Below are 57671 nucleotides of genomic sequence, written 5' to 3' on the forward strand. Positions count from 1 at the left end.
CCTCCTTATCTGAAAGGTCTTCCGCTGTCGGACCAACCAACATATTCCCGTGGATAGTCGGACACATCAGCTTTCCTTTCGTAACTTTCGTTGGAATCGGCAGTATAATATGTTCTACTTTACAGGATGTATTTTTATCAAGAACATAAAACTGTCCTTTTCGCGGATTCACTGTATAATCATTTTTTCCAACCATTGCTGCAATTTCATCACAATGCAGTCCAGCTGCATTGACAACCCATTTACAGGAAATTTCGCCGGCTGTTGTTTCCACCACTGTTATTTTTCCCTGTTCCACATGCATCCCGGTTACTTCTGTTCCCAAAAGAAAATCAGCACCGTTCTGCTGTGCATTTTCAGCATAACCAACCACCAACAGGAATGGATCAATGATACTCTCCCGCGGAATATATAGCCCTGCTTTTGTCTCAGGGTTCAAATTTGGCTCCATTTTAAGCAATTCCTTGCCTGAAAGATATTCCACATCATATACACGATTTTTAAATGCCTTTTCTTTTAATGCCGGTAATTTTTCATACTGTTCCTGAGTGATTGCCGGAAGAATTCCACCAATTCTCGAAAATGGGACATCCAGATCTTTCGTAAGCTTGTCATACATAGGGTTTGCTGCAACCACTAACTGAGATTCCAATGTATCCGGAGAGGCATCATATCCCGTATGAATGATTGCACTGTTCGCTTTGGAAGCATCTCCCCCAACATCTTCCTTCTTTTCGACCACCAATACGCGGACCTGATATTTTGTCAGTTCTCGCGCGATGGAACAACCAACCGCTCCGGCCCCAATAACCAACACATCTGTGCTTCTCATTGTTTTTCCTCCTAAAACTAAAAACTTTTATGGTTTCTCTTTTTGAAGCCATCCAAGAGAACGTTCCACTGCTCTGTGCCAATTGTAGAGCAGTGTCTGCCGCTCATCCTCTGACATTTTGGGCTCGTATCGACACTGTAATTTCCAGTTACTCTCAATTTCACTTAAAGACGAAAACCATCCTTCTCCAAAAGCAGCAAGATAAGCTGCTCCCAAGCTACTGGTTTCCGAAATCACCGGGACATCTACAGGGATATTCAAAATATCCGCCTGAAACTGCATTAAAAAGGAATTGACCGTCATCCCTCCATCTGCACGCATCACTTGAATCGGAAATCCAGAATCTCTGATCATAACATCTAGATTGTCAGATACCTGATAAGCAATACTTTCCAGAGTCGCCCGAACGATCTGCTCTTTTTTGGTCATAGAATTGATGCCAAAAATCGTTCCGCGCGCACAGTTATCCCAATGGGGGGCTGCCAACCCCACAAACGCCGGTACAAAGTAAATACCACCATTATTCTGTATGCTCTCTGCCATTTGCTGCGTTTGTTCAAAAGATTCGATCATTCCCATCTTTTCGTGCAGCCAATTAATTGCCGCTCCAGCTGTATAAATACCGCCGTCTAAGGCAAATGTATCTTTTCCTCCCAGATTCCACGCTACCGTCGTCAAAAGTCCTCCCGGAGACTTGATAGGCGTCTGCCCTGTATTCATAAGAAGAAAACAGCCTGTTCCATAAGTTGTTTTTATCATTCCTGTATGAAAGCAGCACTGCCCAAACAGCGCCGCCTGCTGATCGACTATTAAACCTGAAACGGGAACTTGGAGTCCCAAAAAGCACTGCGGTTCGGTCATACCGAATCGTTTTGCACTGCTGCCAATTTGAGGGAGCATCTTACGAGGAAGGGAAAGCATCTCTAAAATCTCGTCATCCCATAATCCTGTATGAATGTTATAAAGCATGGTGCGCGAGGCAGTAGAAGGATCCGTCATATGGATTTTTCCTCCCGTCATCTTCCAGAGAAACCAACTGCCAAGTGTTCCTGCACAAAGTTCCCCCTTTTCCGCCCGCTGATGTCCATTGGGAATTTGATTCAATTCCCAAACAAATTTCTCTGCACTAAAATAAGAATCCGGAAAAAAGCCCGTGCGTTTTTGGATTTCTTCCCCATACTTTTCAGCTAACTCTTCGGACGCCGATACTGTTCTTCGATCCTGCCAATTAATTGCCTGTGAAAGCGGATTTCCAGTTGATTTTTCCCAAATCAAGCAGCTTTCTCCCTGGTGGTCAAGTCCGATTCCTAAAATTCTTGCATTTAAGGGAAGCTGCGATAACGCTTTCTTTACTGCACATAGCAAATCTTCCCAAAGAACATTTGCGTCCTGCTCCATCCAGCCTAGTTTTGGGCTGTTCATTATATGTTTTTGATAACCTTTTGCTGCAACATCCCATTTTTCATCCATTATCAACACTGTCGTTCCAGTTGTTCCAGCATCTATTCCCATAAAATATCCTTTATGTTCCATATAGCTTCCCCTCCGTGTGTGGAATATTGACAATATTGTGTGATATTTTATGGATTTATAATAGCATAGGAAATAAAAAATAGCAAGAAAAGAAACGTACTTTCTTGCTATTTTTTTCATAAAATTTTATTAAAATAACAAAAAAGCCTGTACTCTCAAAAACGATCCGTACAGGCTTTTTTGTTTGTAATTTTTTTCATGAAAAGATCACCGGGCAAAGCAAATCCGCAGTCCCTTATCTCGATAACGCTGAGCTTCTTTTTCTGGTAAACTGTCATCCACTACAATGGTATGAATATCCGAAACAGGGCAGACACGGTTCATTGCAATCACCCCGAACTTGCTGGAATCCGCAACGATAATGACTTGATCGGAATGTCTGATCATCAAACGCCGGGTATTGGCTTCTGCCAAATGATAATCGGTAATCCCACTTTCAATGGTAATCCCTCCAGCCCCAATAATTGCTTTATCTGCATAAAAATTTTCGAGACTATTATCACATAAATATCCGGAGACCGATAAATCCCCATTTCTAAGCTCTCCGCCCAGCAAAATCACTCGGTTTTCTGGATTTACTTCGATTAGTGCCTGAGCGGTCAAAGTAGAATTTGTAATAACGGTAATCCTCTTTTTGCTGCCAAGCTGACGTGCCGTTTCTAAGACGGTCGTCCCTACATCCATAAACAAAGTATCCCCATCCGATACCAATTCCGCTGCAGCTGCAGCGATTTTTTTCTTTTCGTCTTCCTTCTCTATTTCACGCCGTTTATATGCTGGTTCTTGTGTATTGAATCCTTTTTTGACGGCCCCACCATATACACGTTTCAAATAATTTTTTTCTTCAAGATATTCTAAATCACGCCGAATTGTTTCGATCGAGACACCGAATTCCTCCATTAAATCGCTGACCTTTACCACATTCGTCTGTTGAATCTTTTGAATGATCTTGCTTCTTCTCTCCTGTAGCATAAAGATTCCTCCAAAAAACAAAATTTTCTTATTTGGATTATACCACATTGTTTTGTGTAATTCCACATAAATTCATCATTTAACCCAAAAAATGCCGATCCGCAAAATTGCAGACCGGCAAATAAAAAAGTATATAGGAAGCAGGCTCTTATTCAAAAACGATTCCATCGATTGCGGTTGTGCCAAACTCAGTCAATGCACCGCCGCCGCCGTCAGCACGATTACATCCTGCCGGGAAAAATTCATCTCCAACTCTCATAATGCCGTTTGGCATTACCAAAAGTTCTCCATATGACCCCGTTTCAATAATTTTATGTCCTTTTTCTCTTAAAAGCTTTTCAGTATCCGGAGAAAATCCGTCTTCCAGCTCCAGCCCCTGATCGAGCGTTAAGCAGCACATATGCGGCGCACGAGTGGCAGGTTCCATCATCATTCCATAGTCAAGGGTATTGACGATCAGCTGAAGTGTGCTTGTGATGATTCGCGGACCGCCCGCACTTCCAACAGCCAACACCGGGACCCCATCTTTCAGTACGATCGTAGGAGACATACTGGAAAGCGGCGTCTTTCCCGGACGTACTGCATTTGCCATTCCATAGGCAAGTCCCTGTGTCGTACGCACGCCAACTTTAGGGCTGAAATCAGCCATTGTATTATTCATAATAAATCCATAGCCGGGAACTACTACACCACAGCCCCACCAGTTACGAATCGTCTGTGTCTGCACAACAACATTTCCCTCTTTATCCATGACAGAGAAATGCGAGGTACAGCCTGGATAGCTTTTCGCTTCAATTCCTTCGGTTGGTGCAAACTCCTGCGCTTTATCCGGATCAATCTTTTTCGCAAGTTCTTTCGCATATTCCTTAGAAAGAATCTTTTCAACCTGTACCTGTACAAAATCAGGATCTCCCATTGCAACCGAGCGATCTGCAAACATGATCTTCATTGTTTCTGCCAAAAGATGTGTGCTTTCGGCGGAATGCCATCCCATTTTCGCGAGGTCAAAATTCTCAAGAATATTCAGCATTTGGATGATATGAGTTCCGCCGGAAGACGGAGGCGGCATCGATACAACTTTATATCCCCGATAGGTTCCCTGTACCGGAGTACGCGGTTTTGGTGAACAATTTTTTAGATCTTCTTTTACCAGAACGCCTTTATTTTTTTGGACAGCATTCACGATAGCATCGGCTACAGGCCCATTATAGAACCAGTCAACACCGTTTTTAGCAACTGCTTCCATTGTATCGGCGAGCTCCGGATTCTTAATAATTTCACCAAAAGTACGTGGTTTTCCGTCGTGCAGATAAAGCTCTTTAAATCCTTCATAAGCTGCTGTATTATGTTCTGCTTCCGGAGTATCGCTGATCCGTGCATACATAAATCCACATTTGAATCCTTCACGGCATAACCGGATTGCAGGAGCCGACACCTGCTCCCAGGTCATTGTTCCGAATTTTTTCAGCAGATTATCCATTGCCTTGTAAAGTGCCGGAACCGCAGTAGAGCGGCCTGAAAACTCGGTAAGGTTCAGATCAACATCTCCATTTTTATCCAAGAACATATCCTGATATGCATTTAGCGGTGCCACTCCACGTGCATCACAGGCATAAAACTGGTTGCTTTCTTTGTGATAAACAACATGAAAACATCCGCCGCCAATGCCGCAATGGTATGGTTCAACAACTCCCAGCACCAAAGAAATTGCAACCGCCGCATCAATGGCATTTCCGCCATTTTTCATCATTTCCAAACCAGCACTTGTCGCATATGGGCTATTGGAACTCACAGCTCCTCCTCGACCGGACGGATATGGACGAAACATCGCAATTTCTGAAAGAGTTTTTCCCAAATAGGGCTTTGTAGGCATAAGACAAACCTCCTTATGATAGGGATCATTTCCCTGAAACAAAATTTTTATTTTCAGTTACGCCTGAATCGCATTTTCTTTTTTAGATGTTAAAAGTGTGGTGATAATACCTACTCCATAGCTGACAACAATGACAGCATAGATCGTCTCGATTTGATTGGACAATCCGCTGATTACCCAAATCAGTCCAACAATAATACCGGAAATCATGCTTGCCAGTGATGCTTGTTTTGTCGTACGTTTCCAAAGCAAACCAGCAAGAATAGAAAAGCTTACCGGGCCGGTAGAACATTGAATCAGGATCTGGAAAGTTGTTGTCAAAGCTGCGCTGGGCAGTAAGAAAGCAGGAATCAGTGTGCAAACGGAAAAGATTAAAGTGCCATAGCGAGAAACTTTCAACATTTTGTCTTCAGAAGCTTCTTTATTGATCTGTGTTTTATAAATATTTGTAATGATTGTTCCTGTTGCCATCATCATAGTAGCCATTGTGGCTGCAATAATCATAGTAGCAACTGCAAAAATAACGCCTGCCATGACTGGGCTGGTATATTCTTTAATGGTCCACGCAAAAGCAGTTGCACCATTTCCCAAATTACTGGTAGTAGCAGCGCCTATCATGCCAATAATTGCGGTGAAAATACAAATTGGAGCCGCGAATACATAGCCAATAATGCAGCCTCCACGCGCTGCCTTTGCATCTCTTGCCGCCATAATCGGCTGCAGAACAGACTGCATAACGACAGAGGACAAAATACCGGAAAGCAACCATCCAACCCATTTTTGTGTTGGCATACTGCTGAGTTCTCCGTATCCTTGGGGCAGAGAGGAAACCAAGCCCGAATATCCCCCAAAGTGCTGCAGAATAATTACCACAAATCCAACCAAAAGTACATAAATTCCAATACAAACCACTTTTCCGACGGATGCTGCACCTTTCATTCCTGAGAATGCAGTATAAACAGTAGCAATTGCTAAACCAAGAACGATGGCCCAATTCGCATCCAAACTTGGTACTGCAATCTGGATAACCGAAGCAACTGTTTTAAGCTGAACCGGAATATACAAAAATCCGAGAATAACCCAAACATAAGAATAAAGCTTAGAGCTGCTGGTGGAAAAACGACTTGCTAAGTAAGTTGGTACCGAATCCCCCGGCATTCTGTCTCGCAAAATTTTTGCAAGTCCTGCTGCAACTAACAGATAAATTCCACCTGCCAGTGAATACCATGAACCCGCAATTCCCATCGTATAGCCATTCTGAGCTGCACCGACAATACTCATGCCTCCGATCTGCCATGCTCCCAAAACACAACCGACTCCGACTGCACTGAGTGTTTTGTCTCCGCCTGACCATTCTTTGGAATTGGACATTGATTTTCCTGCAAACATGCCAATTCCTACAATCAAGACAAAGACAATAATCCATGTAATTGTAGTAACCATATAAATCCTCCTTCATTTTTTTCTTTTATCTATCAAAACAACCGCCGTACCAAAGTGGCTGTTTTTGATCTCACACAAAATTTGCAATCTTGAGTTGACGTCTGACAAATCCGCGTTTATAATGAAATCAAGATTCCAAGATTCCTTATAAAATCACTGATTTGTACAATTTTTTTATAAGGTGTATCTGTTTTATGTCTATCGTGCTACCATAATATCATATGAAGTCCACAAAAACTTGTAAAAATCAGAACAACACCTTGTAAAAAGCAGAATATATTCGCGTCAATTTTAAACCAGGAGAAATAAGGAGGAGCACTATGGACAAAAATAGAACGGATTTCAGTACAATGGTATCCGTTCAACCGTTTTGGGATGCAGAAAAAAGCCATAAAAGCCTTTTGGCCGAAGGAAACAACGGCACACCCATTGCGGTTGTGCATGAGCTAAAGAACACCGGTAAAACAGATGGATTAAGTTGTGTTCCTGGAATTGGTCTGGTTGGAATTTTATTTTCTACAGATCCAAACAATCCATGTGCTATTTGTTGCGGTACATTGAATCAAAGCAAAAAAGTTCCACTTTACGGAATGCTGCAAGTTTTTGCCTGCCAATTTTTTCCAGGAGAATTTACCAGGATTTTTGGAATTCCCAGCAACGAACTTGCAGATACAGAAATTCCATTGGATGATCTTTTGCAACCGGGATCCATTTTAGATCAAATGGCATACTCCGAAACTTTTGAGCAGCGCATCAAATATCTACGAAATTTTATTCTTCAATGGGAAAGCCGTACAAAGCAGCGGGAAACTTCTTCTTTAATCCAAAAGATGATGCACGATGCTCTGATGCAGCACGGCAATATCCGAATTTCTGAACTGCAAGAACAAACCGGCTACAGTGCCCGATATCTTCAAAAAGTGATTACAGAACACGTAGGGCTTGCCCCTAAAACAGTTTTGGCGAATATTCGTTTTCAAAATGCACTGCGAACAATGATTGAACACCCAGCAATGTCCATTGTGGATGTTGCGCAGGACTGCGGTTACTATGACCAATCCCATTTTGCAAAAGCATTTAAAGAATATATGCATATGCCGCCTTCTACTTTTCAGGAGAAAATCCAAAAGGAATTTTCCCCAGGAAAGCTAGATTTCATCACCCTTTAAAAGAATATAAAAAAGAGAGGGAATACAAAGTCGTTTTTTGGCTTTGTGTTCCCTCTCTTTTATGAATAACAATGAATCTATTTAATTTACAGAAAACAAAAGATCCCCATAGCATGGATAGGGCCAGTAGGTCTTACCAACTAATGGTTCTATCTGATCGGCAACTGCTCGAGTTTTTTCCATCTGCACCAAAAGTACATCTGCACAATATCGGCAAAGCTCTTCTACATCCGTAATTTTCTGCTCTCCAGAGACCGCCTTCTTCAAAGCTTCCAATTCATGGAAAAGTTCTACTGACAAACTCGAAAGTTTCTTAATTAAAGTTTCCTCTACTTCGTAAGAAATTCCTGCTCCAATCTGCTTTTTCAGAGAAATTTCTTCGGAAAGCATCTTCATATAGCTGCACATCGCAGGAAAAATCTGCTTTTGGATCATATCTTCCATTGTCAGAGCTTCGATATGCTGCTGTTTATTATAATTTTCCATCTGAATCTCGCAGCGGGAACAAACTTCCATACGAGACAAAACTCCATATTTTTCAAACAATTTAATGTTCTCTTCTTTTCTGTAAAGAGGCATACAATCAGCTGTAGTCGCTAGATTCAGCAATCCACGTTTTTCGGCTTCTTTTACCCATCCATCGGTATATCCGTCGCCGTTAAAAATGATCCGTTTATGGTCCCGATACACATGACGAATCAAATGTTCCAATTCATAGTTAAAATCCTTCGCTTTTTCCAGCCGGTCCGCATATTTGCAAAGCACATCAGCAACGATGGTATTCAAAATCATATTTGGACAGCCAATAGAAACGGTAGAACCAAGCATACGAAACTCAAACTTATTTCCGGTAAATGCAAAAGGAGAAGTACGATTACGATCGGTCGCGTCTTTCGGCAAATTGGGCAATACATCCACGCCAATTGTCAAAACAGATTTCCCCTGACTCCCTTTATATTCCTCTTTCTTTTCAATGGAATCCAAAACTTCGGTAAGCTGATTCCCCAAAAAAATCGAAATAATTGCCGGTGGTGCTTCATTTCCGCCAAGCCGATGATCGTTCCCTGCACTTGCAACAGAAAGGCGCAAAAGATCCTGATGTGTATCCACCGCTTCAATAATTGCGGTTAAAAACAACAAAAAGCGTGCATTTGTCCGTGGAGAATCTCCAGGCTCTAAAAGATTGATTCCACGGTCAGTACTCAATGACCAGTTATCGTGTTTACCGGAACCATTCACTCCATTAAATGGCTTTTCATGCAGCAAACAGGAAAGTCCATGCTTTGCCGCAACTTTTTTCATGATTTCCATTGTCAACTGGTTCTGGTCGGTTGCTACATTCACAGTTGTAAAGATCGGGGCCAACTCATGCTGCCCCGGGGCAACCTCGTTATGCTTCGTTTTTGCAAGAATCCCCAATTTCCACAATTCCTCATCCAAATCTTTCATAAAGACAGAAACCCGTGGCTTAATAACGCCAAAATAATGATCTTCCATCTCCTGCCCTTTCGGCGGCATAGCACCAAAAAGTGTACGTCCGGTATAGATGAGGTCTTCACGCTCTTCAAACAGTTTTCGATCAATCAGAAAATATTCCTGCTCCGCACCTACGGTTACATTCACACGCTGTGTCTTTTGATCTCCAAACAACCGTAAAATTCGCAGAGCCTGTTCATTAAGAACATTCATGGAACGCAGAAGCGGTGTCTTTTTATCCAGCGCTTCTCCTCCATAAGAGCAAAAAGCAGTGGGGATACAAAGGCTTCCATCCTTGATAAATGCATCGCTGGTAGGATCCCAAGCAGTATATCCACGCGCTTCAAAGGTAGAGCGAAGGCCGCCGTTCGGGAAGGAACTAGCATCCGGCTCCCCTTTGATCAACTCCTTACCAGAAAACTCCATGATCACTTTTCCACCCGCCATGGGAGAAATAAAGCTATCGTGCTTTTCTGCGGTAATACCATTCATCGGCTGAAACCAATGCGTAAAATGGGTGCAGCCATTTTCTACCGCCCAGTCCTTCATGGTGTTTGCTACTACATTTGCCACCTGGGGATCTAATGGCTTCCCATTTTCACGGGTCATTTTTAAAGCCTGATAGGTATCCTTGGGCAGTCTCGCTTTCATAACCGAATCATTAAAGACCAATGTACCGAATAGCTCCGGAACCGTACTCATCATAAAAACTCCTTTCAAACAAACCACTCTTGTTAGATGCCTCTTTCGACGATTCACTTTACTTTTCTTAAGTGAATATGAAAATAGCGCAAAAAATAAACTTCTTAATGAACTATTTCTAAAATTAAATTCAGTATAATACGCTGATTATATAAAAGTCAACGCAGTAAATATGAAATAAGCTCCAAATTTTTTGGCTCTTTTTTTAACTTTGTTTTTCTGTTTGATTCTCTCATAAAAACAAAGCGAAATAGATTAGAAAATATGTTTTATCTTGTAGAAATTCTAAAAATGTATTATACTATTTAGCACATGCAAAAGATATCGTTCATCACATTGCAACTAAAAAAGGGGGCGACAGAACGCTTTGTTTCGAGAGATGCCTTTTCTCAAAATGCTGATAAATAATCTGCTTTTGATTGGCTTATGGCAGGGGATCACTGTATTCGCATGCCAGCATCTTCCTGATTCCCTTTTTGACGCTCGGCGTGCCCTTTATCAACCGCGAAAATGGGAACAAAACGGTCGTTGGTACCGGTCCCACTTAAAAATTCAAGACTGGAAAGATTGTCTTCCTCAATTTATTTCCAATGGTGGATTTTCTAAGCGTTCTTTAGGCAATGCCCTAACTCTGGAATATATAGACCGTTTTATTTTAGAAACTTGTCGCGGAGAATGGATGCATACCCTCGGTGGATTTTGCTTAATCCCAATTATTTGGCTGAATACACCGCTAGTTTCCATTACCATTTCTGTTCCCCTTTTTCTTGGAACATGGCCTTTTATCATCATCCAACGCTATAATCGTTTTCGGCTACAAGTTCTTCAAAAGAGACTGGTTCGGGAACAAAGCCATGAACAGCATGTTTCCGTTCCCACTTGAATCTTTAATAAAGAGATCCTATCTATGAAAAAACGAATCCAAATCAGAATTCTTTTAATTGGAATTGTATTCTGTCTGGCTGGTATTTCCGCCCGGGCAGCTGAAATGACCCCTTTTTCTATTTGTGAAAAAGGTTCAGCTTGTCCGGGCGGAACTTTTTCAATTTTGCTGCAAGTGACTCCATCAAAAGAATCCCCCGCAGCTTTTCGAGCAAGCTTTTCTTTTAACGAAGACGTTTTTTCCTATGAGGGTGTAACTCTTTCAAAAGGCGTTACCCAAAACGAATTTTTCGTTGGAAACGGCTCCCCCTTACAGTGTATTTATGCCTGCAATGTCGAAGATGGTGTTGCCTCTGTCCTATCTGGTACAATCGCTACCTACCATTTTCGTGTAAAAGATACGGTAAATAAAGGGGAATCCTACCCATTTTCCCTATCAATCAGTGAAGTCTGCGATTTTTCTGCTCGGCCACTTAATTTAGATACCCAACAAGATTTATCGATCCCCATTGTAAACAGCTCCAACAGTACAGACGGTGATGATTCCGGTCCACTTTTACAAGATCTTTCGGTCACTAAACCGGAGGGTGTTTCTCTTTCTCCCGACTTTTCTTCAGATCACCTGGAATACGAAACAACCGTCCCCGCAGACGAAAATGAGATTTGGTTTTCTGCACAGAGTGTAGAAGAAGGAAGCAAAATTACAGTTAATCGCCATACTTTAGGTGCTGTCGGAAGTACAACAATCATCCGGATCACCGTAAAATCTGCAGATGGAAAACATTCGTCCGAATACCATGTGCAGGTCTCCCGATCGGAACGCTCCTCTGAAACAAAAACGGAAAACGGAACGGAAACCGGACGCAGAACCAGAACCGGTGGTACTGTCGGCGGTTCTGTAAAAAAAGGCTCCGCCAAAAAATCGACGGGAGCAAGTGTAAAGCGTTCCACTTCATCAGAAGATCCCGAAGATGAATCTTACACCATTGATTCTGGTTCAAACCGCAAAAATTCTTTTTCTTTTTCCCAAAATCAATTCCCAGCCTTTTTATCCGGCGCTGCTATGGTGGGTGTTGGTGCACTGATTGCTTTGCTCTGTATCCTATTACTTCGTAAAAAGAAAAATTAAAACGATTCAAAACCTAAAAATTTATTTTATTACCGAAAAAGTGCCTGATGGATTAATTCCATCAAGCACTTTTTCAACGTTTTATAAAACCCTCAAGCTATTTTTCAGACCGCTGTATCAGAAGTAGCTTTCTCCGAATTCTCTTTTTTCCCAAAGAGTGTCTTTAGACAGGAGGCCGCTACCATAATACCAAGGGCAACCAGCAAGACCGCCACAATCAGCTGAAGGCCATCGGTCATGAAAACAAAATTATTGGAACCGAGTTTGACAACAATCGAGATAATCGACTGTACCAGAGCGGTAAAAGTAACCGCCAGCATCACAAACATCGGTACATAAAGCATCCAACCTTGGCGTCCCGTGCATTTGAGGAACACCGCGAGGCTGATAAGCACCAAAGCTGCGAGCAGCTGGTTTGCAGAACCAAACAGCGGCCAGATATTGTTATAGCCGCCAAGACTCAGAACACAGCCACAAGCAAGCGTAATAATCGTAGAAATATATTTATTGCTCAGGAATTTTGCTACGGAAGAACTCCCTTGCCCAAACAGCTCCTGGAACGCAATCCTGCCGATACGGGCAACTGCATCAAGGCTGGTAAGTGCCAGAGTCGAAACCGCCATATTCATAACACACATTGCAGCGTCCTGCGGCATACCGATCTGTACGAGGAAGCTTGCAACGCCTCTGGAGAAGATTGCAAACGGCGTTCCCTGGGCAGCTGCATGCGTTACCGGATCTGCAGCGGCACCTGCGATGCAGAGTGCAACAACCGCCAGCAAAGATTCCAGCAGCATAGCACCATAGCCAATCGGAAGCATATCTTTTTCATTCTTGATCTGACGGCTGCTGGTGCTGGAAGAAACCAAGCTATGGAATCCGGAAACTGCACCACAGGCGATCGTTACAAACAGCATTGGGAAGAGCATTTTCCCATTCACATTAAAGCTGGTCACCACCGGCAGATTGATGGAAGGATGCATTACCAAAAGTCCAATTACTGCGCCGGCGATCATAGTCAAAAGCAAAAACGTGCTAAGATAATCGCGAGGCTGAATCATTACCCACATAGGCAATGCGGCAGCAATAAACAAATAAGCAAAGATAACAGCAAGCCATGTCCCCTTATCTGCATAAATAGGGAAATTAAGGCCGATTAACATCAAAACAGCTGTAAACACAATGCCGCAAGCCGCTAGGACGCCGCTCTTTGGCTTTGCATATTTCATGAAAAATCCAAAAATTACCGCACCAAAGATAAAAAGCATAGTCATGGAAGCTGTGCCGCCGTTGGCATAAACCTGAGCACCAGTATCGGGTGCAAAACCGCTAAACGTGCCAGCAACCATATCCGCAAAGGCTGCGATAACCAACAGGCTGAAAAGCCATTCAAAAATCAGGAACAATGTTTTTCCGGTTTTCCCGATATAATTTTCGATGATAGAACCGATCGTCTTGCCTTTTGTCTTTACCGAAGCATACATGGAAGTAAAGTCCTGTACTGCTCCAAAAAATACACCGCCGATCAAAATCCAGAGCAGTGCCGGCAGCCAGCCAAACATACAGGCAATAATTGGGCCTGTAATCGGGCCTGCACCCGCAATCGAACTAAACTGGTGACTAAATACAACCAAGCTGTTGGTAGGAATGTAATCCTCGCCGTCTTCTTTTTCATAAGCCGGTGTTTTCGCATTGGGATCAACCCCCCAAGTTTTGACCAACCATCGGCCGTACAGCAAATACCCACCGCCCAGCACGACGATCGAAATTGCTACGATGATAAGTGCGTTCATCTGTGATCTCTCCTTTTCCTCAAAAAGTCCCTCAAGTTTCTTCTATGCTATATAAAAAAACCCCCGCCTCTGATTTTTTAATCAGAGGCGAAGGTTTTGAATTTTCTCCGCGGTACCACTCTGTTTGTCGTTTTTTAAACAACCGCTTTTCCCGCTAAGGGGTTCCCTTTTAACGGTGGGTATTCCGGCTTCGGTTACTTTCCAATTCACCGAAACAGCTCGCAGGTGAGGGCCATTCTCTTTCTCTGCTACCGCTTTTCACCAAATAACGGTTCTCTGTGTGCTCAAAAGAGCAGGTCATATCCTGTTCCATGCTTTTGTTTGATTTGATTTGTCTCAAAGCATAGCACTGTCATCGTGATTATGCAAGAATCTTTTTGCATAATTCATTCATTTTGTACGAATGCACAGTGTCCATCCCATTTCATTCCTTGATTTTTAGTCAACTTGCATCTTTTACTTTAAAGCAGTAAATTTTTCAAAAAAAGCATTGACTTTTTTTGAAAAAACTCATAAGATAAAGCAAATATAATTTTTTCAAATGCAATGATAGGGACAAAGTTTCTAATGTGGATTCCTCACAGAGAGGCGCTATTTCGGTGAAAGGCGTCAGGAGCATATTTCTGAATCATCCCCCTTGAGCAGACGGCTGAACACAATTCTTGTCAGTAAGTGACGTCCGGATTTCCCCGTTATCGGAAAACGCATTTTAAAGTTATTTAACTCCGATGCGTATGAGGTCACAAAACCTTTTGTGATAAAGCAGAGTGGTACCGTGGTATCTGAAAAACAGAGCCGCCTCTGTTTCCTGAATTTTTCGGGAACAGAGACGGCTCTTTATTTTTTTACAGTAAAAAATGCCGGCTTTTAGAGCTGAAAGAAAAGAAAGGGGTTCAACTTATGAAACTGACTGGTGCGCAAATCATTATGGAATGTTTGCTGGAGCAGGGCGTTGATACGGTATTTGGCTATCCCGGCGGCGCCGTTCTGAATATTTATGATGCACTTTATGAATATCAGGACCGAATCCACCATATTCGTACTGCACACGAACAGGGTGCTGCCCATGCTGCAGACGGTTATGCGCGCTCTACCGGGAAACCTGGCGTCTGTATTGCAACTTCCGGCCCGGGCGCTACCAATCTCGTCACTGGAATTGCCACTGCCTATATGGATTCCGTTCCGATGGTAGCAATCACTGGGAACGTCAATGTCGAACTTTTGGGGCTGGATTCCTTTCAGGAAGTGGATATTACCGGGATCACGATGCCGGTGACAAAGCATAATTTTCTGGTAAAGCACATCGAAGATCTTGCCGATGTTATTCGGCAGGCCTTTCAGATTGCAACAACCGGGCGGCCCGGTCCCGTTCTGGTGGATATTCCCAAGGATGTGACAGCTCAGCTTTATGACTATGAAAAATGTGCTCCGCTGCCCGTCCCAAAAGGAAATTTTCCGACCGATGAACGGTTTAATGAAGCACTCGACATACTAAAAACAAGTCGGCGTCCCTTTTTGTATCTTGGCGGCGGGGTCATCTCAGCAGAAGCTTCTAAAGAAGCACGTGCTTTTGCTGATCTTCTCGATGCGCCGGTCGCTTCCTCTCTAATGTGTCAAGGTGGAATGGATGCAAAAAGTCCCCGCTATTTAGGTCTTCTCGGAATGCACGGAACAAAAGCCAGTGCCCAGACATTAAAAAACTGTGACCTTTTTGTCGCCGTGGGAACTAGATTTTCCGATCGGGTTTTATGCAACTCCAAACTTTTTGCACAGCATTGCCCGATTCTGCAAATTGAAATTGATACCGCTGAATTCAACAAAAATATCGACTGTGATCTCAAGATGAAGGGAGATGCTAAAAAGATTCTGCGTAAACTTTTAAGACTTCTCCCCCAACAAAACCATCAGAAATGGATGGAGCAGACAGCCCTTTGGAAAGAGCAGTATCCACTCTCTCAGTCTTCTCCCACTCCGGAACTCCCTACCCCGAAAGAGCTGATCGAAGCTCTGGATCGATTAACTTCCTCCAATGCAATTATTGCGACAGAAGTTGGGCAGCACCAGATGTGGGCGGCTCAATTTTATCAATTTCACCGTCCCCGCCAGTTTATCAGTTCCGGAGGTTTAGGTACCATGGGATTTGGTCTCGGCGCCGCCATGGGTGCACAGGTTGCAAATCCAAAGCAGAAAGTGATCAATATCGCTGGAGACGGAAGCTTTCATATGAACTGCAATGAGCTTTCTACACTGGCAAATTACCAGATTCCCGTGGTGGAAATGGTCTTTAACAATTCTGTTCTCGGCATGGTGCGGCAATGGCAGAAGCTTTTTTATCACAATCATTTTTCTCAGACAAACCTCGATCACAATACTGATTTCTGTAAACTAGCGGAAGCATTCGGCGTTAAAGCCTATCGAATTCACACAAAAGACGAAGTGGAACCCATTCTCAAAAAAGCACTTGCAGAAAAGGGGCCTGTTCTGATCGACTGCTGGATCGATAAAGACGTTAACGTGCTGCCGATGGTCCCTGCCGGAGCCTCTGCAGAAGAACCGATGCTGGAAATGTAAGGAGGAAAGATCATGTACGACAAAAATCAAAGCGGCGACAAAGAATATGTGCTCTCTATCCTTGCAAGAAACAATCCGGGGGTTCTGCTCCGAATTGCGGGCCTTTTCAGCCGACGCTGCTACAATATTCTCTCGATTGTCGCCTGCCAAACAGAAGACACCAATTATTCGCGGATTTTGATTGTTGTCTCCGGAGATGACCGGATCGTCCGTCAGGTAGATAAACAGGTCAGCAAGCTGATCGACATCCAAGAAGTTACCATTTTGGACCGCAACAATACGATTATCCGTGAGCATCTGCTCCTCAAGGTAAAACGTACTCCCAAAAACAGTGAACGTCTGGTAGAAATTGCGAACGTATTTCATGCAAATATTTTGAATGTAGAACCAAATTCTATGATTTTGGAACTTACCGGAGACGCTTCTACAATCAATTCTTTTATCGAACTCTACACGCCCTACCAAATTTTAAAAATTCTCCGTACGGGCTCTATGGCAATGTCTAAATAAAAAGCGCTAAAATCAATTTCATCATTTGACCAAAAAGGAGGAGCAAATCCATGCTCACGCAACCTATGCTTACGCTTGATAATGTTTATCACGCCGCCTTCGTTCTGCGGGAAATTGCCCGAAAAACTGATTTGATTCCCGCTCCCCAGATCGGCGAAAACTGCAGTGTTTATCTCAAAACAGAAAATCTTCAGGTAACAGGTTCTTTTAAAGTTCGCGGGGCGTATTATAAAATTTCGCAGCTGACTCCCGCTGAAAAAGAAAAGGGAGTGATTGCCTGCTCTGCCGGCAACCATGCTCAAGGCGTTGCACTGGCTGCTGCCAAAAATCATATTTCCTCTCTGATCTGTATCCCCGCCACCGCTCCAATCAGCAAAGTGGAGGCAACCAAACGCTATGGTGCTGAAGTCTGTCTGGTTCAGGGCATTTACGACGATGCGCATGACAAGGCTGTAGAGCTCCAAAAAGAAACTGGGCGGACACTGATTCACCCCTTTGACGACCCGGACGTAATTGCTGGTCAGGGAACAATCGGGCTTGAAATTCTGGATCAAATGCCGGATGCCGATGTCGTTTTGGTTCCAGTCGGCGGTGGCGGACTTGCTTCTGGGGTGGCATTTACCATTAAATCTCTTCGTCCAAGCTGCAAAGTTTACGGAGTACAGGCAGCCGGTGCTGCCAGCATGGAACATGCACTTCAGACAAGAAAGCCGGAAGGGGTGGAAGAAGTACACACCTTTGCGGATGGTATTGCGGTCAAATGTCCAGGAGATCTGACCTATAAGCTGTGCAACAAATATCTAGACGGCGTCATTACGGTTTCCGAAGATGAGATCGCGGCAGCAATCCTGACCCTGATCGAACAGCAAAAACTGATTACAGAAGGTGCAGGCGCTGTCTCTGTTGCAGCCGTCCTTGCAAATAAGCTGGATCTTAAAGGCAAAAAAGTGGTTTGTCTGCTCTCCGGCGGAAACATTGACGTGACCATTCTTAGCAAAGTCATCAGCCGTGGTCTTCTCAAATCCGGCCGCTCTGCAGAACTGACTTTTAAATTGCTGGATCGTCCCGGTGAATTGAGCACAATCTCTTCTACGATTGCAAAGCTCGGGGGCAACGTTGTCGGCGTCTATCACGACCGAAGTGATTTGGAAACCGATGTCTCCGGCTGTTTTCTGCGAATCCGAATGGAAACCCGCAATGCCGAACATATCGAACAAATTCGCCGTGCATTGGAAGCCGAAGGATATCCTTCTATCTAACGATTCGCACCTCGATCCATATATATAATATAGAAAAGGGAACCACAAATGAAATAGGTGGTTCCCTTTTCTATATTATTATAATGTAAAACAATTGGATTTTCAGATAAAGAACATGTAAGAATTCAGCTCACCGGCAACCTTTTCCGCTAAGTCGGAAAGTGTAAAAGATTCCAAAGATGTTTTGACCTCTTCATCCATCTTTTGATAAACAGTATCTAAAGTATGATTGAGTGCCTGGTGATCTTCACTAAGGACTGGTTCAGCCTTTTCAAAAAGCGCCTGGTCACAGGCTTTTAGCACTGCATAAGCGGTAATTTTTTCCGGCAGCATCGCCAGCCGATAACCGCCCTGTGCACCTTTCGTCGAGAGAACCAATCCCGCTCTTTTTAATAAAGAAAACACTTGCTCCAAATAAATTTTCGAGATATTAAGTTCCTCAGAAATCCGCGCCACCGTCTTCACCGTATCGTGGCCGCTCTGTGCCAAATAAACCATTGCTGCCAAAGCATATTTCCCTTTCGCGGAAACGCGCATAATCAGCCGCCCCCCTTTTCGCTTCTTCAATGATACTCAATTTCAAAATGCTTGTCAATCAGGAGGCCTTTTCTTAAATAAGAAAAATCCTCCGACTGGCTGGATCGGAGGATTTGCGCTTTTTAAAAAAAGCGCAGTTGTAAGAAAAGAGAGGCTTATCTATTCTAAGCACTTGCAAGCATGTTGAACATTCAAGGTACAAAATAGTGTTCCATATTTCTCTATGCGACATCATTATCATTCCTTGAAGGTATTTATAGAATATCAGAAAAATGCAAGAATGTCAATAAAAAATTCACCAAAGAGTTTTTTAATCTTTCGTTAATTTTTTATTTTTCTCACATTAAACGGTCATCATAGTGGGCACGGGGCCCTCCAACATACTTCGCTCTCGTACGAGCGCAGATCAAAATTGCCTCTCCAATATGATCAATTGAAAGGCGGGTTGGCACCGCTACCCGCTTCAAATGCATCCCGATCAAAGTCCCCCCGATATCCATTCCGCAGTCAGCCCGAATTTCTTCCACTGCCACCGGGTGTTCGAATGTTTGATAGGCCGTTGTTGCAAAACTTCCACCGGCATGTGGTTGTGGAACAACATTTACCTGCTCATAATGAAACTTTTCCGCCGCCTCTTGCGGGAGGATCAATGAGCGGTTCAAATGTTCACAGCATTGTGCTGCCAAATAAATGCCTCTTTTTTGTGTTTCTTCATAGATTCCGGAGAAGATTTCTTGTGCTGCTTTTAGGCTGCTGTCGGTTCCAATCTTTTTCCCGACAACCTCACTCGAGGAACAGCCAACCACCATTAACTGCCCTGCTTTCACATGTGCAGCTTCAAGCAGTTCAGCCGCTGCCGCTTTTGCCTGCTGATGCAGCTCTTCAAACGATTTCATGCAAAACTCATCCTTTCCATTTTAAATTTTTAGGTGTTTTTTCTAATTTTGCTCTCATCTAAAAAAGCCCTTCCAAAGACAAATCCCCCTGTGATTTGGGATTTTGTCTCAAAAGGAGCTCTTCTGCCGGATTTTAGTTGATTTTTTCCAAAATTCAGTATACTATTTTTGTATCAGAAGTCAAGGAATCGCTTTTCCTTTAATATAGCGAAACGATTCAGCTATTCGTCACGCACTTTTCACAAAATTCTGATAGAGTAAAAAATCGAAACATGAGAGGAGATTGAGGATCAAAATGAACCGTCTGTTAGTAGTAGATGACGAAGATAAAATTCGCCTGTTGATTCGAAAATATGCAGAATTTGAAGGTTATTCTGTAGAAGAAGCCTCCGACGGCATGATTGCCGTGAATCTCTGCAGAAAACATCCTCACAGTTATGATTTAATTATTATGGATATTATGATGCCGGAACTTGATGGATTTTCGGCCGTGCGCGAGATTCGAAAATGCTGTTCCACTCCGGTTTTAATGCTTTCTGCCCGTGGAGAAGAATATGATAAGATTCATGGATTTGAGCTTGGCATTGACGATTACGTTGTAAAGCCATTCTCCCCAAAGGAATTGATGATGCGGGTAAGTGCAATCATCAAGCGCACACACCCCGAATTAAACACTGCTCAAAAAAAGATTCTTTCCTTTGAAGGTCTCAGCATCGACTTTACTGGTCGAATTGTCACCATTGACGGCAAAAAAGCAGATCTTTCTCCAAAAGAATATGATCTGCTCTTCTATCTTGCAGACAACCGTAATATTGCACTGACCCGTGAAAAATTAATTACAAATGTATGGGGATACGATTTTTACGGAGACGACCGCACCCTGGATACCCATATTAAATTACTCCGCAAAAGTCTTGGCCCCTATGCAAAATTTATTGTGACACTAAGAGGGGTGGGCTATCGCTTTGAAGCTTAAATCGCCGAAAAAATTGGTTCGCTCCATGTGTGAAAGATGGCAAAAGATCAGTATTAAATGGCGAATTCTCAGTATTTTCGTTTTGTTCATCGTCTTTGTTCTAATTTTACTGTGGCTATTCCAAACTGTCTTTTTAAATCAATTTTATGAGAATACCAAGCAAAAAGAAATCTTAGGCTCTTCATCGACGATAGAAAAAGCAGTTTCAAATGATATGCAGCCAGAGGACTTAAAAGCACTCTGCAAACAGGAAGCTCAGCGCAATCAGCTTTGTATCCTGATTTTGGACAGCAACGGGAACGTTTATGGAGCAGATGCCTCTCCAAACCGTCTTTCCACCGAAATGGGAGAATCTTCCATTCGCCTATTTCTCAATTTTCTTTATCAAAACACACAGGCAGAGGGTGGAACCCACTTTGAACTGGTGAATCCCCAAAACGCAAGCTCTTCTGTTTGGGACACGCTTTTCCGCAGTCGTGCCTTTATCTATAATTCGATTCGGTCGGACTCCAACGGAAGTCCTTATATGATTTTTCTTTACAGTGTCATTACGCCGTTGAGTGCAACCGTCAGCACCATTCGTTCTCAGCTGCTTCTGATTACCGGAATTTTATTGGTTTTTGCCGTGTTGTTGGCCTTTTATCTTTCTAAACATATCAGCAAGCCCATTATTCAAATCAACGATGCCGCAAAAGAACTCTCAACCGGAGATTACAATGTCACATTTAAGGAAGGCGGCTATCGGGAAATCAGCGAGCTTGCCCGCACCTTAAATTATGCGGAGCATGAACTGGGCAAAGTGGAACATCTGCAGCGGGAACTGATTGCAAACATCAGTCATGATCTGCGCACACCACTTACAATGATCTGTGGCTATGCAGAAGTAATGCGCGATCTTCCTGGCGAAAATACCCCCGAAAATATTCAAGTGATCATCGATGAAGCAACTCGTCTGACTAATCTGGTAAACGATGTACTGGATATCAGCAAGCTGGAATCCGGCACACAAAAGCTGGAAAAATCAGAGTTCAGCCTAACGGATGAGATTCGCGAAACAACGAAACGCTACCGCAAACTCACCGACTGTACCCTGACTTTTGAATCCGATCGCAATGTAACCATTTTTGCTGATGAACTCAAAATTTCTCAGGTGCTATACAATCTGATTAACAACGCGATCAACTATACGGGCACTGATCGAAAAATTCAGATTCGTCAGCTTGTTTGTGATCATCAGGTAACGGTTGAAGTGACCGACACAGGAGAAGGAATTCCGGCCGACAAGCTTCATGATATCTGGGATCGTTACTATAAGGTAGATAAAGAACATAAACGCGCACAAATCGGCACCGGCTTAGGGCTCTCAATTGTAAAATCAATTCTAGATATGCATGGTGGTTTCTATGGAGTACGCAGTGCAGTCGGTGTTGGAAGTACCTTCTGGTTTCGTCTGCCAATTCTTTCAGAATCTGCGGTAGGGGCACTTCCGGAAGAAACCCATCCCCCAGATTCTGATTCCTTACAATCTTAACTTTTCTTTTTTAATCTTTATTTTAAGCAGCGCAAAAGTGAAAGGATCGAATTCTCTTTCGTTTTGGCTGCTTTTTTATTTTAAAGTATAAGTGCCGACCATTCTTGTAAAAATATCGATGATTACTTTGTATTTTTTAGTGATTGGTGGTTTTTCTTTACGAAGCATGTTATACTAATTAAATTGCAATAAAATTCATCTCTTCTGGAGGGATTCGATGAATATAACAGTGATTGGCTGCGGCCGTTGGGGAAGTTTTCTCGCATGGTATGCAGCTAAACTTGGACATGCCGTGACAATTTACGGACGCAAAAGCTCCCCTCATTTTCACCAGTTACAAGAAACCGGCACAAACGGTCTTGTTTCCTTCGGGCCGGAAACAAAAATGACCACCGACCTGGAAAAAGCCGTTGCTTCTGCCCAAATGGTGATCATTTCGATTGGGGCTCAAGGATTACGAAGTCTGATGGCACAACTTCAGCCCCTGTCATTTTCCGGAAAAACAACGGTTCTCTGCATGAAAGGAATTGAAGCTTCTACTGGTCTGCGCTTAACGCAGATCGTCCGTGAATTTTTGCCCGATATTGATTTAGGGATCTGGGTCGGTCCCGGTCATGTACAGGACTTTGTAAAAGGACTTCCAAATTGTATGGTAGTAGACAGTGATCGGGAAGAGGTAAAAGCGCATATTATTGATGCAATGGGCAGCGACCTCATCCGTTTTTATTATGGGGACGACCTTCTCGGCAACGAAATTGGCGCCGCCTCTAAAAATGTAATTGGAATTGCCGCTGGCATTCTGGATGGCAGAAACAAAACTTCCCTGAAAGGCCCTTTAATGTGCCGCGGCACCCGCGAAATCGCACGGTTAATTAAGGCAATGGGTGGAAATGAACTTACTGCCTATGGCCTTTCCCATCTGGGTGACTATGAAGCAACTGTCTTCAGTAAATACAGCCACAACCGGCAATTTGGCGAAAGTTTTGTCAAAAAAGAACCTTATGGGGAACTCGCCGAAGGCGCCGCCACTGTGAAAGCGCTGCTGCTCTTAGGGAAAAAGTATCAGGTTGAGCTTCCGATCTGCGACGCGGTGGATCGTATTATCCATCAAAATCAGGATGCCGACACCTGTATTAATCGTCTCTTTACACGCAGCCTAAAACACGAATTTTAAAACCATCTGATAAAAGATAAAGGAGAGATCTTCATGAGTGAATGCAACCATGACTGCAGCAACTGTCAAGAAAATTGTTCCAGCCGTCAGCCAAACCCGCAGGATTTTCGGGTCCCGCTTAATCCCAAAAGCCATGTAAAAAAAGTGATTGGGATCGTCAGCGGCAAGGGCGGCGTCGGTAAAAGTCTGATCACCTCCATGATGGCGGTTCAGATGAACCGTCTGGGTCATCGAGTGGGAATTATGGATGCCGATATTACCGGCCCCTCGATCCCGAAAGCCTTCGGGATTCATGAAAAAGTTTTTTCGCAGGACGAATTGATCGTTCCACGCCGCAGTAAAAATAATATCCAGATCGTCAGCACCAATCTCCTCTTGGAGGAAGAAACTGCACCGGTCGTTTGGAGAGGCCCAATCGTTGCCAACATGGTCAAGCAGTTTTGGAGTGATGTTTTTTGGGACGACGTCAACTATCTGTTTGTGGATATGCCTCCGGGAACCGGCGATGTTCCGCTGACGGTCTTTCAGTCCCTTCCGGTAGATGGTATTATCATCGTCACTTCCCCGCAGGAACTGGTCTCTATGATTGTCTCTAAAGCAGTCACCATGGCAAATATGATGAAAATTCCGGTTCTTGGAATCATCGAGAATATGAGTTATATGATATGCCCCGACTGTGGTCATAAGCTCTTCCCCTTTGGACAAAGCCATACCGAAGAAGTAGCCGCTCGCTATTCTTTAAAGGTATTGGCACATTGCCCGATCGACCCACAAATCTCTGCAAAAATTGATGCCGGAGAAGCAGAAGAAATTGAAACCCCTTGGCTTTTGGACGCTTCACATTCTTTGGAATCTCTCTAATAAAAAGAAGACTTGCACAAAGCGAGCCTTCTTTTTTTATTTATTTTTTAATATTGTATTGACAATTAATTATTTACGTCTATAATAGTTAATGCTATTAACATTTTAAAAGGAGAGATTTTTACGGAACGCGAACGTCGGCAGCAATTAATGGAATCTATTCACCGGCTAAAGAGCACCCATCATTGGTTTCCATGGCCGGAAGGCCTCGGTCCAGGGGAATTTTTTACTCTAAATATGATCATTCACGCACAGCATTCGAATCCAGAAGGCTTAAAATCCAGTGAAATCGGCCATCATTTTCATATGAGCCGTCCGGCAGTAAGCCAGATGCTTTCTTCCCTGGAGAAAAAGGGATTTATTGAACGCACTATTTGTCCGGAAGACCGCCGTGTCATTTATGTCCGTTTAAAGCCCGAAGCAAAATCAAAGTTTGAAGCTTATGGAAAAGAAGTTATGAAACGGGTGGATGACATATTTGAAGAGCTCAGTGAAGAAGAAGTTCAGCAGATGATTGCTCTTTCCGATCATCTTTACAGCTCCCTTTTGCGGATTCATGAAAAATATGACTCTCACAGCTGGAAGCCGGATTGTAACCATACAAAGGAGGAATCACACATCTCATGAGAAAAGTAATGCGATATCTTGGGCACTACTGGGCACCGATTCTCTTTGCAATTGTGCTTTTGTTTGCGCAGGCGGCATGTGATTTGAACCTGCCAAATTATATGAGTCAAATTGTCAATGTCGGTTTGCAGCAAGGGGGCGTGGAAAACGCCTCTCCCGATGCAATCAGCGCAAAAGGAATGACCTTTCTGCAAATCTTCATGGACGAAAACGAAAAGACGGATGTCAATGCTTCTTATTCCCTTAAATCCGTCGGAGAACTAGAAAACAGTTACCCGCTTAACAGCACCGAAGAAATTTATACACTCAATAGTGGTATTTCTACCGAAACGCGCAGCCGCCTGAACGAAATCTTCGGCCAAAGCACATGGACTTTCATTGATACAATGAAAAGTCTTCAGTCACAGTCTGGTTCTTCCTCTCCGGTAATAGGGAATTCAGCCTCCAGCAGCACCTCCGACCTTTCCGATATTGACTTTTCAAAGCTCTATCAGATGATGCCGATGCTTCAAAAAATTCCTGCTTCCGTCATTGACGAAGCGCGAACGGAAGCGCAACAGAATCAGCAATCCCTTTTGGAACAGAGCGGAACCATTTTAGCGAAAAACTTTTATGAAGAATTGGGAGTCAATACCGATTCTATTCAGCAAAATTATATCATGCACCAGGGATTTCTGATGGTTCTCATCACACTAGCAAGCGGCATTGCCTCCGTTTTAGTCGGTTTAATCTCCGCAAGAGTCGCCGCAGGGATTTCGCGCGATCTGCGCCGGGATATCTTTTCCAATGTGGAAGACTTCTCCAACTCGGAATTTGACAAATTTGGCACCGCTTCTCTGATTACCCGTACCACCAACGATGTCACACAAATTCAGATGTTTTTTGTCTTTGGAATCCGTATGATCTGCTACGCACCGATTATGGGAGTCGGTGGAGTTATCATGGCGGTCAAAAAATCCGCTTCCATGACCTGGATCATTGCGCTGGCCTGTGCTCTACTGATCGCTTTAATTCTAGTGATTTTCGCAGTTGCCATGCCGAAATTCAAGATTATGCAGAAGCTGATAGACCGGCTCAACCTGGTCGCCCGTGAAAATTTAAGCGGTCTGATGGTAACACGTGCTTTCAGCAATCAAAAATTTGAAGAAGACCGCTTTGATACCGCCAATACAAATCTTACAAATACACAGCTCTTTGTTAACCGCGTGATGGTCTGCATGATGCCAACCATGATGTTTATCATGAACGGTGTCTCTCTACTAATCGTTTGGATAGGGGCACACCAGATCAGCGAAAGTGCGATGCAGGTCGGAGATATGATGGCTTTTATCCAATATGCGATGCAGATTATCATGAGCTTCCTGATGATTTCCGTCATGTTTATCATGTTCCCCAGAGCTGCCGTAGCCGGAGACCGTATTGCAGAAGTACTGGACACAAAGCCTTCGATTCATGACCCTGAGGACCCGGAATCTTTTGACGAATCTCAAAAAGGAATCGTCGAATTTAAAGATGTCTGCTTCCGGTATCACGGTGCTGATGAAGACGTTTTAAGTCACATTTCCTTTACCGCAAACCCCGGTAAAACCACTGCTTTTATCGGCTCTACCGGCAGCGGAAAATCCACGCTGATTAACTTGATCCCTCGCTTTTATGATGTGACGGGCGGCGAAATATTAGTGGATGGACGCGACATTCGCAAGGTTCCCCAAAAGGAACTCCGCAGCCGAATCGGCTATGTTCCGCAAAAAGGAGTTCTTCTCTCCGGAACGATTGCCTCCAACTTGCGTTACGGTGCGCCGGACGCTTCCGACGAAAAAATTGAAAAAGTTGCAGAGGTTGCACAAGCTTCCGAGTTTATCAATACAAAGCCTCAAAAAATGGAAGAACCTATTTCTGAAGGCGGAAACAACGTTTCCGGCGGACAAAAGCAGCGGCTTTCAATTGCCCGTGCGCTTGCCACCAATGCAGAAATCTATTTGTTTGACGACAGCTTTTCCGCATTGGACTTTAAGACAGACGCTGCTTTGCGTAAAGCGCTTCATCTTTATACTTCCACGGCGACAATCCTTCTGGTTGCCCAACGAGTAAGCACCATCATGCATGCAGACCAGATCATCGTTCTGGAGGAAGGAAAGATCGTTGGCTGCGGCACTCATCACGAACTTTTGGAAACCTGCCCCACCTATTATGAGATTGCATCTTCACAGCTTTCAAAGGAGGAATTAGAATGAAAGACCAAAAATCCGCTCCTCCGATGAAGCACCGCGGCCCAATGGGACACGGTCCCAATGCCGTTATGCAGCGCGGTGAAAAAGCAAAAGACTTTAAAGGCACCATTCGCAAACTGATCAAATATATCGGCAAATATCACTTTGCCCTGATTGTCGTCTTTTTGTTTGCAATTGCCAGCACTGTTTTTGCAATCATCGGCCCAAAAGTGTTAGGAAATGCCACGAATGAAATTTTTTCCGGTTTAATGAATCAAATTGCTGGCACAGGAGAAGGCATTGACTTTCCAAAAATTGCAGGCACTCTCTTAACTCTTGTTGCGCTCTATTTTCTAAGCGCCCTCTTTTCCTATATTCAAGGCTGGATTATGAGCGGCATCTCGATGAAAGTCACCTATCGCATGCGTAAGGAAATTGAAGCAAAGATTCAAAACCTTCCGCTCGGTTATTATGATACAACAACGACCGGTGAAGTTCTGAGCCACATCACAAACGATGTTGATACCATTGCGCAGAGCTTTAACCAATCGATTACGCAGATTATTACCAGTATCACAACTCTGATTGGAATTCTCATCATGATGTTCTCCATCAGTTGGCAAATGTCTCTGGTTTCTCTCTGCATTATCCCGATCGCTGGAATCTTTATCGCTTTTATTGTCAGTCACTCTCAAAAATACTTTTCCTCTCAGCAGGAATACCTTGGTCATGTAAATGGCCATATCGAAGAAATGTACGGCAGCCACATTGTGGTAAAAGCTTTTAACGGTGAGAAAAAGAGCAAAGAACAGTTCTCGGACTATAATGAAAACCTTTATAGCTCTGCATGGAAAAGCCAATTTCTTTCCAGTTTAATGATGCCGGTCATGCAGTTTATCGGCAACGCCGGATACGTTGCTGTTTGTATTCTCGGCGGTTATCTCGCAATTAACGGCACCGTGAGCATCGGCGATATTCAGGCCTTTATGCAGTATGTTCGCCAATTTACCCAGCCGCTGACTCAGGTTGCCAACATCTCCAATGTTTTGCAGTCCACTGCCGCCGCCGCGGAACGAGTCTTTCATTTTCTCGAGTTACCGGAGGAAATTCCCGAAAGCGAACATGCAATTACGGTAAATCGTACTGACAAACCTGATACGGATCTTAATATCCATATTGATGGTTCCGTCCAATTTGCACATGTTCATTTCGGTTATACCCCGGATAAAATCATTATCAATGATTTTTCGGCTATTGTTTCTCCCGGTCAGAAGGTAGCCATCGTCGGTCCTACCGGCGCGGGAAAGACCACCATGATTAAACTTTTGATGCGTTTTTATGACGTCAACCAAGGTGCCATTCTGGTGGATGGTTATGATATCCGTGACTTTAAGCGCAGCGACCTGCGATCTCTCTTTGGTATGGTTCTGCAGGACACCTGGCTCTACAATGCTTCTATCGCCGACAACATCCGTTACGGACGCCACGATGCAACCGATGAAGAGGTCATTACTGCCGCAAAAGCAGCACAGGTCGACCACTTTGTCCGCACCCTGCCGGATGGCTACCAGATGATCCTAAATGAGGAAGCAAGCAATATTTCTCAAGGACAGAAACAACTTTTGACGATTGCGCGGGCAATCCTCGCAGATCCGCAGATTCTGATTCTTGATGAAGCCACCTCCAGTGTTGATACCCGAACTGAAATATCCATTCAAAAGGCGATGGATCATCTGATGGAAGGCAGAACAAGCTTTATCATTGCACACCGTCTTTCTACCATTCGCAATGCCGATATGATTCTTGTGATGAAAGACGGCGATATCGTCGAAAAAGGAAAGCATGAAGAGCTGCTTCAAAAAGGTGGCTTCTATGCAAATCTTTATAACAGTCAGTTTGATTTCTGTGATGTCGATAACTGATTAAAATTTTCTTTCTAACCCCAGCAGTCGCATAAAAAGCGGCTGCTTTTTTATTCCATTTACTTTTTTTTGTTACAAAAAGGGACAATTTATGCAAATTGTCTAGAAACAAAATCTTTAAATCAATAATAGTATTGTATTGTTCTAATTTTTTGTGTAGAATAGAATGGATAGTATAAAAAGTGAGGTGATAAGCTGTATGGTCAGAGAATCCATCGATACCATCCGGCAAACTGAAAAAGACGCTGATCAGGTAGAAAAGGACGCTGCCTCAGAGAAAGAACAAATTCTTCAAAAAGCCCAAGAAGAAGCAGATCAAATTCGAAAAGATGCTAAAATACAAGCACAAAAGGCGGAACAAACACTTTTACAATCCGTAAAAGCCGAATCTGATCAATTTCTCGCCCAAGAAAAAGAGAACGCCTTGCACAAAGCAACACTGCTGCGAAAATCAGCACAATCTAGAAAGGAAGCTGCTAAGCAAGCGGTCCTTTCTGTGATTTTCGAATAAGGAAGGAGAGCTTTTTATGGCGGTCGTACAGATGCGGCGAATCAACCTTTTGGGGCTGCGAAAAAACCGCAAACAGACTTTAGAGCTTCTTCAACGTCGTGGAGTGGTGGAAATTACGCCTCTTAATAAAGAAGAAGATCACATTTTTCACCGAATGGACGTTTCTTCGAGCAAAACACAGTTTCAGCAAATGCAGCAGTCTGCATCACAGGCATTAGGAACGCTGGACTCTTACGTCCCACGAAAAACGTCTCCTCTCTCTGTTTTAGAGGGACGTAAAGCGATCACTCTAAAGGAATATCACACTCTCGAACGAAAACGAGAAAAAATCATTGAAATTGCAGCAACCATTAATACTTACGAAAAAGAAATTCATGAAAAGAACGCAGCAAAATTAAAGCTGCAAATGCAGCTAGAAACTTTACATCCATGGCTTTCGCTAGACGTTCCTTTGCAATTTTCCGGTACCCAAAAGACCAGTGCTTTTATTGGTACCATGCCTGAAGGCGTTACCAACGAAATGATAGAGGAAGCTTTTGCAAAAGCATTGCCCGAAAACGGAATCTATACACAAATAATTGACAGCACAACAGAACAAACCTGTGTTTTTCTGCTTGTAAACCGGTCGATCTGTGAAAAGTCAGAAGAGCTTTTGCGCTCTTTGGGATTTGCCCGGCCAGCCAATTTATGCGCAAATCCTCCAAGAGAAGAAGCCAAACGGTTAGAAGAAAAGATTCAAAGGGTTGACGAAGAAATCAACGCCGCACAAGATGGGATTGCCTCTTATGCGGACAAGCGGGATGAAATCACTTTTCTTGTGGATTATTTTTCCATGCGGGAAGAAAAATATCAGGTCCTTGGAACACTGATTCAGTCAAGACGCACCTTTCTGCTTACCGGATATGTGCCTGCGGAAAATGCGGAGAAGCTTTTCAAAGAACTTTATGAAACTTGTGGTGTAGCAGTAGAGATCGAAAATCTTTCTGATCAAGAAGAAGCCCCTGTACTGCTTAAAAACAATGATTTCACTTCTCCAATGGAATCAGTTGTGGAATCTTTCAGTCTCCCCGGAAAAGGAGAAATCGATCCCTCTTCCGTCATCGCATTTTTCTTTTATTTTTTCTTTGGCATGATGCTCTCCGATGCAGGCTATGGCCTTTTGATGGTCATCGCCTGTGGAATTATTCTTAAAAAATATCAGAATATGGAACCGAATCTCAGAAAATCGATTCGTATGTTCTTTTTCTGTGGAATCTCTACGATGGTTTGGGGATTTCTCTTTGGCGGATTTTTCGGTGATGCCATTCAGAAAATTTCTGCTACCTTCTTCGGGCACGAGGTTTCCATGCCGGCATTATGGTTTACGCCGGTCAATAACCCCATGCGACTCTTGATGTTCTGCCTTGGCATCGGCATTATTCATCTATTCTTAGGCGTCGCTGTAAAAGGCTTTCAGGATTGGAAACAGGGTGCACACCTTGATGTTATTTACGATGTTGTTTTTATCTACCTCTTTGTAGGCGGTCTGCTTTTACTCCTTTTTACAACCTCTCTATTTCAAAATATGGCGGGTGTAAAATGGGACTTTTCCCCGATGGTAGGACAGGTTGCCACCTGGATTACTATAATCGGCGCCGTCGGAATTATTGCAACCAGTGGAAGAGACTCACAAAATCCTGTTAAACGCATTTTAAAAGGAATTTTTGCTCTTTATAATAACGCAACCGGTTATTTGAGCGACATTCTTTCTTACTCCCGTCTGCTGGCTCTCGGTCTTGCGACCGGAATTATCGCAAATGTTGTTAATCAGATGGGTACAATGGCAGGCGGAGGAATCGGCGGAGCGATTCTCTTTATCGTCGTCTTCTTGTTAGGCCATACAATGAATATCGGCATCAATATGCTGGGCGCTTATGTCCATACCGTTCGCCTGCAGTATGTAGAATTCTTTGGTAAATTCTACGAAGGCGGCGGAGATAAATTTCACCCCTTTGGTATTCACACAAAATTCTTTAAATTTAGGGAGGATTAAAACTATGGAAAATCTTGGAGTCGTATTTGCACTTTTGGGCGCTGCTCTGGCAGCTCTCCTCGCAGGAACAGGTTCTGCAATCGGTGTTGGACGTACCGGCCAGGCCGCAGCAGGTGTTGTGACCGAAGATCCAAGTAAATTCGGTAAAATTTTGATTCTTGAACTTCTTCCCGGCACACAGGGAATCTATGGCTTAATTATCGCTTTTCTGACTCTTTCCAATATTGGTATTCTCGGTGGAAATCCAAACGTCTCTATCGCTAAAGGGCTCCTGTATTTGATGGCATGCCTGCCGATTGCGGTCGTTGGCCTTTTCAGCGCTATCAGTCAGGCAAACGCTTCTGTTTCTTCCATGGGACTCCTGAGCAAGCGCCCTGATCAATTCGGAAAATCCATGATCTTCCCAATCATGGTTGAAACTTATGCCATTCTTGCTTTGCTTGTTTCCATTCTTTCCGTAAATGCTATTAATGGAATGAGCATCTAAACTCCTTTTATTAATCCATTTATTTGAAAGGAGCGTGAATCTATGACCGGATTAGAAAAAATTATTGAACAGATCAAAAACGAATCCGAAGAAACCGCAAAAAGCATTCGTCTCTCTGCAGAGGCGGAAGCAAAAACAATTACCGGAAAAGCACAGATAGACGCTGCCGAATTTCTTGGGGCTGCTTCTGAAAAGATTCAAAAGCAAGCGCAGGATTTAAAGGCACGCTCAAAAAGTGCCGCCGTTTTACAAGAACGCCGGATTCTGCTCAACGAAAAACTGCAGATCATCGAAGAAACAGTGGAAGATTCCAAAAAAGATCTTCTGAATCTACCCACAGAGGAGTATTTTAAGGTCCTTTTAAGAATTGTTGCAAAATATGCACTTCCAGAAAAAGGCGAAATTTTTCTGAACTCTAAAGATCTTCAGAGAATGCCACAGGATTTCGCCGAAAAGGCAGATGCACAGGCGAAAAAAGCCGGTGGATCACTAAAACTCAGTCCAGAAGCAAAATTGATTTCAGGCGGGCTGATCCTTTCCTATGGGGGAATCGAAGAAAACTGTTCTTTTGAAGCACTCTTTGATGCGCAAAAAGAACAAATGCAGGACAAGGCCGCCACTCTGCTTTTTCCGGAAGGAGACTGAGACATGGCAAAAAATCTTTATCCTTATGCAGTTGCACGAATTCGCTCAAAAGAACTTTCTTTGCTAAACTCTTCGATGATGGATCAGCTGATCAGTGCAAAAACAGAAGAAGACTGCCTTAATCTTCTTGCAGGCAAAGGCTGGGATACCTTAAATGGTGTCGATAAAATGTTTTCTGCCGAACAAAAAAAGACATGGGATCTTCTTTCAGAACTGGTTCCTGACTTGAGTGTTTTTAACGTCTTTCTTTTAAAAAATGACTATCACAACCTAAAGGCGGCAATCAAACTACGCTGTACCAATACTTCCATGCCGAGCGTTTATATTCCAAATGGAACGATTCCCATGGAAAGAATTCAGACGGCTGTCCAAAAATCCGAGTGGAATCTTCTCCCCGAGGAAATGCAGGCTCCCGCACAGGAAGCATTCGAGGCACTTCTCCATACGAGAGACGGACAGTTATGCGATTTAATTCTGGACAAAGCTTGTCTTTGTGCCATCGAAAAAGCCGGAAAAGCTTCTGATACTGAAGCCATTCGAGAATATGCAGAGCTAACGGTAGCCGCTGCCGATATCAAAATCGCGGTTCGCGCATTTCATACCGGAAAGCCGCTCTCTTTGATCGAATGTTCACTAGCCCCCTGTGATTCTCTCGATACCGACCGTTTGGCAAAAGCTGCAACTCAAAGCGAAGAAGCGATCTTTGACGTTCTCTCTACCAGCCGTTATGCAGATGCAATCGATTCTCTCAGAGAATCCGCTTCCGCTTTCGAAAGTTGGTGTGATAATCTGATCATCCGCCAAATTCGAAAAGAACTCTATAACCCCTTTACGCTTGGCCCTCTGGCAGCCTTTCTGATTGCCAAAGAAACGGAGCTCAAATCAGTACGAATTCTGCTTTCCGGTAAGCGCAACGGGATGCCTCAAGAATTTATCCGCCAGCGCATGCGGGAACTTTATGTGGTCTGAGAAAGGGAAGTGTCTATGATGTATAAAATCGCAGTACTCGGCGACCGGGACAGCATTTATGGATTTGCCGCCCTGGGTCTTGCCACCTTTCCAGTTTCTAACCCCGAAAGAGGTTCCCATCTTCTGCGGGAACTTTCGGAGCAGAATTATGCGGTAATCTATATTACCGAATCCTTAGCTTGCCAGATTCAGTCAGAAATCGACCGTCTGCGCACTCAACCGCTCCCCGCGGTTATCCTAATTCCCGGTATCTCCGGAAATACCGGAGAGGGAATCCGGGCAGTTAAGCGCAGCGTAGAGCAAGCCGTCGGTTCGGATATTATTTTTAATAATGATTAAAAGCAGGTGAAAATAGAATGAGCATCGGAACCATAAAAAAAGTAGCCGGACCTCTGGTTATCGCCGAAGGCATGCGGGACGCTAATATGTTTGATGTAGTACGTGTCAGTGCCCAACGTCTGATTGGCGAAATTATTGAAATTCACGGCGACCAAGCCTCCATTCAGGTCTATGAGGAAACTAGTGGTCTCGGACCCGGAGAGCCAGTGGAAAGCACTGACGCCCCGCTCTCGGTAGAGCTTGGGCCTGGCCTCTTAGGCAGTATTTATGACGGAATTCAGCGTCCGCTTGTTAAGATCATGGAAGAGAGCGGCAACAATTTGCATCGCGGCGTAGAAATTCCCAGCCTCGACCGAGAAAAAGTTTGGCACTTTATTCCCCAAAAGAAGGCTGGTGACCCGGTAAAAGAAGGCGATATTCTCGGCACTGTACAGGAAACCGAAATTATCACCGACCGGATCATGGTACCAAAAGGTGCTGATGGCATAATTGACTCCATCAGCGAAGGAGACTATAAAGTCACTGATTTCATTGCAGAAATAAAAGATGAAAACGGAACCAAACATAAAGTGACACTCATGCAGAAATGGCCTGTCCGCAAAGGGCGTCCCTATCAAAAAAAGCTCTCGCCGGATATGCCGCTCGTCACCGGCCAGCGCGTCATTGATACGCTGTTCCCCATCGCCAAGGGCGGTGTTGCAGCTGTTCCGGGACCTTTTGGTTCCGGTAAAACCGTTGTACAGCATCAGCTTGCAAAATGGGCGGAAGCCGATATTGTCGTCTACATCGGCTGCGGAGAACGCGGCAACGAGATGACAGATGTTCTGAACGAATTTCCGGAATTAAAAGACCCCAAAACGGGCTTTTCTCTAATGGAACGCACCGTTTTAATTGCCAATACTTCCGATATGCCGGTTGCCGCACGTGAAGCCAGCATTTATACCGGCATCACGATTGCTGAATATTTTCGTGATATGGGATATTCTGTTGCATTGATGGCAGATTCCACCTCTCGCTGGGCAGAAGCCCTCCGTGAAATGAGCGGACGTTTGGAAGAAATGCCTGGTGAAGAAGGCTACCCCGCTTACCTCGGCAGCCGACTTGCACAATTCTATGAGCGCGCCGGTCGAGTAAAAGTTCTCGGCAGTGATGATCGGGAAGGTTCTCTTTCAGTCATCGGTGCTGTTTCCCCACCGGGCGGCGATATTTCCGAACCTGTTTCTCAGGCAACTTTACGAATCGTTAAGGTCTTCTGGAGTCTTGACTCCGATCTTGCTTATAAGCGTCACTTCCCTGCTATCAACTGGTTAACCTCTTATTCTCTCTATGTAGATAAGATGGAAAAATGGTTTAACTCTCATGTAGAACCAGATTGGATGTCCATGCGGGGTAGAATCATGCAGATTCTGCAGAAAGAAAATGAACTCAATGAGATTGTTCAGCTGGTCGGCATGGATGCGCTCTCCGCACCTGACCGCCTAACGCTGGAAGCTGCCCGCAGTATCCGTGAAGATTTTCTGCATCAAGATGCTTTTCATGAAGTCGATACTTACACCCCGCTTCAAAAGCAGTACCAAATGATGAAGATGGTCCTTTCCTATTATGATTTCTCCAATGATGCACTGCAGAAGGGAGCTTGCATTGATGATCTCGTCAAGCTGCCTGTGCGTGAGCAGATCGGTCGTTTTAAATATCTTCCAGTTGACAAGGCCGACGAAGAATTTTCCGCAATCGAATGCGAGCTTTCCAAAGAGATTGCAGATATCCTCGCAAAAAAGGAGGAAGCATAAATGCCTAAAGAATATAAAACAATTCAAGAGGTTGCCGGTCCTCTGATGCTGGTCCGCGGAGTAGAAGGTGTCACCTATGATGAATTAGGTGAAATTGAGCTTTCAGACGGTGAAAAGCGACGCTGCAAAGTTTTGGAAATCGACGGCAGCAACGCGTTGGTTCAGCTATTTGAAGACAGCACCGGCATCAACCTTTCCAACAGTAAGGTTCGTTTCTTAGGGCGCAGCATGGAACTGGGTGTTTCTGAAGATATGCTTTCGCGTGTTTTCGACGGTCTTGGCCGCCCAATCGATAATGGCCCTGACATTCTTCCGGAAAAAAGGCTCGATATTAACGGTCTGCCTATGAATCCCGCAGCCCGCAACTACCCGCAGGAATTTATCCAAACCGGTATTTCCGCGATTGATGGTTTAAATACCCTTGTCCGTGGACAAAAGCTGCCGATCTTTTCCGCCTCCGGTCTGCCTCATGCCAACCTTGCCGCCCAGATTGCGCGGCAGGCAAAGGTAATTGGTACAAATGAACCTTTTGCGGTTGTCTTTGCCGCAATGGGCATCACTTTTGAGGAAGCAAACTTTTTTATAGAATCTTTCCGTGAGACTGGTGCAATCGACCGCACTGTGCTCTTTATTAATTTGGCAAACGACCCTGCAGTCGAACGAATCGCAACCCCGCGGATGGCACTGACCGCTGCCGAATACCTGGCTTTCCAGAAAAACATGCACGTTCTCGTCATCATGACTGATATTACGAACTACGCCGATGCTCTGCGTGAAGTTTCCGCCGCACGAAAAGAAGTTCCTGGGCGCCGTGGCTACCCAGGCTACATGTACACGGATTTAGCTTCCCTCTATGAACGTGCCGGACGTCAAAAAGGCAAATCCGGCTCTATCACGCTGATCCCGATTCTGACGATGCCGGAAGACGACAAGACCCACCCGATTCCCGATCTGACCGGATACATTACAGAGGGCCAAATCATTCTTTCGCGTGAACTTTATCGAAAAGGAATCACCCCGCCGATCGACGTTTTACCGAGTCTTTCCCGTCTAAAGGATAAGGGTATCGGCGAAGGCAAAACACGCGCTGACCATGCCAATACGATGAACCAACTTTTCGCAGCTTATGCCCGTGGAAAAGATGCAAAAGAGCTAATGACCGTCTTAGGCGAAGCAGCTCTTACCGATATCGATAAGCTCTATGCAAAATTCGCTGATGAATTTGAGCGAGAGTATGTCTCGCAGGGATATTATACCAACCGCAGCATTGAAGAAACGCTGAATATTGGCTGGAAGCTTCTTTCCATTCTGCCGCGCAGTGAACTAAAGCGAATTAAGGACGAATATCTCGACAAATATTATGGGAAAGTCCAATAACGCCCAAAAACTGTAGCGCAGAAAGGAGGAAGGGCAAATGGCTTCGACCCATATTAATCCAACCCGAATGGAACTGACCCGGCTAAAAAAGAAACTCGTAACAGCCACCCGCGGCCACAAGCTGCTTAAAGATAAGCGGGACGAATTAATGCGTCAGTTTTTGGATCTGGTCCGGGAAAATAAGGCACTGCGGGAAAAAGTGGAAGCCGGGATCTATAAAGCCAACAAAAACTTTCTGCTGGCTCGTGCCGGAATGCAGGATGAAATTCTTGATGTAGCACTTTTAGCGCCAAAGCAGGAGGTCTCGGTGGAATATGGAACTCGAAACATCATGAGTGTTGAAATTCCTATTTTCACCTATCATACCCGCACTTCGGATCCCAACGACATTTATTCCTATGGTTTTGCCTTTACGAGTGCAGACCTCGACTCCGCCGTCTATTCACTTTCTGAGCTCCTGCCGGATATGCTTCGTCTGGCAGAAACAGAAAAATCCTGCCAACTAATGGCAGAAGAGATTGAAAAGACTCGCCGACGTGTGAACGCATTGGAACATGTGATGATTCCAAATCTACAAAGCAGCATCAAATATATTACCATGAAGCTGGACGAAAACGAACGCAGCACACAAATTCGTCTGATGAAGGTAAAAGATATGATGCTCGAAGAAGCACACCATTATAAGGAACGCCTTTTAGAAGAAGTTCCGCAAAATTAATCTCACGATAAAAAGCTTCTGCCTAATTTCGTTTTTAAGGCAGAAGCTTTTTATATTTTACACCATTTTATTAAAGCCCATCGATGACTCATTTTATCAGAAAAAAATGGACCTTCTTTGAGCCTGAAAGGGATAGTATTTTCCCTCTCATTATGGTATAATACGGCTTATCAAATTCTTTTTTGTCTAAATTAAAAAGCGATGGAGCGTCTGAACGTTGAATAAATACAAGAAATTACTATCAAACACCCTGATCTTTGCAATCGGCACTTTTAGCTCAAAAGTTCTCGTCTTTTTAATGCTGCCGTTTGTTACCAACGTTTTAAGTAAATCAGATTATAGCACCGCTACGCTTTTGCAGGATATGGGCAACCTCCTGTTCCCCATTTTTTCTTTGCAGATTGTCGACGGTATTATCCGCTTTGGTCTTGATAAGCATTACCGGAAACCGGATGTTTTTACTACCGGTTTAATTTCTGTCTTTAGTGGATTTGTCGTCCTGTTGTTATGCTCTCCACTCCTGAGCAAAATCAGTTTTCTAAGCTTTATGCAGGGACGTGAAATCTTAGTTTCGATTTTTGTTTTTACCAGCTCTCTAAGAAGCGTATGCAGCCAATTTGTGCGTGCACGAAACATGGTGAAACTTTATGCTTTTGATGGGATTCTCGCCACTTTCACCAATCTAACGCTGACGCTTCTTTTGCTTTATCCATTCCATTTAGGTGTAACCGGTTATCTTCTCGGAATCATTCTTTCAGATGCTTTAAGCTCTATTTTCCTTTTCTGGGTTGCCGATCTTCATAAATTTGTTCGCTTCAAAGGCTATCAAAAACCAATTTTTCGGGAAATGACGCAGTTTACAATTCCTCTGATCCCCAGCAAAATCTGCTTTTGGATTACAAACTCCAGTGACCGTCTGATGGTTGCAAATATGCTGGGAGATGCTGTCAACGGTGCTTTCTCCGCAGCCTATAAAATTCCAAACCTGATTACCATGCTGAGTTCCATTTTTATGGATGCATGGCAGATGAGTGCCATCACCGAAGAAAAGGGACGCGCCAGCTTTTTTACTAGAGTGTTTAAAGCGCTCTGTGCTTTAATTTTTTCCGGAAGTGCTGTTTTGATTTTGCTTTGCCGTCCTCTGATGAGCGTCATGACCAGCAAAGATTATCATGAAGGTTGGATTTATCTTCCAATTCTTGTGATTGGAACAGCCTATGCCTGCCTTTGCAGTTTCCTCGGTACAATCTACATCGTAGAAAAAAAGAGCTTTAATAACATGGTAACGACGGTTTTAGGCGCCGGAGCAAACCTTATTTTGAATTTTCTTTTGATTGGTCCTTTTGGTCCAAATGGTGCTGCTTTTGCAACTGTCTGTTCTTACTTAATCATGTTTATTACGCGGGTAATTGACACCAGGCGATTTATTCCCATAAACTTCAACGTTTTCCGCATAACCGTTGATACCCTTATTTTGGTTGCAGAAAGTGTCTTCATGATTTTCTCAATTCCTGGCTGGCAAATCTGGTGCTCTGTTCTGACCGTATTCATGCTCCTGATCAATTTAAAACTTCTTATACAGACAATTCGAAAAGTTATCCCTGCAAAAAAGGAAAAAACATTAAAAAAATAAAAATAAAAAGGGCGGCTTTCATAACGAAAAGCCGCTCTTTTTATTTTCCGACAAGCATCATGATAAAGATCACAAAAAGGGTTCCGCAGCATACCCAAATCGATTGTGCTCCTAATAATTCACTAAATATAGATCCAAGAACTGCACCTAGGGAAAACATCACGATAATAAATAGATATCTCCCTGCAGCGCGCCCTTCAGATCGGTCTTTTTCAAAAAGGAACCGATAAAAATGTTCCGCACCGCTGCGCAGATTCCCGGTACACATGGTAGTCGCATATGGCATCCCGGCTGTTTTGCGGAAGGTATTCACCTGCAGTGCACAAACAAAGGCAATCGTCAAATTGACAATCACATCAGGGAACGTCTGCGGAACAAATCCTACCAAAAATAAAAGGAACATTTCTAAAAGAATCACCATATGCTCCCAAGCTAAAATCTGGCGTCTTGCAAAATGCCGTTTGATTCCCTCTGCACAAAGCACCCCGCAGAAAAAAGCTACGATCTGCACAAGGCACCGCATAGCAACTTTCATATCACCGCTTGCTAGTTTCATTGCGAACAACACCAAATTTCCGGTCTCCGCATTCGCAAAGACTCCGCCGCGAATCAAATACGTATAAGCATCTAGGTATCCACCGGTAACTGCCAACAATGCTCCTACCGGCAACATTTCATGAATCGAAATCGGTTGATGCAGGAAATCTCGCTTCACGCTGTTTCTTCCTCTTTTCCACTTTTATTCCATTATATTTTAACAGATATTCATGGAAAAGACCAGTGTCTGCTTTAAACCCGCTTTTTCGGCAAGACTCAATGTTTTTTGCAGTAAGCTCTGATTGCATCACAAACAAATTGTGCCATGCCTTTTCCAAACTGTTCATAGTAGGCAGTAAATCGCTCGTCGGATACATACATCTCTCCGAGGTGACCCAGCATTTCATCGCTGCAGGTATAAAAATTTTCGGTCAGATATTTTTGCCATTCTCCGACTAATTCCTGCACAGCCGGAGAATCCGGCTTTTCAGAAAGGTGCTGTGCAAAGCGCTTCCAAAAGGCTTCTCCTTCCTCTACGATCTCTGCCGATTTTTTCGGCTTTGTCTTCATTTTTTCCTGATACTCCTTCCATTCTTTAGAGGCTCCCCATCTCTTTTGGGCTTCTTCCTGATATGCTTTCTGTGCATTTTGGTATTCCGTTTTATCAAATGCTTTAAAATCCATTTTAGAATCTCCTTTCAAAATTTGATCGACCGACTCAATCAACCGATCATAGCGTTCTTTCTTCAGTACAAGAAGATGACGATGAGAAAGCAGCGCTTTTCTTTCGTCGAAATCGGGGCTATCAAGAATTTTTTGAATCTGCCTCAGCGGAAATTCCAGTTCTCTGAAAAATAGGATCTGCGAAAGCCGCTTCATTTGCTGCTCTCCATAAAAACGATATCCCGAATTGCTTACCTCTTCCGGACGAAGTAAACCGATTTGATCGTAATAATGCAGTGCACGCACACTGACTCCTGATTTTTTTGCAAGTTCATGAACGGTTAATCTCATTCTTTTCTGACCCTCTTTCAACAATTTTTAGTTTATACTATGACGTAACGGCATAGTCAAGGCTTTTTAAAAAATTTTTTAAGCACAAAAAAGGCCCAGCTTTCGCTGAACCTTTTTGAATCATCTAATTCGGATTTTTAACCAGCATCCTGAACCTGGATAAGAGTAGCTGTTATCGTCGAGGTCTGATGAGAAGAAGAATGATAAACTTCGAGGGTCACGGTATCACCTGGTTTTTTGCTAACCACAACGTTTGTAATCGTTCCGGAAGAGGTCACATTCGTATCATCAATCTTTGTAATAATATCTCCCTTTTGCAGTCCTGCCTGCTTTAAGGAATCATTGCTCACTGACTCGATCATATAGCCAACCTGCAAATTATAGAAACGAGCCGTCATCGAATCGACCATTGTTCCTGTAACTCCCAGCATTGCACGGTCTTTTACATATCCATACTGTTTGAGATCGTTGATAACAGGCTGAGCCGTATCAATCGGAATTGCAAATCCCAAACCTTCGGCTGTAGTATTGCCTACTTCGGTATATTTGTTAGAATTAATTCCAATTACCTGCCCATAGAGATTAACGAGTGCTCCCCCGGAATTGCCAGGGTTAATCGCCGCATCCGTCTGAATAAACTTCATGGTATAGCCGCTGGAAGTGGTAATCTGCCGCTCCAAAGCGGAAACGTTGCCAAAAGTAACGGTAGAGTTTAACGCGGTACCGCCTGGATCGCCGATTGCCAGGACATCATCTCCAACCTGAAGATCGGAGCTGGAACCAAATTCCGCGGCGGTAAGACCGGTCGCATCAATTTTTAAAAGTGCGAGGTCTGTGACGCTGTCACTTCCTACCAGCTTCGCCTGATAGGTAGAACCATCTGACAAAATCACTTTCAACCCGGTAGCACCATCCACTACATGTGCATTGGTGATGATATATCCGTCTGATGTTGCAATGATGCCGGAGCCTTCACTGGAAGGAGTTCCTTCTACATCGCCGTCACTGCTGCTCGCCGTATTGCCAGCAGTACTTCCGCCCTGCTGATTTTTGCTGTAGCCTGAAAAATTCGAAGTAGTATTCTGGTAGTTCTCAATACAGACTACTGCAGGCGTTACTTTTGCCGCTGCCTGCTGCTTTGTTAAAAGCTGTGTCGTTCCGGTAGAAGAAGTATTCGTAGCACCGCTCGCCGTATCGCTGATCAGCTTATTGACCGTAAAAACGCTGCCGCTGCTGCCGGAGTTTCCGAATTTAATGACATTGTTATCCACCAACGCGATAAATCCGCCAAGTGTTGCAACTGAAACCAAAAAGCAAATCAGCACACAAGCAAGAATTCGTTTTCCGGTTCCCTTTTTTCCGAGACGATTCTTTTTCTCTCGAACATTTTTCACCGGAGGCTGTGTATTTGGAGCTTGCCATGTATTCTGATACCATTGCCCCCTCGAATTTTCATTTTGGCCAGCGGGATTTTGATAGCCGGGAGCAGAACTGGAATAAGAATCCGGCTGCCATGTGTCATTATGCTGCGAACCGGAATGATAGCAGCCGCCTTCCCAAGAGGTCTCGCTGTCCTTTCCCCCACGAGAATCAAGCGAAGAATTATTCATATCGGAATGATTTCCCTGAAAATTTTTCTCATCATTGGGATCATACATGAGAAATACACCCTTTCGTTTTTAATTTATGGCTTTAGAATAACGAACCTATGTGAAAATCAGGTGATAAGCCTCTAATTATTTTATGATTCTTCCCAAAAAAAATTAATTTTTCCCTTTTGTTTTTCAAAAAGTCGGTATACACTAAAATCAATGCAACAAAAAGGGGCTCAAAAAAGAATGATTCATTATTATTACGGATATGGAAAAGGAAAAACTTCCGCCGCTTTAGGACTTGGCATTCGCGCGTGCGGTGCCGGAAAAAAAGTCACCTTACTGCAATTTTTAAAAGACAATCACTCCGCCGAACGTCATATTCTACAGTCACTTTCGGGATTTCAGGTAATCCCAAATCCAGAACATCTCAAATTTACAAACCAGATGAATCAAAGTGAAAAGGAAGAAGCCTCTCTTTTTTGGCAGAATGCTTTTTATTTTGCTCAAAAAACGCCTTATGATGTATTAATTTTAGATGAAGTTACTGACGCTGTAAAAGTCGGATTTCTTTCTCGGGCCGACCTGCTCCTTTTACTCCACCATTTTTCGCAGAATCGGGAGCTCATTCTGACTGGACATGAACCCGACCTGGAAATCGAAGCCTTGTGCGATTATGTAACCGAAATGAAAAAGAAAAAACATCCCTTTGATCATGGTGCAAAGGCCCGCGCGGGGATTGAATTTTAATTAGAAAAAAGGATAAACACAAATCGTTTGTGTCTATCCCTTTTTAAGTGGTTAATTTCTTTATCTGGATAAAATTCGATTCAGGTCTTTCTGTGATTTTCCTTCACAGACCGCCACAATTTCGTCTCCTGAGGAAAAGGCTAAATCACCGTTTGGAATAATCATTTGTCCATCCCGCAAAACAGAAACAATCAGCGAGCCTTTCGGCAGCTGCACATCCCGCAGTTTAGTTCCATTTACAGCGGAACGCTCGGTCAGCGTCATTGCTACAATAGCAGCACGACCACGGTTCAGAGTCGTCAGAAGGTGCATCTCACTGACGTTCACTTCCTGTTCAATCATATTGGTAATAATTTCGGTACTGCTCACAACAATATCAATTCCCAAAACCCGCAGTGCCGTTAAATTTCGCGGATCATTGGCTCGAGCAATCACCTTTTTTACGCCGAAAGTCTGCTTTGCTAACTGACAGGCCACCAAGTTATCTTGGTCGCTGCCGCTGACTGCCAAAAAGCAATCCGCTTCAGAAGTCCGTGCTTCCTTCAAGATCTCCAGTTCCGTTCCGTTTCCGGAGATAACCTCTAAATCGAGTTCATTTGCAAGGCGCAGACTCCGCAGACGATCCTTTTCGATAATCTGTACGGTGTTTTTTCGTTCCAACATATTGAGCGCCAGCTGACGACCAAGCTTGCCGCCACCCATAATTACAATATTCACAAGATTCCCCTCCGATCAATCAATGACCTCTGCCCAAATCATGCGGTCTTCCCGCTGAATCATATAATCCGGATCCTTTCCGGCCAAAATCATCGTCCCATCCTTTTGTAGCAAAGCAAATGGAACTTCTTTTTCATTCACACCGATGTTGCCAAGTCGCTTTCCGATCATAAAACTTTCTACCGGATAAGTATGAAATGCTGCATTAGCGGTACCAAAAGCCATCTGTTTACTCTGATTTGGATTGACAAGTGCCTGCACAATCATATCACCGGCAAGATTGGTCGGGCAGACCGTTCGTAGACCAAATGCCGTAAATACCTCTTCTCGGGCTGGATCACTGATTCTGGTAACAACATTTTCCACTTTAAAAAACTGCTGAATAATCTGTGTCACCGTAATATTTAAATTATCGTCCGGAGTAGCAACCGCCGCCATATCGCAATTTTCCGCTCCGGCATTTTTTAGAACTTTTAGATCCATTGGCATTCCCGCTACAGTCATCCCGCTAAAATCGGTCGGCAGCCGATAAAAAAGTTCCGGATGCTCATCCACAACTGCTACGTCATGCCCCATAGAATCCATGATTGTAGCGATCTGAGAACCAAGGCGTCCACATCCCACCACTAGAACATTCATAATCTCGTTTCCTCCTGCTTAATTACCGCTTTTCGGTAAATCTCAAAAATATATCCGAGTATATCATAAACGGCTCTGGAATACAAGATTTTAGCGAAAATTGCAAAAGCAGTCCTCGTAAAACTTTTCGTATGTTATAATTTTTAAAAAAGGGAGACTTTCTTATGCGTTTTTTTGATCTTCACTGTGATACACTAACGATGAGCGGACTTTTAAAAAAAGCTCCTCTTCGCCGGAATAACGGTCACCTCGATTTTGTTCGCCTAAAAAGCACCGGCGCCATCGCACAATGTTTTGCAATCTGGATTCCGACACACAGATGCGCACAAAAATATGGTGTGAAAGATTCTCCATGGGAATTCTATCAGAAAGCAAATTCCCTTTTTAAAGAGGAACTGCAAAAGAACAATGATTTAATTGCACCGGCATTAAAAATAGAAGATGTTGAGCAAAACATAAAAAATGGGCTTGTTTCTGCAATTCTGACCATCGAAGATTCGGTTGTCTTATCCGGCAGCCTTGAAAAATTGGAAACCCTTTATCAGGACGGAGTCAGGTTGATGACGCTCACTTGGAACTACGAAAATTCTCTCGGCTATCCCAACGATCGCGAGGAAGCGAAAACCAATCTCGAACTGAAACCATTTGGGAAAGAAGCCGTTTTGCGAATGATGGACTTAGGGATTGCAGTAGACGTTTCTCATCTCTCTGATGGGGGCTTTTATAATGTTGCCGAACTGAGCCAAAAAATGCATATTCCATTTCTTGCAAGCCATTCCTGTGCACGCAGTTTACAACCGCACCCACGCAATCTCACCGATGAAATGCTGCATATTTTGGGAGACTGCGGTGGAATCTGCGGAGTCAATTTTGAAGACAGCTTTTTGCCGGACACCGAAAATCACCTGACAAAAATTGCGGATATCGTCCGCTGTACCTGCTATCTTTGCAATCAGGCAGGAATCGATGCGGTCGCGATTGGCAGCGACTTTGATGGAATTGAAAGCAAGCTCGAAATGGGCGGATATGAAGGGCTGCCGCTTCTTGCAGAAGCACTTAACAAAAAGCTACCTGCCTCCCAAGTGGAAAAGATCTGTTACCGAAATGCCATGCGCTTTTTTGGGGCGGCTATTCATTAAAATATGGATATTTTGTTCAATCATATAAGGCGCTATTCCATTTTTATCCCTTTGCAATTTCCTTTTTATGGGAATTGATCTCTTGACAAATACAGAAATTCGTTGCATAATACAAATAAAATTTTTTGTTAAAATATTTTAATTAATTTAGTTAGAAACGGATGTGTTTTGTAGCAGATGAGTTTTGAAATACTGGGAACCGGAAGCGCCCACCCGGCCTGCCGGAAAACAAACGACGATATCGCCCAACTGGTTGACACTTCTGATGAATGGATCAGAAGCCGCACCGGAATTGAGTCACGATACGTCTGTACCACAGAAACGCTCCAGGACCTTGCCTTGGAAGCGGCTCAAAAAGCGCTCAAAATGGCCAAAGTACAACCAAAAGAATTAGATTTAATTTTAGTCGCCACCATCCGCGGCGATTGCATCACCCCCTCTGCTGCCTGCATTCTGCAGAACGCTCTGGGGGCCTCTTGTCCTGCGTTTGACCTCAATGCCGCCTGTTCCGGCTTCCTTTATGCGCTGGATACAGCAGACGGCTGGTTCTGCCGCAATCGTGCCAAAAAGGTACTGGTCGTTGCTGCCGAAACAATGAGCCGTCTATTAAACTATCAGGACCGCACCACCTGCCCGCTCTTTGGAGATGGCGCAGGCGCAGTCGTTCTTGGACAAGGGGATGCTTTATTATCGATTCACCTCACCGCAAAGGGGGATCCTCTAACGCTTAGAATCGATAATACCGACGGACAAAGCCCGTTTTTAAAAATGGATCACCCTGCCGAGCAATATCTGCACATGTCCGGACAAAACACCTATCGTTTTGCAGTAAGCAATCTATGCCGTCAGTTAAAGCTCGCGGCTCAAGAAGCCGGAATTGATTTAAAAGATCTCGACTGGGTGCTTCCTCATCAGGCAAATCTGCGAATCATTGAAGGGGCACAGCACCGTTTGCCGATTCCAACCGAAAAATATTGCATCAACATCCAGAACTGGGGCAATACTTCCGCCGCAGCTGTCCCGATTCTGATGGATGAGTTTTGCCGAAAAGGCACTTTTAAGCCCGGTGATCTTTTAGGCCTTGTCGTTTTTGGCGGCGGCCTGACTACCGGCAGCGCAATTCTGCGCTGGACGATTGATCCTAAGAAAATTTTTGATTCGGAGGTTTCAAAATGATTCATTCACCAATTTGTGATTTATTCGGAATCAAATATCCCATCTTTCAGGGAGGCATGGCGTGGGTCGCCGACGCTTCTCTTGCAGCAGGAGTCAGCAATGCAGGCGGTTTAGGCCTGATCGCCGGAATGAATTCGAACGGAGAACAACTTCGTGCTGAAATCCGTAAATGCCGGGAACTGACTGACAAGCCCTTCGGTGTTAATGTCATGCTGATGAGTCCTTTTGTCGAAGAGGTCGCACAAACCGTCATTGAAGAAAAAGTCCCGATCGTTACTACCGGCGCCGGTGTCCCCGGAAAATATATGCCGGCCTGGCTAAAAGCAGGCATTAAAGTAGTTCCGGTCGTCGCCTCCGTGAATTTTGCAAAACGGGCTGTCCGCAATGGAGCATGTGCCGTAGTGGCAGAAGGCTGCGAAAGCGGCGGCCATATCGGAGAGCTTACCACAATGGCAATGGTCCCGCAGATTGTAGATGCGGTAGACGTTCCCGTTCTTGCCGCCGGCGGAATTGCCGATGGAAGGCAGGCAGCAGCAGCCTTTATGCTGGGTGCACAGGGAATCCAAGTCGGGACCCGCTTTTTAGTTGCAAAGGAATGCACCATCTCTGAAATTTATAAAGAACGAATTTTAAAATCAAAAGATACCGACACAATCGTGACCGGCCGTCGAACCGGTGACGCAGTACGAGCTCTAAAAAGTCCTTTTTCCAGAGAGTTTGCAAAACAGGAAGCCGATCTTTCGATTTCGGAAGAATCCCTGCAAGCATTGGGAACCGGCGCATTGCGCAAAGCCGCACGGGAAGGTGATCTGGAACACGGATGCTTCCTTGCAGGACAAGTTGCCTCCATGGTTAAAGAAGAACAAACCTGTGCCGAAATTATCGAAGATCTGTTTTCCGGCGCAGAAACTGCACTGAAAGGGGCTTCCAAATGGATCAGATAGCATTTCTGTTTAGCGGTCAGGGAACCCAATACACTGGGATGGGACAGTCCCTCTGTAATATAAGTCCTGCTGCCAAAGCAGTCTTTGACATGGCTGATAAAATTCGTCCCGGCACAAAAGAGCAATGCTTTTCCGGTACAAAAGAGGAACTTACCATCACCCGCAATACTCAGCCTTGCGTTTGGTGTGTGGATTATGCAGCAGCAATGGCTCTAAAAGAAGCCGGCATTACCCCCAGCTGTGCCGCCGGTTTTTCTCTGGGAGAAATTGCAGCGATGACTTTTTGCAAAGTGGTTTCTCCAGAAGATGGCTTTCGTGCCGTTTGCCGCCGCGGAGAACTGATGGAAAAAGCCGCAGAAGAAAATCCGGGTTCCATGGTAGCTGTCCTTCGTCTTTCAGAAGAAGAAGTTGAGGAAATCTGCAAAAAATTTGAGGCCGCATGGCCGGTCAATTATAATTGTCCAGGACAAATCGCTGTCTCCGCAAAGCTTCCGGAAATTGAGCCGCTCTGTGAAGCGGTAAAAGAAGCGGGCGGACGTGCAGTTCCAATCAAGGTCAGCGGCGGATTTCACTCTCCTCTGATGAAAAGTGCTGCGCAGTCATTCGGCAATTATCTTCAAAAAGTAAATCTGCATTCCCCGGAGCTTTCACTCTATGCAAATTATACGGCAAAACCTTATCCCGCTGATAAAGATGAAATCATTCGGCTTCTGTCTTTACAGATCTGTTCCCCGGTTTTATGGCAGAAAACGATTGAGCACATGGCGCAGGCGGGTATTCATACCTTCATCGAATGCGGTCCCGGCAAAACACTTTCCGGACTTGTGAAAAAGACACTGCCGCAGGCACAGATTTTACGGGTAGAAGACGCCGAAACGCTCCAATCCACATTAGAAGCATTAAAGGAGGGCAAAAAATGAAAACACTCTCCGGAAAAACTGCCGTAATCACTGGCGGTTCTCGTGGCATCGGCCGTGCGATCGCTCTAAAAATGGCTTCTGAAGGTGCCAACATTGCAATCCTTTATGCTGGGAACAAAGAGGCTGCACAAAAAACGGTTTCTGAGCTTTTGAATCTTAACGTTAAAGCGCAAGCTTATCAATGCGATGTTGCCGACGCAGATGCCACAAGTGCTATCTGCAAAGAGATTTTAAATGATTTTTCCTCCGTACAAATTCTCGTAAATAATGCGGGAATTACCCGGGATGGATTTTTGCGCCGCATGAAAGAGGAAGATTTAGACGCCGTCCTCAATACCAATCTGAAAGGCGCTTTTCATATGATTGAAGGCTTCTACGGTACCTTCCTGCGTGCGCGCGAAGGCCGTATTATCAATATTTCATCTGTAGTCGGTCTTTCCGGAAACGGCGGACAAACCAATTACTCCGCTGCAAAGGCAGGATTGATTGGCTTAACAAAATCCATTGCAAAAGAACTCGGCAGCCGGAACATTACCTGTAATGCGATTGCCCCCGGCTTCGTCGAAACCGATATGACCGCTTCTCTCCCCGAAAAAGTACGGGAAGAGACCCTTAGCTCTATTCCGCTCAAACGAATGGCTCAACCGGAAGATATTGCCGATGCGGCAGTTTTTTTGGCAGGCCCTCACGCTTCCTATATCACAGGAGTCGTACTTCGGGTAGACGGCGGAATGTGCATGTAATTTCTAACAGAGAAAGGAGCTGTTTTGATGAATCGAGTTGCAATAACCGGAATCGGAGCCATTACGCCGATTGGAAACGATGCCCCTACTTTTTGGGATCATCTGATCCATGGTGTCTGCGGAATTGCTCCCATCACTCGCTTTGATACCAAAGACAGCAAAGTAACCCTTGCGGCCGAAGTAAAAGGCTTTGACCCGCTCGCCTATATGGATAAAAGAGATGCACGAAAAGCGGACCTCTATACGCAGTACGCTGTAGCCGCCGCCTCTGAAGCGATGGAAGACAGCAAACTTCTCGGAACGGTTCCAGATAATCGCCTTGGGGTTTATGTCGGCAGCGGAATCGGCGGAATGGAAACCTTTATAAAAGAATGCACAAAATGCAAAGAAAAAGGTCCCCGTCACGTTTCGCCTTTCTTTATTCCGATGCTGATCTCCAATATGGCGGCAGGCACTATTGCCATCCGATTTTCTGCAAAAGGCCCTAGTATGTGCATTACAACAGCCTGTGCAACAAGCGCAAACGCGATCGGCGAAGCTTATCGTGCGATTCAAAACGGTTACGCAGATGCGATGATCGCAGGCGGCAGTGAAGCGACCATTAACGAACTTGCCACCGCAGGTTTTGCAAACTGCATGGCACTTCATACCGGCACCGATCCAAACTGTGCCTCTGTTCCATTTGACAAACGCCGCAGCGGTTTTGTTATGGGAGAAGGCGGAGCCATTCTGATTTTGGAAAACTATGACCACGCTAAAAAACGCGGTGCGCACATCTATGCGGAAGTCTGCGGCTATGGGAATACAAATGATGCTTATCACATGACAGCGCCGGAATCCTCCGCGGAAAGTCCTGCCGAAGCAATTCGTCTGGCAGTCGCCGAAGCAAAAATTGCAAAGGACACCCCGCTTTATATTAACGCTCACGGCACCAGTACGACTCTCAACGATAAAACAGAAACACTGGCCTTTAAAAAAGCTCTGGGCGAATCCTGGGCAAAAAGCGCATGGATCAGCTCTACCAAAAGCATGCATGGCCATATGCTGGGTGCAACCGGTGCAGCAGAAGCAATCGCCTGCGTAAAAGCCCTTGAAACCGGAATCATTCCTCCAACGATTCATTATCAAGAGCCCGATCCCGAATGCGATCTTTTCTATACCCCAAATGAGGCGCTTAAAAAAGATCCCGAATGGGCAATCAGCACTAACCTCGGCTTTGGCGGACATAATGCCTGTCTGGCTTTTCATAAAGAAAAGGAGGACTAACTCTGAATGAAACTGGAAGAAATTCGCTCGCTCTCACGTCTGATGCAGGAAACCGGTCTTTCGGTCCTTGATCTGAAAGAAAACGGCACACACCTGCGGCTGGAGCGTGCTTTTTCAGAAAAAGCACCGCTCCCAGCAACATCAAAAGAGTTCGATGTTGCTGCGCCGATTTCGGCACAGCCGCAGGAAAAGGCAGAAAAATCCGCTTTGAAAATTTCTCCTGCACCAGAAGGGACCCCATTAAAAGCTCCCATGGTCGGCGTTTTTTATAATGCCCCCTCCCCCGATGCAAAACCGTTTGTAAGCGTAGGCGATTTCGTCAAAAAGGGTGACACTCTCTGTGTCATCGAAGCTATGAAGCTTTTTAACGAAATTTCTGCCGAAAAGGATGGAAAAGTTCTCGAAATTTGCGTCCGAAACGGTCAAGTCGTTGAATATGGTCAAACACTTTTCTATATTGGCTAAAAATTTTTCAGACGACGAACCAGTTCGCCGTCTTTGTTTATTCTTAGGAAAAGAGGGATTTTTATGACGAAAGAAGAATTAAAAACAATTCTCCCCCACAGAGAACCCATGCTGCTTTTGGACGAAGCGGATCAAACCGGTGAAAACAGTGCAGAGGGACGTTATACCGTTCGCGGGGATGAATGGTTTTTAAAAGGCCATTTCCCGGGATACCCAATTGTTCCCGGTGTCATTCAGTGTGAAATGCTTGCACAGACCTGCTGCCTGCCGTTAAAGGAGCAATTAAAAGGGAAAACACCCCTTTATGCAGGCATGAACAAAGTACGATTTCACGGGCAGGTACGTCCCGGCGATACCCTGATTTTAAAATGTGAAATCACAAAATCCCGCCCTCCGTTTTATTTTGCTTCCGGAAAAGGATATATAAATGATAAAATGGTGGTTTCCGGCGAGTTTTCCTTTGCAGTCTCCGAGAAATGAGGTGCTCTTGTGTTCTCTAAAATTCTAATTGCAAACCGTGGAGAAATCGCTGTTCGGATTCTTCGCGCCTGTCGCGAGATGGGAATCTCAACAGTAGCAGTATACTCCGAAGCTGACCGAGATGCGCTGCACGTTTCTCTCGCCGACGAAGCCATTTGTATTGGGTCGGCTCCCGTAAGTGAAAGTTATCTGAATATGACGGCGATCCTGACTGCGGCCAGCATTACCGGTTCGGAAGCCATTCATCCGGGATATGGCCTTCTAAGTGAAAACGCCGAATTTGCCGATCTTTGCAGAACCTGCGGGATCACCTTTATCGGGCCGCCTGCCGAAGTTATCTCCGAAATGGGAGACAAAGATGCGGCGCGCCGAATGATGCAGGAGGCTGGCGTTCCGGTAATCCCCGGCAGTGAAGTCGTGGATACCTTGAAAGCAGCTTTTGCCGCTGCGCATGAAATTGGGTTTCCGCTTTTGGTAAAGGCCCGCTCCGGCGGCGGCGGACGTGGAATTCGCTTAGTAGAGCGCGAAGAAGACTTTGAAAATGCGTGGCGTACTGCTTCGGCAGAAGCACAAGCCTCATTTGGCGACGGCGGCGTTTATCTTGAAAAGTATCTTTATCCGGCAAAGCACATTGAAATGCAGCTGCTTTGCGACAAAGATGGAAACTGCGTAACGCTTGGCGAACGGGAATGTACAGTTCAGCGCCATCACCAAAAGCTTTTAGAGGAAAGTCCCAGCCCGGCAATTTCTGAGTCAATCCGCAAAAAGATGCAGGAGGCAGCTCTAAAAGCCGCAAAAGCCTGTGGTTATGTGGGCGCCGGAACAGTCGAATTTCTCTATTATGATGAAAAGTTCTACTTTATGGAAATGAATACCCGCCTGCAGGTGGAACATCCGGTTACAGAACTTGTTACGGGACTTGACCTCGTCAAATGGCAAATTCGAATTGCCGCGGGCATTCCGCTTAATTTCACACAAAAAGAAGTGATCCCTTCGGGTCATGCTCTGGAATGCCGTATCAATGCAGAAGATCCGGAACATGGATTTTTACCGAGCTGCGGTACCATTCGTCTTCTTCACATTCCTGGTGGCCCCTGCGTGCGTTTTGATACCGCTCTTTATCAAGGGTATACCGTTCCCCCGTTTTATGACAGCATGATCGGCAAACTGATCGTGGCTTCTTCCTCTCGGGAAGAAGCGATTCGCAAAATGCGCACTGCTTTATGTGAACTGATTATCGATGGAATCCATCATAATGTTGGGCTGCAATTGCAAATTTTGGATGATCCTACTTTTCGAAACGGCACCTACCGTACCGATTTTATGGATCTTTTGATGAAAGAAAAATAAGGAGAAGGTGAAAGAGTGCTGAATAAAGAATTATTCCAAAAGCCAAAAAACACACTGGAACAAGGAGGCGAAAATGCCTCTCATCCAAATATTCCGGGCAGATTATGTATTAGCTGTTCCAAATGCAAAAAGATTTTATTTGCGCACGATCTGGAAAAATCATTTTTTAAATGTCCGAAATGTGGCCATCTTTTGCATATGAGCGCTCGTGAGCGCATTGCCATGATGACTGATAAAGGTTCTTTCTCTGAACTGTTTGGAAAGCTACGCAGCAAAAACATTCTGGATTTTCCGGATTATAACAAAAAGCTTTCTCATTCCTTCCTTTCCACTCACGAACGAGAGGGCGTTGTCTGCGGAATTGCGCAAATTTGTCAGGAACCATGTGCGATCTTTGTCATGGACCCTAATTTTATGATGGGTTCCATGGGCACTGTGGTCGGAGAAAAGATCACTCGTCTTTTTGAATATGCTACCGAAAATCATTTGCCTGTTGTAGGCTGGACGGTTTCCGGCGGCGCGCGCATGCAGGAAGGGATTCTCTCTTTAATGCAGATGGCGAAGACCAGCGGTGCCGTAAAACTGCACAGCGATGCGGGACTTCTTTATATCGTTGTTTTGACCGATCCGACTACCGGCGGCGTTACGGCAAGTTTCGCAATGGAAGCAGATATTATCCTCGCTGAACCTCAGGCACTGATTGGATTTGCCGGGCCCCGTGTCATTAAACAGACAATTCGCCAAAAATTGCCTGCAGGGTTTCAACGCTCAGAATTTCTTTTAGAAAAAGGATTTGTCGATGCGCTTTCCAACCGGGAAACCCAAAAAGAACAACTCTCAAATTTTTTGAGCTTACATCATAATGAGGAGGCAGATTCCATATGAAAGCATATGAACGTGTTTTAGCGGCACGCGCAAAAGGGCGCCCTACTGCCTCTGATTTTCTTTTTCATTTGGTCTCCGATTTTACAGAGCTTCACGGTGACCGACGTTTTGGCGACGATCCCGCGGTCATTGCAGGGATCGGACGGCTTTGCGGAATGCCTGTAACAGTGATTGCATTGGAACGCGGCCATAATACGGCGGAGCGAGTCGCACATAATTTTGGCATGGCACATCCGGAAGGTTACCGCAAAGCACTCCGGCTTATGAAACAGGCGGAAAAATTCCATCGTCCAATTCTCTGCATTATCGATACTGCCGGTGCATACTGCGGTGTTGCCGCCGAAGAACGCGGACAAGGGCAGGCAATTGCCGAAAACCTCTGCGAAATGATGACGCTCAAAGCGCCCATTCTATCTCTCTTTGTCGGGGAAGGCGGCAGCGGCGGTGCACTTGGTTTAGCGGTTGCCGATGAAGTCTGGATGCTGGAAAATGCCGTTTATTCAGTCATTTCTCCGGAAGGCTGTGCTTCTATTCTTTGGAAGGACAGTGAAAAAGCAGCCGAGGCAGCAGAATGCCTGCACATGACAGCCGAAGACTTATTAAAGCTAAAAGCCGCCGACCGTATTTTTCCGGAACCGGAAAATGGTGATTTTACTCCGCTCTACGAAGATCTTGAAAAAAACATTTTTTCATTCTTTCAAAAAGAAAAGACTTTTTCGGGAGAAGATCTTGCCAAGTCACGTTACGAACGTTTTCGGCAAAGATTCTAAAGGATTGCTTTTTTTCTTTCTTTTTACTATACTGGATGAAATAGATTGTTCATTGTATTCGATTGAGGAGGAATTTGTTTATGCGCAGAAGTGATCGACAAGTAGTTGACCAAACAAAAATATTTTCCATCATTCAAAAATGCGACTGCTGTCGTCTTGCAATTACAAACGACCCCGTTCCCTATCTAATTCCGCTCAATTTTGGATTCTTACCAGAGGAAAACGGGATCTTTTATTTTCATAGCGCCAAAGAGGGAACAAAGCTCGATCTTCTTCGGAAAAATCCAGAGCTTTCTTTTGAACTTGATACTTCACACGCCGTGAAAAAAGGCCGTTTTGCCTGTGAATATTCCTTTTACTATCAGAGTGTCATCGGGACTGGAAAAGTACAATTTGTAGAAGAGCCCTCCGAAAAAGAAAAAGCGCTTTCCCTTTTAATGAAACAGTATTCTGCCGAACAAAATTTTTCTTTTTCTCCGGAATCTCTTGCCCGCACCGTAATTCTAAAGATGACCGTGGAATCAATTTCCTGTAAAGAATATCTTCCGCCGCAATCATAAGCGGTCTCCGTTTCGGTTTCTGCCGGGACGGCTTTTTTTTCGGCATTTTTTATGGTATACTTATTGGGAATATTTTAGATAAAATAAGTCTTTGGTTTTTAATAGGAGGATTTTTTTATTATATGGAATTAAAAGAGGCGCATAAGTGTCCGCTTTATCACAAATGTGGTGGGTGCCAGCTGCAGAATCTTTCCTATCCGGAACAGCTTCGTTGGAAAGAGCGCCGGGTCTTTTCTCTTTTAGGGCATTTCTGCAAGCCGAATCCGATTTTGGGAATGGATTTTCCCTACCATTACCGCAACAAAGTACAAGCGGCTTTTACAACGGACCGTAAAGGGCAAATCATCTCCGGTGTTTACCAATCCAGTACGCATCGGGTCGTTCCGGTAGAGTCCTGTCTGACAGAAGACGAAACCGCAGACCGCATCATGGGAACCATTCGAAAGCTACTCAAAAGTTTTAAACTTTCCACATTTGATGAGCGCACTGGGCGCGGATTTTTGCGCCACGTTCTGATCAAGCGCGGATTTTCCACCAATCAGGTCATGGTCGTTTTAGTGGCGGCAAATCCGATTTTCCCAGAAAAGAAGTTTGTAAAAGCGCTGAGAACTGAACATCCGGAAATTACAACTGTGATTTTAAATTTAAATAAACGTCATACCAGCCTTGTGCTCGGTGAACGAGAAAAAGTTCTCTGGGGACCAGGATATATTGAAGACGATCTCTGCTCCTGCCGTTTTCGGATTTCTTCGAAAAGCTTTTATCAGATCAACCCCCTGCAAACTGAAGTGCTTTATCGCACCGCAATGGATTTTGCACATCTAACTGGGACAGAAACTGTCATTGACGCCTACTGTGGAATTGGAACAATCGGACTTGTTGCCTCCAAAAAGGCAAAAAAAGTGATCGGCGTCGAGATTAATCCCGCCGCAGTAAAAGACGCAATCCGGAATGCAAAGCTTAACAAAGCCACAAATGCGCAGTTTTTTACTGGAGATGCGGGAGATTTTATGGTCGAACTTGCCGCCGACAAAGAGCAGATTGATACTGTTTTTCTAGATCCGCCCCGCGCCGGAAGCAGTGAACCGTTTTTAGCAAGTCTCAACCGCCTAAATCCAAAGCGAGTCGTCTATATTTCCTGTAATCCCGAAACGCAGGCAAGGGATTTTCATTATCTTGTCAAGTTGGGCTGGAAAGTAAAGGCACTTCAGCCGGTAGACATGTTCCCTCATACGAACCATATTGAGACGGTAGCACTTTTGATGAAAGCTGAAACGGGAAAATGACAACTCCGGCTTCAATTTTATCGATTCTAAACTTTTCTCATATTTACGAGGAAGAGCGCTTCTACCAGCACGAACGAATCCACTGGATTGACTGCACCGACCTTAGCGGAACAGACGGATTCTGCGATGAGAAAGCCGCCCGCGAAATTCGGAAGCGAATTTCCTTGGAACCGGTTCGCAGCATTCACTTTATTGATTCTGGAAATTATCATTACATCACCAGGTTTTGGATAGAAAAGATTTTGGCTCCTTTTTCTCTGGTTGTCTTTGACCATCATTCTGATATGCAGAAGCCGCTTTTTTCTGACCTTCTTTCCTGTGGAGACTGGATCTTGGATTCTTTAAAAAAGCTTCCGCTGCTCAAAAAAGTCATTTTAGTTGGACTTTCCAAAGAGCAGGAAACAAAGATTCCTTCAGAATTTCAAAATCGGGTTTTGTGCGTTGACAGTTCTCATCTGAATCTTTCGGAAGCTCAGTTTTCGGAACTCTGCGGAAGATTTCCAATTTATATTTCCATCGATAAAGATGTTCTCAGCAAAAAAGTAGTGAACACCTCCTGGGATCAAGGCATCATGAGTCTTTCACAACTGCGCGAAATGCTTGCTTTTCTGCTGCGTCATCGAGAAATTCTCGGTATTGATATCTGTGGGGAATGCCCTGACTGCATTGAATTTTTAAAAAGTATCAGTCAAAATGACCGCATCAACTTGTCTCTGCTCAAGTTTTTAGAATCTTTAGAAACATAGAAATCAAAGTGGGATTGGCCTCCCATTAACATAAAAAGAGAAAAAAGAGAGGATTTTATCAGCTATGAATACATCACCTGACTCCCCGCACAAGAACGGGAATTTCAGCTCGAACTTTGGATTTATTATTGCCTGTGTCGGTTCTGCCGTAGGGCTGGGAAATATTTGGATGTTTCCTTATCGTCTCGGGCAATATGGCGGCGCTGCTTTTCTGATTCCCTATCTGCTGTTTGTATTTTTATTCGGCTGGGTAGGACTTTCTGCTGAATTTGCAATTGGACGCCGCGCGCGCACCGGAACTTTGGGGGCCTAT

53 protein-coding genes and 1 other annotated feature (2 of these 54 running past the window's edge) are annotated in these 57671 nt (G+C 44.4%); of the genes, 39 read left to right on the forward strand and 14 right to left on the reverse strand.

The features are described from left to right. From OP489_RS11200 to OP489_RS11220, 5 genes are all read right to left on the reverse strand, one after another. On the reverse strand, positions 1 to 832 hold the 5' portion of the coding sequence (locus OP489_RS11200; RefSeq protein ID WP_266162063.1) for an NAD(P)/FAD-dependent oxidoreductase. 608 nt of this gene lie to the left of the window's left edge; 832 of the gene's 1440 nt are visible here — the first part of the coding sequence; its start codon is at positions 830 to 832; its stop codon lies off the left edge, out of view. Between the two features lie 27 nt (positions 833 to 859). Beyond that, on the reverse strand, positions 860 to 2365 hold the full coding sequence (locus OP489_RS11205; protein WP_266162064.1) for an FGGY family carbohydrate kinase: 1506 nt from the start codon (positions 2363 to 2365) through the stop codon (positions 860 to 862). A 207-nt stretch (positions 2366 to 2572) separates the two neighbouring features. Then, positions 2573 to 3337 carry a DeoR/GlpR family DNA-binding transcription regulator gene (locus tag OP489_RS11210; RefSeq protein ID WP_266162065.1) on the reverse strand — a complete coding sequence of 255 codons (765 nt, stop codon included), beginning with the start codon at positions 3335 to 3337 and terminating at the stop codon, positions 2573 to 2575. 148 nt (positions 3338 to 3485) lie between these two features. Then, positions 3486 to 5210 (reverse strand): gamma-glutamyltransferase, encoded by a 1725-nt coding sequence (gene ggt / locus OP489_RS11215; RefSeq protein WP_266162066.1) that lies wholly within the window; start codon positions 5208 to 5210, stop codon positions 3486 to 3488. Positions 5211 to 5267: 57 nt separating this feature from the next. Then, entirely contained in the window at positions 5268 to 6653 is a 1386-nt protein-coding gene (locus tag OP489_RS11220; protein WP_266162067.1) for a sodium:solute symporter family protein, read from the reverse strand. A 320-nt stretch (positions 6654 to 6973) separates the two neighbouring features. Here OP489_RS11220 and OP489_RS11225 point away from each other — a divergent pair, with 320 nt between their 5' ends. Further along, a complete protein-coding gene (locus tag OP489_RS11225; RefSeq protein ID WP_266162068.1) occupies positions 6974 to 7822 on the forward strand; it encodes an AraC family transcriptional regulator in 849 nt (282 codons plus the stop codon). Between the two features lie 81 nt (positions 7823 to 7903). Here OP489_RS11225 and OP489_RS11230 read toward each other — a convergent pair whose 3' ends face one another. Further along, positions 7904 to 10000, reverse strand: a complete 2097-nt coding sequence (locus OP489_RS11230; RefSeq protein WP_266163537.1) for a glutamine synthetase III — start codon at positions 9998 to 10000, stop codon at positions 7904 to 7906. A 367-nt stretch (positions 10001 to 10367) separates the two neighbouring features. Between OP489_RS11230 and OP489_RS11235 the strand changes: the two genes are divergently transcribed. Beyond that, positions 10368 to 10883: a hypothetical protein gene (locus tag OP489_RS11235; protein ID WP_266162069.1), complete on the forward strand. Its 516-nt coding sequence runs from the start codon at positions 10368 to 10370 to the stop codon at positions 10881 to 10883. 24 nt (positions 10884 to 10907) lie between these two features. Beyond that, positions 10908 to 12011 carry a cadherin-like beta sandwich domain-containing protein gene (locus tag OP489_RS11240; RefSeq protein WP_266162070.1) on the forward strand — a complete coding sequence of 368 codons (1104 nt, stop codon included), beginning with the start codon at positions 10908 to 10910 and terminating at the stop codon, positions 12009 to 12011. 104 nt (positions 12012 to 12115) lie between these two features. Here OP489_RS11240 and OP489_RS11245 read toward each other — a convergent pair whose 3' ends face one another. Then, positions 12116 to 13804, reverse strand: a complete 1689-nt coding sequence (locus OP489_RS11245) for a carbon starvation protein A (RefSeq protein ID WP_266162071.1) — start codon at positions 13802 to 13804, stop codon at positions 12116 to 12118. A gap of 80 nt (positions 13805 to 13884) precedes the next feature. Further along, positions 13885 to 14125: a binding site (T-box leader), on the reverse strand. Positions 14126 to 14704: 579 nt separating this feature from the next. Here OP489_RS11245 and ilvB point away from each other — a divergent pair. The 3 genes from ilvB (at position 14705) to ilvA (ending at position 18144) form a co-directional block, all read left to right on the forward strand. Continuing rightward, positions 14705 to 16375: a biosynthetic-type acetolactate synthase large subunit gene (ilvB, locus tag OP489_RS11250; protein WP_266162072.1), complete on the forward strand. Its 1671-nt coding sequence runs from the start codon at positions 14705 to 14707 to the stop codon at positions 16373 to 16375. A gap of 12 nt (positions 16376 to 16387) precedes the next feature. Continuing rightward, a complete protein-coding gene (ilvN, locus tag OP489_RS11255) occupies positions 16388 to 16885 on the forward strand; it encodes an acetolactate synthase small subunit (protein WP_266162073.1) in 498 nt (165 codons plus the stop codon). 65 nt (positions 16886 to 16950) lie between these two features. Next, a complete protein-coding gene (gene ilvA / locus OP489_RS11260) occupies positions 16951 to 18144 on the forward strand; it encodes a threonine ammonia-lyase (protein ID WP_266163538.1) in 1194 nt (397 codons plus the stop codon). A gap of 102 nt (positions 18145 to 18246) precedes the next feature. On the opposite strand, the gene OP489_RS11265 is transcribed toward ilvA, so the two are convergent. Then, entirely contained in the window at positions 18247 to 18681 is a 435-nt protein-coding gene (locus OP489_RS11265; RefSeq protein ID WP_266162074.1) for an RrF2 family transcriptional regulator, read from the reverse strand. A 338-nt stretch (positions 18682 to 19019) separates the two neighbouring features. Further along, positions 19020 to 19577: a TIGR01440 family protein gene (locus OP489_RS11270; protein ID WP_266162075.1), complete on the reverse strand. Its 558-nt coding sequence runs from the start codon at positions 19575 to 19577 to the stop codon at positions 19020 to 19022. A 295-nt stretch (positions 19578 to 19872) separates the two neighbouring features. On the opposite strand from OP489_RS11270, the gene OP489_RS11275 reads away from it, so the two are divergent. The 17 genes from OP489_RS11275 to OP489_RS11355 all read left to right on the forward strand — a co-directional run bounded on the left by OP489_RS11275 (position 19873) and on the right by OP489_RS11355 (position 39379). Then, complete coding sequence (locus OP489_RS11275; RefSeq protein ID WP_180341970.1) at positions 19873 to 20553, forward strand: response regulator transcription factor; 681 nt, start codon at positions 19873 to 19875, stop codon at positions 20551 to 20553. Next, positions 20543 to 22084, forward strand: coding sequence for a HAMP domain-containing sensor histidine kinase (locus OP489_RS11280; RefSeq protein ID WP_323135409.1), 1542 nt, complete (start codon positions 20543 to 20545; stop codon positions 22082 to 22084). The genes OP489_RS11275 and OP489_RS11280 overlap by 11 nt, the downstream gene beginning before the upstream one ends. 217 nt (positions 22085 to 22301) lie before the next feature. After that, positions 22302 to 23258 carry an NAD(P)H-dependent glycerol-3-phosphate dehydrogenase gene (locus tag OP489_RS11285; protein ID WP_266162076.1) on the forward strand — a complete coding sequence of 319 codons (957 nt, stop codon included), beginning with the start codon at positions 22302 to 22304 and terminating at the stop codon, positions 23256 to 23258. A gap of 33 nt (positions 23259 to 23291) precedes the next feature. Further along, positions 23292 to 24119, forward strand: coding sequence for an Mrp/NBP35 family ATP-binding protein (locus OP489_RS11290; protein WP_266162077.1), 828 nt, complete (start codon positions 23292 to 23294; stop codon positions 24117 to 24119). A 150-nt stretch (positions 24120 to 24269) separates the two neighbouring features. Further along, positions 24270 to 24746 carry a MarR family winged helix-turn-helix transcriptional regulator gene (locus OP489_RS11295; protein ID WP_266162078.1) on the forward strand — a complete coding sequence of 159 codons (477 nt, stop codon included), beginning with the start codon at positions 24270 to 24272 and terminating at the stop codon, positions 24744 to 24746. Beyond that, entirely contained in the window at positions 24743 to 26980 is a 2238-nt protein-coding gene (locus OP489_RS11300; protein WP_266162079.1) for an ABC transporter ATP-binding protein, read from the forward strand. Before OP489_RS11295 ends, OP489_RS11300 begins: the two co-directional genes overlap by 4 nt. Further along, entirely contained in the window at positions 26977 to 28878 is a 1902-nt protein-coding gene (locus tag OP489_RS11305) for an ABC transporter ATP-binding protein (protein WP_266162080.1), read from the forward strand. Before OP489_RS11300 ends, OP489_RS11305 begins: the two co-directional genes overlap by 4 nt. Positions 28879 to 29077: 199 nt before the next feature. Further along, positions 29078 to 29389 (forward strand): hypothetical protein, encoded by a 312-nt coding sequence (locus tag OP489_RS11310; protein WP_266162081.1) that lies wholly within the window; start codon positions 29078 to 29080, stop codon positions 29387 to 29389. Positions 29390 to 29405: 16 nt separating this feature from the next. Then, positions 29406 to 31421 carry a V-type ATP synthase subunit I gene (locus OP489_RS11315; RefSeq protein WP_266162082.1) on the forward strand — a complete coding sequence of 672 codons (2016 nt, stop codon included), beginning with the start codon at positions 29406 to 29408 and terminating at the stop codon, positions 31419 to 31421. A gap of 4 nt (positions 31422 to 31425) precedes the next feature. After that, the gene (locus tag OP489_RS11320) at positions 31426 to 31908 is read left to right on the forward strand and encodes a V-type ATP synthase subunit K (protein ID WP_266162083.1); all 483 of its coding nucleotides are present in this window, start codon (positions 31426 to 31428) and stop codon (positions 31906 to 31908) included. A gap of 42 nt (positions 31909 to 31950) precedes the next feature. Continuing rightward, positions 31951 to 32553, forward strand: a complete 603-nt coding sequence (locus OP489_RS11325) for a V-type ATP synthase subunit E (RefSeq protein WP_266162084.1) — start codon at positions 31951 to 31953, stop codon at positions 32551 to 32553. Positions 32554 to 32556: 3 nt separating this feature from the next. Then, positions 32557 to 33522, forward strand: a complete 966-nt coding sequence (locus tag OP489_RS11330) for a V0D/AC39 family V-type ATPase subunit (protein WP_266162085.1) — start codon at positions 32557 to 32559, stop codon at positions 33520 to 33522. 18 nt (positions 33523 to 33540) lie between these two features. Beyond that, the gene (locus OP489_RS11335; protein ID WP_266163540.1) at positions 33541 to 33861 is read left to right on the forward strand and encodes a V-type ATP synthase subunit F; all 321 of its coding nucleotides are present in this window, start codon (positions 33541 to 33543) and stop codon (positions 33859 to 33861) included. A 17-nt stretch (positions 33862 to 33878) separates the two neighbouring features. After that, positions 33879 to 35651, forward strand: coding sequence for a V-type ATP synthase subunit A (locus OP489_RS11340; protein WP_266162086.1), 1773 nt, complete (start codon positions 33879 to 33881; stop codon positions 35649 to 35651). Next, complete coding sequence (locus tag OP489_RS11345; RefSeq protein ID WP_266162087.1) at positions 35652 to 37028, forward strand: V-type ATP synthase subunit B; 1377 nt, start codon at positions 35652 to 35654, stop codon at positions 37026 to 37028. A gap of 37 nt (positions 37029 to 37065) precedes the next feature. Then, positions 37066 to 37746 carry a V-type ATP synthase subunit D gene (locus OP489_RS11350; protein WP_266162088.1) on the forward strand — a complete coding sequence of 227 codons (681 nt, stop codon included), beginning with the start codon at positions 37066 to 37068 and terminating at the stop codon, positions 37744 to 37746. A 217-nt stretch (positions 37747 to 37963) separates the two neighbouring features. Further along, entirely contained in the window at positions 37964 to 39379 is a 1416-nt protein-coding gene (locus OP489_RS11355) for a lipopolysaccharide biosynthesis protein (RefSeq protein WP_266162089.1), read from the forward strand. A gap of 40 nt (positions 39380 to 39419) precedes the next feature. On the opposite strand, the gene OP489_RS11360 is transcribed toward OP489_RS11355, so the two are convergent. The 3 genes from OP489_RS11360 to OP489_RS11370 form a co-directional block, all read right to left on the reverse strand. Further along, positions 39420 to 40094, reverse strand: a complete 675-nt coding sequence (locus OP489_RS11360) for a YoaK family protein (protein ID WP_266162091.1) — start codon at positions 40092 to 40094, stop codon at positions 39420 to 39422. 98 nt (positions 40095 to 40192) lie between these two features. Beyond that, on the reverse strand, positions 40193 to 40930 hold the full coding sequence (locus OP489_RS11365; protein ID WP_266162092.1) for a MerR family transcriptional regulator: 738 nt from the start codon (positions 40928 to 40930) through the stop codon (positions 40193 to 40195). 137 nt (positions 40931 to 41067) lie between these two features. Next, entirely contained in the window at positions 41068 to 42588 is a 1521-nt protein-coding gene (locus tag OP489_RS11370; protein WP_266162093.1) for a S1C family serine protease, read from the reverse strand. 180 nt (positions 42589 to 42768) lie between these two features. Between OP489_RS11370 and OP489_RS11375 the strand changes: the two genes are divergently transcribed. Beyond that, positions 42769 to 43272, forward strand: coding sequence for a cob(I)yrinic acid a,c-diamide adenosyltransferase (locus OP489_RS11375; RefSeq protein WP_266162094.1), 504 nt, complete (start codon positions 42769 to 42771; stop codon positions 43270 to 43272). A gap of 60 nt (positions 43273 to 43332) precedes the next feature. On the opposite strand, the gene OP489_RS11380 is transcribed toward OP489_RS11375, so the two are convergent. Next, positions 43333 to 43989, reverse strand: a complete 657-nt coding sequence (locus OP489_RS11380) for a potassium channel family protein (protein WP_266162096.1) — start codon at positions 43987 to 43989, stop codon at positions 43333 to 43335. Positions 43990 to 44004: 15 nt separating this feature from the next. Further along, on the reverse strand, positions 44005 to 44628 hold the full coding sequence (locus tag OP489_RS11385; RefSeq protein ID WP_266162097.1) for a potassium channel family protein: 624 nt from the start codon (positions 44626 to 44628) through the stop codon (positions 44005 to 44007). Positions 44629 to 44792: 164 nt separating this feature from the next. On the opposite strand from OP489_RS11385, the gene OP489_RS11390 reads away from it, so the two are divergent. The 15 genes from OP489_RS11390 to OP489_RS11460 all read left to right on the forward strand — a co-directional run. Beyond that, a complete protein-coding gene (locus tag OP489_RS11390) occupies positions 44793 to 45767 on the forward strand; it encodes a dipeptidase (RefSeq protein ID WP_266162098.1) in 975 nt (324 codons plus the stop codon). A 177-nt stretch (positions 45768 to 45944) separates the two neighbouring features. Further along, a complete protein-coding gene (locus OP489_RS11395; protein WP_266162099.1) occupies positions 45945 to 46943 on the forward strand; it encodes a beta-ketoacyl-ACP synthase III in 999 nt (332 codons plus the stop codon). Continuing rightward, on the forward strand, positions 46940 to 47887 hold the full coding sequence (locus OP489_RS11400; RefSeq protein WP_266162100.1) for a nitronate monooxygenase: 948 nt from the start codon (positions 46940 to 46942) through the stop codon (positions 47885 to 47887). Before OP489_RS11395 ends, OP489_RS11400 begins: the two co-directional genes overlap by 4 nt. After that, entirely contained in the window at positions 47875 to 48807 is a 933-nt protein-coding gene (locus OP489_RS11405; protein ID WP_266162101.1) for an ACP S-malonyltransferase, read from the forward strand. The genes OP489_RS11400 and OP489_RS11405 overlap by 13 nt, the downstream gene beginning before the upstream one ends. Continuing rightward, a complete protein-coding gene (gene fabG, locus OP489_RS11410; protein WP_266162102.1) occupies positions 48804 to 49550 on the forward strand; it encodes a 3-oxoacyl-[acyl-carrier-protein] reductase in 747 nt (248 codons plus the stop codon). Before OP489_RS11405 ends, fabG begins: the two co-directional genes overlap by 4 nt. Positions 49551 to 49574: 24 nt before the next feature. Next, positions 49575 to 50816 carry a beta-ketoacyl-ACP synthase II gene (gene fabF, locus OP489_RS11415; RefSeq protein WP_266162103.1) on the forward strand — a complete coding sequence of 414 codons (1242 nt, stop codon included), beginning with the start codon at positions 49575 to 49577 and terminating at the stop codon, positions 50814 to 50816. A gap of 6 nt (positions 50817 to 50822) precedes the next feature. Beyond that, positions 50823 to 51281, forward strand: a complete 459-nt coding sequence (gene accB, locus OP489_RS11420) for an acetyl-CoA carboxylase biotin carboxyl carrier protein (RefSeq protein ID WP_266162104.1) — start codon at positions 50823 to 50825, stop codon at positions 51279 to 51281. A gap of 63 nt (positions 51282 to 51344) precedes the next feature. Further along, a complete protein-coding gene (locus tag OP489_RS11425) occupies positions 51345 to 51761 on the forward strand; it encodes a 3-hydroxyacyl-ACP dehydratase FabZ family protein (protein WP_266162105.1) in 417 nt (138 codons plus the stop codon). 9 nt (positions 51762 to 51770) lie between these two features. Further along, positions 51771 to 53111, forward strand: coding sequence for an acetyl-CoA carboxylase biotin carboxylase subunit (gene accC, locus OP489_RS11430; protein WP_266162107.1), 1341 nt, complete (start codon positions 51771 to 51773; stop codon positions 53109 to 53111). 15 nt (positions 53112 to 53126) lie between these two features. After that, positions 53127 to 53996, forward strand: a complete 870-nt coding sequence (gene accD / locus OP489_RS11435) for an acetyl-CoA carboxylase, carboxyltransferase subunit beta (RefSeq protein ID WP_266162108.1) — start codon at positions 53127 to 53129, stop codon at positions 53994 to 53996. Beyond that, positions 53993 to 54766: an acetyl-CoA carboxylase carboxyl transferase subunit alpha gene (accA, locus tag OP489_RS11440; protein WP_266162109.1), complete on the forward strand. Its 774-nt coding sequence runs from the start codon at positions 53993 to 53995 to the stop codon at positions 54764 to 54766. Before accD ends, accA begins: the two co-directional genes overlap by 4 nt. An 80-nt stretch (positions 54767 to 54846) precedes the next feature. After that, positions 54847 to 55326: a pyridoxamine 5'-phosphate oxidase family protein gene (locus OP489_RS11445; RefSeq protein ID WP_266162110.1), complete on the forward strand. Its 480-nt coding sequence runs from the start codon at positions 54847 to 54849 to the stop codon at positions 55324 to 55326. Positions 55327 to 55448: 122 nt separating this feature from the next. Then, positions 55449 to 56612 carry a 23S rRNA (uracil(1939)-C(5))-methyltransferase RlmD gene (rlmD, locus tag OP489_RS11450; protein ID WP_266162112.1) on the forward strand — a complete coding sequence of 388 codons (1164 nt, stop codon included), beginning with the start codon at positions 55449 to 55451 and terminating at the stop codon, positions 56610 to 56612. After that, positions 56609 to 57358 carry an arginase gene (locus OP489_RS11455; protein WP_266162113.1) on the forward strand — a complete coding sequence of 250 codons (750 nt, stop codon included), beginning with the start codon at positions 56609 to 56611 and terminating at the stop codon, positions 57356 to 57358. The genes rlmD and OP489_RS11455 overlap by 4 nt, the downstream gene beginning before the upstream one ends. A gap of 64 nt (positions 57359 to 57422) precedes the next feature. Beyond that, a protein-coding gene (locus tag OP489_RS11460) for a sodium-dependent transporter (protein ID WP_266162114.1) crosses the window boundary here: on the forward strand, positions 57423 to 57671 show its 5' end (the start). 1086 nt of this gene lie beyond the right edge of the window; the window shows 249 of its 1335 coding nt (coding positions 1-249); the start codon lies at positions 57423 to 57425; the stop codon falls past the right edge of the window.

It is taken from the genome of Caproicibacterium sp. BJN0003 (assembly GCF_026314295.1).
Classification (GTDB): Bacteria; Bacillota; Clostridia; order Oscillospirales; family Acutalibacteraceae; genus Caproicibacterium.

What these genes read in the sequence shown, in the direction of transcription:
- OP489_RS11205 (WP_266162064.1), bottom strand. Translation starts at nt 2,365, where the DNA reads ATGGAACATAAAGGATATTTTATGGGAATAGATGCTGGAACAACTGGA.
- OP489_RS11210 (WP_266162065.1), bottom strand. Translation starts at nt 3,337, where the DNA reads ATGCTACAGGAGAGAAGAAGCAAGATCATTCAAAAGATTCAACAGACG.
- ggt (WP_266162066.1), bottom strand. Translation starts at nt 5,210, where the DNA reads ATGCCTACAAAGCCCTATTTGGGAAAAACTCTTTCAGAAATTGCGATG.
- OP489_RS11220 (WP_266162067.1), bottom strand. Translation starts at nt 6,653, where the DNA reads ATGGTTACTACAATTACATGGATTATTGTCTTTGTCTTGATTGTAGGA.
- OP489_RS11225 (WP_266162068.1), top strand. Translation starts at nt 6,974, where the DNA reads ATGGACAAAAATAGAACGGATTTCAGTACAATGGTATCCGTTCAACCG.
- OP489_RS11230 (WP_266163537.1), bottom strand. Translation starts at nt 10,000, where the DNA reads ATGAGTACGGTTCCGGAGCTATTCGGTACATTGGTCTTTAATGATTCG.
- OP489_RS11240 (WP_266162070.1), top strand. Translation starts at nt 10,908, where the DNA reads ATGAAAAAACGAATCCAAATCAGAATTCTTTTAATTGGAATTGTATTC.
- OP489_RS11245 (WP_266162071.1), bottom strand. Translation starts at nt 13,804, where the DNA reads ATGAACGCACTTATCATCGTAGCAATTTCGATCGTCGTGCTGGGCGGT.
- ilvB (WP_266162072.1), top strand. Translation starts at nt 14,705, where the DNA reads ATGAAACTGACTGGTGCGCAAATCATTATGGAATGTTTGCTGGAGCAG.
- ilvN (WP_266162073.1), top strand. Translation starts at nt 16,388, where the DNA reads ATGTACGACAAAAATCAAAGCGGCGACAAAGAATATGTGCTCTCTATC.
- ilvA (WP_266163538.1), top strand. Translation starts at nt 16,951, where the DNA reads ATGCTTACGCTTGATAATGTTTATCACGCCGCCTTCGTTCTGCGGGAA.
- OP489_RS11265 (WP_266162074.1), bottom strand. Translation starts at nt 18,681, where the DNA reads ATGCGCGTTTCCGCGAAAGGGAAATATGCTTTGGCAGCAATGGTTTAT.
- OP489_RS11270 (WP_266162075.1), bottom strand. Translation starts at nt 19,577, where the DNA reads ATGAAATCGTTTGAAGAGCTGCATCAGCAGGCAAAAGCGGCAGCGGCT.
- OP489_RS11275 (WP_180341970.1), top strand. Translation starts at nt 19,873, where the DNA reads ATGAACCGTCTGTTAGTAGTAGATGACGAAGATAAAATTCGCCTGTTG.
- OP489_RS11285 (WP_266162076.1), top strand. Translation starts at nt 22,302, where the DNA reads ATGAATATAACAGTGATTGGCTGCGGCCGTTGGGGAAGTTTTCTCGCA.
- OP489_RS11290 (WP_266162077.1), top strand. Translation starts at nt 23,292, where the DNA reads ATGAGTGAATGCAACCATGACTGCAGCAACTGTCAAGAAAATTGTTCC.
- OP489_RS11295 (WP_266162078.1), top strand. Translation starts at nt 24,270, where the DNA reads ATGGAATCTATTCACCGGCTAAAGAGCACCCATCATTGGTTTCCATGG.
- OP489_RS11300 (WP_266162079.1), top strand. Translation starts at nt 24,743, where the DNA reads ATGAGAAAAGTAATGCGATATCTTGGGCACTACTGGGCACCGATTCTC.
- OP489_RS11305 (WP_266162080.1), top strand. Translation starts at nt 26,977, where the DNA reads ATGAAAGACCAAAAATCCGCTCCTCCGATGAAGCACCGCGGCCCAATG.
- OP489_RS11310 (WP_266162081.1), top strand. Translation starts at nt 29,078, where the DNA reads ATGGTCAGAGAATCCATCGATACCATCCGGCAAACTGAAAAAGACGCT.
- OP489_RS11315 (WP_266162082.1), top strand. Translation starts at nt 29,406, where the DNA reads ATGGCGGTCGTACAGATGCGGCGAATCAACCTTTTGGGGCTGCGAAAA.
- OP489_RS11320 (WP_266162083.1), top strand. Translation starts at nt 31,426, where the DNA reads ATGGAAAATCTTGGAGTCGTATTTGCACTTTTGGGCGCTGCTCTGGCA.
- OP489_RS11325 (WP_266162084.1), top strand. Translation starts at nt 31,951, where the DNA reads ATGACCGGATTAGAAAAAATTATTGAACAGATCAAAAACGAATCCGAA.
- OP489_RS11330 (WP_266162085.1), top strand. Translation starts at nt 32,557, where the DNA reads ATGGCAAAAAATCTTTATCCTTATGCAGTTGCACGAATTCGCTCAAAA.
- OP489_RS11335 (WP_266163540.1), top strand. Translation starts at nt 33,541, where the DNA reads ATGTATAAAATCGCAGTACTCGGCGACCGGGACAGCATTTATGGATTT.
- OP489_RS11340 (WP_266162086.1), top strand. Translation starts at nt 33,879, where the DNA reads ATGAGCATCGGAACCATAAAAAAAGTAGCCGGACCTCTGGTTATCGCC.
- OP489_RS11345 (WP_266162087.1), top strand. Translation starts at nt 35,652, where the DNA reads ATGCCTAAAGAATATAAAACAATTCAAGAGGTTGCCGGTCCTCTGATG.
- OP489_RS11350 (WP_266162088.1), top strand. Translation starts at nt 37,066, where the DNA reads ATGGCTTCGACCCATATTAATCCAACCCGAATGGAACTGACCCGGCTA.
- OP489_RS11365 (WP_266162092.1), bottom strand. Translation starts at nt 40,930, where the DNA reads ATGAGATTAACCGTTCATGAACTTGCAAAAAAATCAGGAGTCAGTGTG.
- OP489_RS11370 (WP_266162093.1), bottom strand. Translation starts at nt 42,588, where the DNA reads ATGTATGATCCCAATGATGAGAAAAATTTTCAGGGAAATCATTCCGAT.
- OP489_RS11375 (WP_266162094.1), top strand. Translation starts at nt 42,769, where the DNA reads ATGATTCATTATTATTACGGATATGGAAAAGGAAAAACTTCCGCCGCT.
- OP489_RS11385 (WP_266162097.1), bottom strand. Translation starts at nt 44,628, where the DNA reads ATGAATGTTCTAGTGGTGGGATGTGGACGCCTTGGTTCTCAGATCGCT.
- OP489_RS11390 (WP_266162098.1), top strand. Translation starts at nt 44,793, where the DNA reads ATGCGTTTTTTTGATCTTCACTGTGATACACTAACGATGAGCGGACTT.
- OP489_RS11395 (WP_266162099.1), top strand. Translation starts at nt 45,945, where the DNA reads ATGAGTTTTGAAATACTGGGAACCGGAAGCGCCCACCCGGCCTGCCGG.
- OP489_RS11400 (WP_266162100.1), top strand. Translation starts at nt 46,940, where the DNA reads ATGATTCATTCACCAATTTGTGATTTATTCGGAATCAAATATCCCATC.
- OP489_RS11405 (WP_266162101.1), top strand. Translation starts at nt 47,875, where the DNA reads ATGGATCAGATAGCATTTCTGTTTAGCGGTCAGGGAACCCAATACACT.
- fabG (WP_266162102.1), top strand. Translation starts at nt 48,804, where the DNA reads ATGAAAACACTCTCCGGAAAAACTGCCGTAATCACTGGCGGTTCTCGT.
- accB (WP_266162104.1), top strand. Translation starts at nt 50,823, where the DNA reads ATGAAACTGGAAGAAATTCGCTCGCTCTCACGTCTGATGCAGGAAACC.
- OP489_RS11425 (WP_266162105.1), top strand. Translation starts at nt 51,345, where the DNA reads ATGACGAAAGAAGAATTAAAAACAATTCTCCCCCACAGAGAACCCATG.
- accA (WP_266162109.1), top strand. Translation starts at nt 53,993, where the DNA reads ATGAAAGCATATGAACGTGTTTTAGCGGCACGCGCAAAAGGGCGCCCT.
- OP489_RS11445 (WP_266162110.1), top strand. Translation starts at nt 54,847, where the DNA reads ATGCGCAGAAGTGATCGACAAGTAGTTGACCAAACAAAAATATTTTCC.
- rlmD (WP_266162112.1), top strand. Translation starts at nt 55,449, where the DNA reads ATGGAATTAAAAGAGGCGCATAAGTGTCCGCTTTATCACAAATGTGGT.
- OP489_RS11455 (WP_266162113.1), top strand. Translation starts at nt 56,609, where the DNA reads ATGACAACTCCGGCTTCAATTTTATCGATTCTAAACTTTTCTCATATT.